The organism is Ruegeria sp. G5 (assembly GCF_056533365.1).
In genome coordinates this window covers 57,672-115,342 of record NZ_JBQFOK010000011.1, presented here as the reverse complement: position 1 = coordinate 115,342, position 57,671 = coordinate 57,672, and the positions used below count along the sequence as shown (strand labels likewise).

The 57,671-nt window shown below is 54.2% G+C and carries 45 protein-coding genes and 2 pseudogenes (2 of these 47 cut by a window edge); 13 read left to right on the top strand and 34 right to left on the bottom strand.

All coding sequences use genetic code 11. The annotated features are described in order from the left end of the window. The 8 genes from ACR0BD_RS17600 to speB form a co-directional block, all read right to left on the bottom strand. Positions 1–132, bottom strand: partial view of an SDR family NAD(P)-dependent oxidoreductase gene (locus tag ACR0BD_RS17600; protein ID WP_480832369.1) — the 5' portion only. It extends 600 nt beyond the left edge of the window; only the first 132 of its 732 coding nucleotides appear in the window; its start codon is at positions 130–132; its stop codon lies off the left edge, out of view. Beyond that, a complete protein-coding gene (locus ACR0BD_RS17595) occupies positions 129–902 on the bottom strand; it encodes an SDR family NAD(P)-dependent oxidoreductase (protein WP_480832368.1) in 774 nt (257 codons plus the stop codon). Before ACR0BD_RS17595 ends, ACR0BD_RS17600 begins: the two co-directional genes overlap by 4 nt. 1 nt (position 903) lies before the next feature. After that, a complete protein-coding gene (locus ACR0BD_RS17590; RefSeq protein WP_480832367.1) occupies positions 904–1,704 on the bottom strand; it encodes an ABC transporter ATP-binding protein in 801 nt (266 codons plus the stop codon). Positions 1,705–1,707: 3 nt separating this feature from the next. Beyond that, the gene (locus tag ACR0BD_RS17585) at positions 1,708–2,496 is read right to left on the bottom strand and encodes an ABC transporter permease (RefSeq protein ID WP_480832365.1); all 789 of its coding nucleotides are present in this window, start codon (positions 2,494–2,496) and stop codon (positions 1,708–1,710) included. Positions 2,497–2,573: 77 nt separating this feature from the next. Then, positions 2,574–3,602, bottom strand: a complete 1,029-nt coding sequence (locus tag ACR0BD_RS17580) for an ABC transporter substrate-binding protein (RefSeq protein WP_480832363.1) — start codon at positions 3,600–3,602, stop codon at positions 2,574–2,576. A gap of 249 nt (positions 3,603–3,851) precedes the next feature. Then, positions 3,852–5,210: an aspartate aminotransferase family protein gene (locus ACR0BD_RS17575; protein WP_480832361.1), complete on the bottom strand. Its 1,359-nt coding sequence runs from the start codon at positions 5,208–5,210 to the stop codon at positions 3,852–3,854. Beyond that, positions 5,207–6,274 carry a phosphotransferase gene (locus ACR0BD_RS17570; protein ID WP_480832359.1) on the bottom strand — a complete coding sequence of 356 codons (1,068 nt, stop codon included), beginning with the start codon at positions 6,272–6,274 and terminating at the stop codon, positions 5,207–5,209. The genes ACR0BD_RS17575 and ACR0BD_RS17570 overlap by 4 nt, the downstream gene beginning before the upstream one ends. Further along, positions 6,271–7,230: an agmatinase gene (gene speB / locus ACR0BD_RS17565; protein WP_480832358.1), complete on the bottom strand. Its 960-nt coding sequence runs from the start codon at positions 7,228–7,230 to the stop codon at positions 6,271–6,273. Before speB ends, ACR0BD_RS17570 begins: the two co-directional genes overlap by 4 nt. Before the next feature lie 107 nt (positions 7,231–7,337). Here speB and ACR0BD_RS17560 point away from each other — a divergent pair, with 107 nt between their 5' ends. After that, positions 7,338–8,243: a LysR family transcriptional regulator gene (locus ACR0BD_RS17560; protein WP_480832356.1), complete on the top strand. Its 906-nt coding sequence runs from the start codon at positions 7,338–7,340 to the stop codon at positions 8,241–8,243. A 211-nt stretch (positions 8,244–8,454) separates the two neighbouring features. On the opposite strand, the gene ACR0BD_RS17555 is transcribed toward ACR0BD_RS17560, so the two are convergent. The 4 genes from ACR0BD_RS17555 to ACR0BD_RS17540 form a co-directional block, all read right to left on the bottom strand. After that, positions 8,455–9,234, bottom strand: a complete 780-nt coding sequence (locus ACR0BD_RS17555; RefSeq protein WP_480832354.1) for an IclR family transcriptional regulator — start codon at positions 9,232–9,234, stop codon at positions 8,455–8,457. An 11-nt stretch (positions 9,235–9,245) separates the two neighbouring features. Continuing rightward, positions 9,246–10,604 (bottom strand): TRAP transporter large permease, encoded by a 1,359-nt coding sequence (locus ACR0BD_RS17550; protein WP_480832352.1) that lies wholly within the window; start codon positions 10,602–10,604, stop codon positions 9,246–9,248. Next, positions 10,604–11,269, bottom strand: a complete 666-nt coding sequence (locus ACR0BD_RS17545; protein ID WP_480832350.1) for a TRAP transporter small permease — start codon at positions 11,267–11,269, stop codon at positions 10,604–10,606. The genes ACR0BD_RS17550 and ACR0BD_RS17545 overlap by 1 nt, the downstream gene beginning before the upstream one ends. Positions 11,270–11,335: 66 nt before the next feature. Next, positions 11,336–12,574 (bottom strand): TRAP transporter substrate-binding protein, encoded by a 1,239-nt coding sequence (locus ACR0BD_RS17540; RefSeq protein ID WP_480832348.1) that lies wholly within the window; start codon positions 12,572–12,574, stop codon positions 11,336–11,338. A 107-nt stretch (positions 12,575–12,681) separates the two neighbouring features. Here ACR0BD_RS17540 and ACR0BD_RS17535 point away from each other — a divergent pair, with 107 nt between their 5' ends. The 3 genes from ACR0BD_RS17535 to ACR0BD_RS17525 all read left to right on the top strand — a co-directional run bounded on the left by ACR0BD_RS17535 (position 12,682) and on the right by ACR0BD_RS17525 (position 18,746). Next, positions 12,682–14,277, top strand: coding sequence for a GMC family oxidoreductase (locus ACR0BD_RS17535; RefSeq protein ID WP_480832346.1), 1,596 nt, complete (start codon positions 12,682–12,684; stop codon positions 14,275–14,277). 368 nt (positions 14,278–14,645) lie between these two features. After that, positions 14,646–17,129 (top strand): response regulator, encoded by a 2,484-nt coding sequence (locus tag ACR0BD_RS17530; RefSeq protein ID WP_480832344.1) that lies wholly within the window; start codon positions 14,646–14,648, stop codon positions 17,127–17,129. A gap of 3 nt (positions 17,130–17,132) precedes the next feature. Further along, complete coding sequence (locus tag ACR0BD_RS17525) at positions 17,133–18,746, top strand: adenylate/guanylate cyclase domain-containing protein (RefSeq protein ID WP_480832342.1); 1,614 nt, start codon at positions 17,133–17,135, stop codon at positions 18,744–18,746. Between the two features lie 312 nt (positions 18,747–19,058). Here the strand turns inward: ACR0BD_RS17525 and ACR0BD_RS17520 are convergent, their stop codons facing one another. The 5 genes from ACR0BD_RS17520 to ACR0BD_RS17500 all read right to left on the bottom strand — a co-directional run bounded on the left by ACR0BD_RS17520 (position 19,059) and on the right by ACR0BD_RS17500 (position 24,800). Then, entirely contained in the window at positions 19,059–19,412 is a 354-nt protein-coding gene (locus ACR0BD_RS17520; protein ID WP_480832393.1) for a response regulator, read from the bottom strand. 336 nt (positions 19,413–19,748) lie between these two features. Continuing rightward, entirely contained in the window at positions 19,749–21,317 is a 1,569-nt protein-coding gene (locus tag ACR0BD_RS17515; RefSeq protein WP_480700283.1) for a trimethylamine methyltransferase family protein, read from the bottom strand. Further along, the gene (locus ACR0BD_RS17510) at positions 21,314–22,684 is read right to left on the bottom strand and encodes an MmgE/PrpD family protein (protein WP_480832340.1); all 1,371 of its coding nucleotides are present in this window, start codon (positions 22,682–22,684) and stop codon (positions 21,314–21,316) included. The genes ACR0BD_RS17515 and ACR0BD_RS17510 overlap by 4 nt, the downstream gene beginning before the upstream one ends. A gap of 9 nt (positions 22,685–22,693) precedes the next feature. Further along, positions 22,694–23,854: a zinc-binding dehydrogenase gene (locus tag ACR0BD_RS17505; RefSeq protein ID WP_480832338.1), complete on the bottom strand. Its 1,161-nt coding sequence runs from the start codon at positions 23,852–23,854 to the stop codon at positions 22,694–22,696. After that, on the bottom strand, positions 23,796–24,800 hold the full coding sequence (locus tag ACR0BD_RS17500; protein WP_480832336.1) for a sterol desaturase family protein: 1,005 nt from the start codon (positions 24,798–24,800) through the stop codon (positions 23,796–23,798). The genes ACR0BD_RS17505 and ACR0BD_RS17500 overlap by 59 nt, the downstream gene beginning before the upstream one ends. 93 nt (positions 24,801–24,893) lie before the next feature. On the opposite strand from ACR0BD_RS17500, the gene ACR0BD_RS17495 reads away from it, so the two are divergent. Continuing rightward, positions 24,894–25,802: a LysR substrate-binding domain-containing protein gene (locus tag ACR0BD_RS17495; protein WP_480832334.1), complete on the top strand. Its 909-nt coding sequence runs from the start codon at positions 24,894–24,896 to the stop codon at positions 25,800–25,802. Between the two features lie 170 nt (positions 25,803–25,972). Here ACR0BD_RS17495 and ACR0BD_RS17490 read toward each other — a convergent pair whose 3' ends face one another. From ACR0BD_RS17490 to ACR0BD_RS17475, 4 genes are all read right to left on the bottom strand, one after another. Beyond that, entirely contained in the window at positions 25,973–27,076 is a 1,104-nt protein-coding gene (locus tag ACR0BD_RS17490) for a GFA family protein (RefSeq protein ID WP_480832332.1), read from the bottom strand. A gap of 448 nt (positions 27,077–27,524) precedes the next feature. After that, positions 27,525–29,792: an aromatic amino acid transport family protein gene (locus ACR0BD_RS17485; protein WP_480832330.1), complete on the bottom strand. Its 2,268-nt coding sequence runs from the start codon at positions 29,790–29,792 to the stop codon at positions 27,525–27,527. Further along, a complete protein-coding gene (locus tag ACR0BD_RS17480; protein WP_480832329.1) occupies positions 29,792–30,547 on the bottom strand; it encodes a MinD/ParA family ATP-binding protein in 756 nt (251 codons plus the stop codon). Before ACR0BD_RS17480 ends, ACR0BD_RS17485 begins: the two co-directional genes overlap by 1 nt. Beyond that, the gene (locus ACR0BD_RS17475) at positions 30,544–31,569 is read right to left on the bottom strand and encodes a HAMP domain-containing protein (RefSeq protein ID WP_480832327.1); all 1,026 of its coding nucleotides are present in this window, start codon (positions 31,567–31,569) and stop codon (positions 30,544–30,546) included. Before ACR0BD_RS17475 ends, ACR0BD_RS17480 begins: the two co-directional genes overlap by 4 nt. Positions 31,570–32,308: 739 nt before the next feature. On the opposite strand from ACR0BD_RS17475, the gene ACR0BD_RS17470 reads away from it, so the two are divergent. The 3 genes from ACR0BD_RS17470 (at position 32,309) to ACR0BD_RS17460 (ending at position 35,822) form a co-directional block, all read left to right on the top strand. Beyond that, entirely contained in the window at positions 32,309–32,962 is a 654-nt protein-coding gene (locus ACR0BD_RS17470; RefSeq protein WP_480832325.1) for a response regulator, read from the top strand. A gap of 137 nt (positions 32,963–33,099) precedes the next feature. Continuing rightward, positions 33,100–34,812, top strand: a complete 1,713-nt coding sequence (locus tag ACR0BD_RS17465; RefSeq protein ID WP_480832323.1) for a sensor histidine kinase — start codon at positions 33,100–33,102, stop codon at positions 34,810–34,812. 35 nt (positions 34,813–34,847) lie between these two features. Then, entirely contained in the window at positions 34,848–35,822 is a 975-nt protein-coding gene (locus tag ACR0BD_RS17460) for a SphA family protein (protein ID WP_480832321.1), read from the top strand. Positions 35,823–36,140: 318 nt separating this feature from the next. Here the strand turns inward: ACR0BD_RS17460 and ACR0BD_RS17455 are convergent, their stop codons facing one another. From ACR0BD_RS17455 to ACR0BD_RS17395, 13 genes and pseudogenes are all read right to left on the bottom strand, one after another. Then, the gene (locus ACR0BD_RS17455) at positions 36,141–37,130 is read right to left on the bottom strand and encodes a quinone oxidoreductase family protein (protein WP_480832319.1); all 990 of its coding nucleotides are present in this window, start codon (positions 37,128–37,130) and stop codon (positions 36,141–36,143) included. 146 nt (positions 37,131–37,276) lie between these two features. Next, entirely contained in the window at positions 37,277–38,194 is a 918-nt protein-coding gene (locus ACR0BD_RS17450) for a dihydrodipicolinate synthase family protein (protein WP_480832317.1), read from the bottom strand. A 148-nt stretch (positions 38,195–38,342) separates the two neighbouring features. After that, positions 38,343–39,221, bottom strand: coding sequence for an SMP-30/gluconolactonase/LRE family protein (locus ACR0BD_RS17445; RefSeq protein WP_480832315.1), 879 nt, complete (start codon positions 39,219–39,221; stop codon positions 38,343–38,345). 8 nt (positions 39,222–39,229) lie between these two features. Beyond that, entirely contained in the window at positions 39,230–40,735 is a 1,506-nt protein-coding gene (locus ACR0BD_RS17440; RefSeq protein ID WP_480832313.1) for an aldehyde dehydrogenase (NADP(+)), read from the bottom strand. A gap of 13 nt (positions 40,736–40,748) precedes the next feature. Then, complete coding sequence (locus ACR0BD_RS17435) at positions 40,749–41,903, bottom strand: fumarylacetoacetate hydrolase family protein (RefSeq protein WP_480832311.1); 1,155 nt, start codon at positions 41,901–41,903, stop codon at positions 40,749–40,751. A gap of 1 nt (position 41,904) precedes the next feature. Continuing rightward, positions 41,905–43,386 (bottom strand): aldehyde dehydrogenase family protein, encoded by a 1,482-nt coding sequence (locus tag ACR0BD_RS17430; protein ID WP_480832309.1) that lies wholly within the window; start codon positions 43,384–43,386, stop codon positions 41,905–41,907. Then, positions 43,383–44,354: an ABC transporter permease gene (locus tag ACR0BD_RS17425; protein ID WP_480832308.1), complete on the bottom strand. Its 972-nt coding sequence runs from the start codon at positions 44,352–44,354 to the stop codon at positions 43,383–43,385. The genes ACR0BD_RS17430 and ACR0BD_RS17425 overlap by 4 nt, the downstream gene beginning before the upstream one ends. A gap of 3 nt (positions 44,355–44,357) precedes the next feature. Then, on the bottom strand, positions 44,358–46,220 hold the full coding sequence (locus tag ACR0BD_RS17420) for an ABC transporter permease subunit (protein WP_480832306.1): 1,863 nt from the start codon (positions 46,218–46,220) through the stop codon (positions 44,358–44,360). Then, positions 46,217–46,903: pseudogene (locus tag ACR0BD_RS17415) on the bottom strand (ATP-binding cassette domain-containing protein); the annotation flags it as partial. The gene ACR0BD_RS17420 and the pseudogene ACR0BD_RS17415, both read right to left, overlap by 4 nt. Before the next feature lie 327 nt (positions 46,904–47,230). Further along, positions 47,231–47,662, bottom strand: a pseudogene (locus tag ACR0BD_RS17410) (ATP-binding cassette domain-containing protein); the annotation flags it as partial. Between the two features lie 64 nt (positions 47,663–47,726). Continuing rightward, positions 47,727–48,914 carry a CaiB/BaiF CoA transferase family protein gene (locus ACR0BD_RS17405; RefSeq protein ID WP_480832305.1) on the bottom strand — a complete coding sequence of 396 codons (1,188 nt, stop codon included), beginning with the start codon at positions 48,912–48,914 and terminating at the stop codon, positions 47,727–47,729. Positions 48,915–48,945: 31 nt separating this feature from the next. Next, positions 48,946–49,731: an enoyl-CoA hydratase-related protein gene (locus ACR0BD_RS17400; protein WP_480832303.1), complete on the bottom strand. Its 786-nt coding sequence runs from the start codon at positions 49,729–49,731 to the stop codon at positions 48,946–48,948. A 70-nt stretch (positions 49,732–49,801) separates the two neighbouring features. Then, positions 49,802–50,749 carry a substrate-binding domain-containing protein gene (locus tag ACR0BD_RS17395; protein WP_480832301.1) on the bottom strand — a complete coding sequence of 316 codons (948 nt, stop codon included), beginning with the start codon at positions 50,747–50,749 and terminating at the stop codon, positions 49,802–49,804. A gap of 336 nt (positions 50,750–51,085) precedes the next feature. On the opposite strand from ACR0BD_RS17395, the gene ACR0BD_RS17390 reads away from it, so the two are divergent. The 5 genes from ACR0BD_RS17390 to ACR0BD_RS17370 all read left to right on the top strand — a co-directional run. Continuing rightward, the gene (locus ACR0BD_RS17390; RefSeq protein WP_480832299.1) at positions 51,086–52,717 is read left to right on the top strand and encodes a GMC family oxidoreductase; all 1,632 of its coding nucleotides are present in this window, start codon (positions 51,086–51,088) and stop codon (positions 52,715–52,717) included. Positions 52,718–52,729: 12 nt separating this feature from the next. Beyond that, positions 52,730–53,746 carry a LacI family DNA-binding transcriptional regulator gene (locus ACR0BD_RS17385; RefSeq protein WP_480832297.1) on the top strand — a complete coding sequence of 339 codons (1,017 nt, stop codon included), beginning with the start codon at positions 52,730–52,732 and terminating at the stop codon, positions 53,744–53,746. Further along, positions 53,743–54,318 carry a DUF1349 domain-containing protein gene (locus ACR0BD_RS17380; RefSeq protein WP_480832295.1) on the top strand — a complete coding sequence of 192 codons (576 nt, stop codon included), beginning with the start codon at positions 53,743–53,745 and terminating at the stop codon, positions 54,316–54,318. The genes ACR0BD_RS17385 and ACR0BD_RS17380 overlap by 4 nt, the downstream gene beginning before the upstream one ends. 17 nt (positions 54,319–54,335) lie before the next feature. After that, the gene (locus ACR0BD_RS17375; RefSeq protein WP_480832293.1) at positions 54,336–55,520 is read left to right on the top strand and encodes a glycoside hydrolase family 88 protein; all 1,185 of its coding nucleotides are present in this window, start codon (positions 54,336–54,338) and stop codon (positions 55,518–55,520) included. Between the two features lie 851 nt (positions 55,521–56,371). Beyond that, a protein-coding gene (locus ACR0BD_RS17370; RefSeq protein ID WP_480832291.1) for an adenylate/guanylate cyclase domain-containing protein crosses the window boundary here: on the top strand, positions 56,372–57,671 show its 5' portion. Its footprint extends 443 nt past the window's final position; 1,300 of the gene's 1,743 nt are visible here — the first part of the coding sequence; the start codon lies at positions 56,372–56,374; its stop codon lies beyond the right edge, outside the window.

Below are 57,671 nucleotides of genomic sequence, written 5' to 3'. Positions count from 1 at the left end.
ATCCGAAACATCCTGCATATCGGCTGCAATGACGGTGGCGCCCGCCTGTGCCAAAGCGCTTACAACCGCCGCGCCGATCCCCTGAGCCGCGCCTGTGACCAGCGCGACCTTTCCAGATAAATCCTGCGTCATTGCATCAGCTCCCCACGATCGACGGTAAAGGATTGGCCAGTGATGTTGGCCGCTGCGGGCCCGGCCAAAAACAGGTACATTGCCACCATATCGGACGGTTCCATCAGTCCGCCAAGCGCCTGTGCCGACACGATTTCGTCCAGCAGGTCGGCTTCCGTCCGGTCTTGCCGGGCTGCCATGAAAGAGAGCGACCGCATCGAGGCAACGGTGCGCACCCAGCCGGGGCACACCGCGTTGACAGAAATGCCGCGCGGCGCAAGCTCCTGCGCCAAAGATCGGGTTAGCCCGATCACCGCGTGTTTCGAGGCGCAGTAAGCGCTGAATTCGGCCACGGCAGTTTTGCCCCACATCGAAGCTGTGTTCACGATCCGCCCACCATCTGGGATTTTGTCCAACAGGTGACGAGTAACGGAAAACGTACCGATGACATTGGTTTCGATTATCTGTCGAAACACTTCATCCACATGATCCGCCGGATCGTCGATCGGGGTGATGTATTCAAAGCCCGCATTGTTGATCAACACATCAACGCGGTCCAAAGACGCGCACAGCGTTTTGACCTGTTCCAAATCCGAGATGTCGCATTGTATGTGCCCGACAGCCCGCTCATGATCCTTTGACAGCCCACTGGCCACCTGCTCTACGTCTTCCTCAAGCGCAACAATAGTCACGTCGGCCCCGGTCTCCAGAAACCCCTGGGCCAGACCCAGACCGATCCCCCGGTTGGCGCCGGTAACGACCACATGTTTGCCGGACAATTCTGCGGCCATCCTATGTTTCCTCCAAAGTATGCGCGTATTCGGCCCGGATGATTTCCAGTATCTCGGCCCGCAGCTTGAAAAACCGGTCCATGTTCGCCGTGCCGTTGCGGCGGTCCTCGAGTGGCAGAATCTCATCGACTTGGATTTCACGCACCACCCGAGCGGGGCGAGACGAAAAGATCACGATCCGATTGGCCAGCAGGATCGCCTCTTCCACGTCATGGGTCACGAAAATGGTCGTTTTCTTCTCGGCCTTGTTGATGTCCATCAGCTGGAACTGAAGATATTCCCGCGTTTGCGCATCCAGCGCGCCAAACGGTTCGTCCATCAACAGCACATCCGGTGATGAAGCCAAAGTTCGTGCGATGGCAACCCGTTGGCGCATCCCGCCTGAGATACGGTTGGTGTAGAAATCTGCGTAGCGCTTCAACCCGACCATGTTTAGATAGTGGTCGGTGACCTCTTCCTTCTCCTTTGAGGAGATATCTTTGCGGTATCTTGTCCCGAATTTGATATTGTCGCGTACCGTCAGCCATGGGTATGAGGAATAGGACTGAAACACCATGCCCCGCCTGCGGTCCGGCCCGGTCAAGAGGTCTCCATGCAGGTGAATGGTGCCCTGATCCGGTGTCTCCAACCCGCCAACAATCCGCATCAGCGTGGTTTTCCCGCAACCCGATGGGCCCAGGAACATGACCATCTCGCCCTCAGCAATCGTCATGGAGAGCGGTAGAACCACCTTGGTTTCAGTTTTGCCGTCATCGGACCAATAGGTCTTGGCCACGTCTTTGATGTCGATGAAATTGTCCATGGTTTACCTGCGCAGATAGGAGAACAGCCGCGCATGCGCGTAGCGAAACGCCTGATCGGTCAGCAGCCCAATGATTCCGATCGTGATAATGCCTGCCATCACCTCGGGGGTTTTAACGAACCGCCGTAGGGACCAGATCACATGGCCTATTCCGGAATTTGCCGCCACAATCTCAGCGACAATCAGATAGGTCCAACACCATCCCATCGTAATGCGCAAACTGTCTACCATATTGGGCAGCGCCGCTGGAATGATTATGTGGCGCATGATCTGACCATTGCTGGCCCCAAGCGTCTGACCGGATTCGATGAACTCGACCGGTACGCGTTTAGTGTCATCCGAGATCATCAGGATCAACTGAAAGAACGTGCCCATCCACAAGACGGCAATTTTGGATGTTTCGCCTACGCCGAACCAAATCACTAGCAACGGCACCAATGCGGGAACCGGCAAATAACGAACGAAGTCCACAAAAGGTTCCAGGATGGCCCCGGCGAACCTGTAGGTGCTCATCAACAGGCCTAGCGGTATCGCGACGATCATGGACAGTAAAAAGGCAAACCAAACACGCCCCACGCTGATGACAATGTCCGAGGCAAAGTCACGTTCGACGAAAAGGCCGACAAAGGCCTTCACTACTGCGATGGGTGACGGCAAGAATTCAGGTCGAATTGCACCGGATCTTGCTGTGATCTCCCATGCGGCCAAAAATAGGATAAACCCCACGATGCCCAAGGTGAGGTCCGTACGGCGATTGAGAGGTTTGCGAAAAGCGAACAGGGACTTGAACACGCGTCAGTCTTTCCGAGTGTGAGATCTGAGGAACGCTTTTCCCCGGCAACGATATGAACCGAGGAAAAGCCTTAGGCTTAGCGCGTGTGGCCGTCGAACAAGCCATCCAGAACGGACCCGTTAATGAAGGGCTGGTACTCAAGCGGTGCATCTTGCAGATCAAGCACCACGTTGATTTCATTGAAGGAGTCAAAGACTTCTTTCAGCTGCCCTTCCCCTGCGGCAGAAGGCATGTAGTCCACGCTTTCCTCATAGGAGGTGTATTTCACACCGGCCAGCGCCTCCTTCATCTCTGCGTCTGGAACATCAAAAGCCGGTGCCGAGATTGCGATGAATTTGTCTGGGTCGGTGTTGTACAGATCAATCGCCCGGTAGATTCCGCGCAGAAACTTGGCGTATTTCTCCGGGTTCTCCTGCAAATCTTCGGTGCGGACGATGATCACGTCGGTGATCAAACCCTCATAGTCGGCCGACGTCAGCAACAGATGCGCTCCGTCGCGCGATGTGTTTTTGATGATGGAACTCATCATCGGCTCCCAGGTCGCAACGGCCGATACATTGGGATCCTCGAATACTGCGGCCGAGTCATCTGTTGCGATTAGCTGGATATCCACGTCTTTGATGCTTTTGCCTTTCTGGGACAAAGCATGCTGGATTAAAGTGGTTCCCGGATGGTTAATCTCACCAGCCATTGTTTTTCCAATCAGATCCTCGACCGACTTGATATCTTCCGACGCAACAACTCCGTCCGCCCCGATTGATATATCGATAGTGCCGATCACGGTTCCCGTCGTGTCAGGTTGACGCGGTCGGGACATGCTTTCACCGATGGTGCGCATGGTGCAATCAATCGAACCATTCGCCATCGCAGGGAGGACATTTGCGCGGTCATTATCAAAGGCCGTCGTCACCTCAAGCCCTTCGCTTTCGAAATACCCTTCCTCCTGCGCCACGAAAACAGGCGCAAAGCCGAACCAGAAGGGGAAGATGCAGCTGATGCTATCCTCGGCCTGTGCCGCGCTTGCAGCCATGTTTGTTGCCATCACAACAGCCACCGGAGCCAAAAGGGCCTTTCTGGCTGTCCTGAAGATCGAATGGTCTTGCATGTCTTGGTCTCCTTGTTGGGTCGCGGATGGCTCTGATGGCCACTTGATGTCGGTATGAGACACAGGCAAAAAGTGACAAAAAATACGTAAATCGTTTACTTTACATCTAGTTTTTTAGAAGTAACGCATATTCGCATTAACTCTGCTCGGTTTTTCATCACGAGTTTTGGAACAGCGCGCGTTTATTGCGCAGAACACAAATAACGAGAGGGGTAGCGCCCGCTCCGGTAGAAATGACAACGGTTTTAATCACGCGACTGCGTTCAAAGCGGCCTCAAAACCGGTCAGGAATCTGTCGGCATTGTCCTCGCTGAATGTCAGATGCGGCCGAATCTTCAGGACATTGGCGTTGAAGGACGTGGCCGAGATTAGAATCCGGCGCTCGCGCAGTTCGTTTACAAGCGCAAGTGCCCGGCGACTGTCCGGGGTCTTGGTGGCCTGGTCCTGCACGATTTCGACACCCATGTACAAACCGGTTCCGCGCACATCGCCAATCCCATCGTGACGTGCTGCAATGTCGCGCAGTCCGTCCAGCATGATCCGACCCACCCGGTCGCAATTGTCCTGAAGGTTTTCACCCCGTATGACCTCAAGCGTTGCTTTGGCGGCTGCCATCGCCACCGTGTTGCCGCCGAACGTGTTGAAATAGCGCATGTCATGGCCAAACCGCTTGGCAACCTCGGGGCGCATGGCGATCCCGGCAACGGGGTATCCGTTGCCCATCGGTTTGCCCAGCGACACGATGTCGGGCACTACGCCGTGTCGCTGGTAGCCCCACATGTGACTACCGGTGCGCGCAAACCCACATTGTACCTCATCCGCCACAAAGACACCGCCCGCATTGCGGACCACGTCCAGAACTGGTTTCAGCATCCCCGGTTCTTGAGGGAAGATGCCGTCCGAGGTGAACAGCGAATCCGCCACAAAGGCCGCCAAACCCTGCCCGCGCCTGTGTAGATCATGTATCTGCTCAGACACGCGCGCAGCCAGCCACTCGCCCATATTCTGTGTCTCAATCCTGTAGGTATCAGGCGCAGGTACCCTACGCACCCAGGTTCCCAGCGGTGAGTTTTCCCCCATCGAGGGCGAGAAACCAGCAGTCAGTTCCGAGTTGCCATGATACGCCTCGGAGGTGACGATGATCCCCTGATTGCCGGTGTGATGCTTGGCCATCCGCAACGCCAGATCGTTAGCCTCGGACCCTGTGCAGGTGAACATGACGTGGCCGATCTCAGGCTCGAATGTATCCAACAGTGTTTCTGCGAACTCCAGAATTCCGTCTTGCATGTACCGGGTATGAGTGCACATCACCTCCATCTGCCGTGTGATGGCCGCATTCACATGCGGGTGGCAGTGACCGACCGAGACCACGTTGTTATACGCGTCCAGATATTCATTGCCATCCGCGTCATACATGAACACGCCCTTGGCGCGGCTGAATTCGACCGGGTTGGAATAGAACAGGCGATAGGCCGGGCCCAGCAGCCGGGCGCGGCGCTCCACGAAGTCACGCGCTCGCGGATCAAGTTTTTCGGTATTGGCCGGGTCGAACCCGTTCACCATCTTACCGCGTTTGGTCTGTTTTTCGGCAGCGGTCACTTCGATCATCCTTTCTGATCGGCAAAAGACATCAACAGGTCCGAGACCTGATCCGGGCTGCACGCCAGAAACCAGTCCAGCTGGTGCCACCCCTGATAGGTATTGCGCATGATATAGCGCGTGTTTTCGGGAAACATCTTGGTACGCCACAAGGTCAGCAGCGCACGCACAACGACCCGCCCCATCACAAGATGCGGTATCAGGGCCAGTTCATGCTCTGTCAGCTCAGTAACCTGCAAATACCCGTCCAGAACATCCCGTCCGCGATAGAACAGATCCTCATAGGGCCCTTGCGGCAGTTGATTGAGCAGCGCCGTCGCCACATCCACTGCAATCGCGGTTTTGACGGAATCTCCAAAGTCGATGATCCCGGTTACGAATTCAGGCCGGTTGTGATCGACCACAATGTTGGACTTGCTGAAATCATTGTGCAGCACCTGCTGCCGACATTGACGCAGCCGCGGTTCGATACACTGGAACCGCGTAAGCCCCTGTTCGAGCGCTTCGCGTTGCGAGGGATCGTCAACATGGGCCAACAGATGCTCTAACGTCAGCAGATGCTGCACATCCCATGCATATTGCCGCGCAGCACCGGGATGGTCGAACCCGTCGGTGGCCAACCGCAAACGGCCCAGAACCTTGCCGATCTCGACCCGCTGACGCGGATTGGATTCCGTTGAATCCAGCGGTATACCCTTGAGGTAGCTGAGCACGCGCACCACCCGCTTGTGCCCTCCTTCATCGGTAACAAAGGCGTAGTCTTGCCCCGCAACCGTCTGGATGGTGTCCGGGATCGCAAGCGTAGGATCGCGCCGGGTTGCATGGCGCATCATGCAGGTCTGAAAATCAATTTCTTCCAGGGGTTCTGAGGGGTTGGCGATTTTTAGAACAAACATGCGTTCATCCGAGCAGGACACACAGAACGTGTCATCCTTTTCCGTCTCGAACCGGCGCAGCGTGCCTTGAAAACCATAATGCTCTTGCAGGATCGCATTGGCGCGATCATGCGAGACGGGCACATATGCCCCGCTGAGCCCGCCCTGATCAGCTACGGTCGCGCCGCTTTGCATCATCGCGCCGTCACCGAATGCCGCGCTTCAGCCAGTACGCAGAGCAGCTCAAACATCACCGTTGCCCCTGCCAGTGCCGTCAGTCCACCGACATCGAAAGGCGGCGAAACCTCAACCACGTCCGCACCGACATAGTTCAGCCCGCGAAACCCGCGGATCAACGCCATCGCCTCGGCGGTGGTTAAACCTGCTACTTCGGGCGTGCCAGTGCCCGGGGCAAAGGCTGGATCAATGCTGTCGATATCGAAACTCAGGTAAACCGGACCGTCGCCAACGATCGCTCGCGCTTCGTCCACAATTGCCACAATACCGCGTTCCTGCACCTCTTCGATAAACATGACGCGCATGCCAGCCTGTTCAGAATAATCCCACCCCTCGGATACGTTCTGCGCACCGCGAATGCCGATCTGGACCGTTTTCTTCGGGTTGATCAGACCCTCTTCATGAGCCCGCCGGAAAGGGGCACCGTGGTTGAATTTTGACCCCTGAAAACTGTCCCATGTATCCGTATGCGCATCAATATGGATTAACGCGACCGGCTCGGGCGCGACTGCGCGCAATATCGGCAGGGACACAGAATGATCCCCGCCGCAGGACAACGGCACCACATCATTTGCGACCAGCAAAGCGACAAATTCCTCTATGTCCTTATGCGTCGCCTCGATGTCAAAGACAGAATGGAACGGTACATCGCCCACATCCGCAATGCGACACAGCTCATAGGGGTTTACTCGCGTAGCGTGATTGATCGCGCGCATCAGGCTGGACTGGTTGCGCACTTCGCGTGGGCCGTGGCGTGCACCGGGACGGTTGGTCAATGCTCCGTCGTAGGGAATACCCAACAACCCGATCTCCACATCCGCCAGGGACTGGGCGACGGGTGCACGCATGAACGTTGCCAATCCTCCGTAGCGTGGGGCGAACATGTCGGGCGAAGACGGCGGCGTATAATCTGTCACTGCGGGCAAACCTCATTCAGCATCTTCGCCTCAGAAATCACGCTTGATTACCGCCGCACAACCCACGATAAATGATGATTACATCGATGTTTATCGTAGGAAGCCGAATGCTGACCTCAATTTCCACGCCCGATCTTCATCTGTTGCGCGTCTTTGTTGCCGTGGCCGAGGCTGGGGGTTTTTCGCGCGCACAGATCGCACTGAATGTCAGCCAATCGACGATCAGTACACAGATGAACGACCTTGAAACGCGGCTTGGGATGCGGCTCTGCCGCCGGGGGCGGGCCGGGTTCGCGCTGACCGAAGAAGGGCACGAGGTCTACCAGATGGCGACCGACCTACTGCGCGACTGTCAGGATTTTGTCTCACGCATCAACAACGTGCGCGGAGAGATCACGGGTGAATTGGAAATCGCCACCGCCGATGCTTTGCTAGGGAATGAAGATTTCCCCTTTGACCGCATCCTGTCTGAACTGCGGGATGCGATGCCAAAAGTGAAACTGCACCTGCGCGTCATGGAACCGCTTGAGATCGAGCGCAGAATCCTAGAGCAGAAGCTGCACATGGGCATCCACACCTTCCCAAACCATGCGCCCGGTTTACGGTACTTGTCATTGTTTAAGGAACAGCAATCCCTCTATTGCGGTATCGGCCATCCATTGTTTGATGTCATAGACCCAAAACCCGATGACATCGAAGCCTATGACTATGCGTCGCGTTCGTACTATGGTGGCTCTTTGCGCCCCGGTGGTTTGAAACCGGCATACGAGCATATCCACAGCGGCAATATGGACGGCATCGCAGCGGCTATTCTCTCGGGGCGTTTTCTGGGTCACCTGCCCGCCCAATGCGCCCAACCTTACTTGTCGGATGGACGCATGAAAGAGGTCTGTCCCGAACAGTTTTCCTATGCTTCGAATTTCGAGGCTGCCTTCCCTGTCGGAGTCCGCCTATCCCGATCTCAGCGCATTCTGGAGCAAATAATCGAGCGAAGTTTTTCGTTTGCAAAATAGCTTCGCTGTTTGCGAAAATCCAAAAAGTGTTTGCCAAGCGTTGTGTGTTCAGATGCCCAGATTGCCAATTCAATCACGATCGCTGCAGCATGAAATTTTCGATAGTCAACCACGTTTGAAATCTGTCAATTACGGGTAAATGGACCCAATTCCAGCGTCATTGATCAGCAAAATAAGCACCCATGCATGCCAGATGATCAAAAAAGGGCTTTTAAGAAACGAGAAGTCCTGAAAGCTTATTTGCACCGCTCGTCAAAACCGGCAAAAACTTGATCAACCCTTCTAACCCGTGGCGCTGTGTGGGCGCGTGGACTGACAAAGTTGCAACGAGGCGGTCTGTTCCATCGAGAATCGGAACCGCAACTGCGGTCATTCCAGTCATGAATTCTTCATCATCGGTTGAATAACCATTGGCGGAAATTCGGCTCAATTCGCTCCGCAAAGCCTCGGGGTTGGTCAGAGTTCGCGAAGTCTGAGCGTCAAACCTGCCAGCTGCCAGATAACCTTCCAATACACGATTGCGCAGCGTTGACAGATACATCTTTCCACTCGCAGTGCAGTGGAACGGTACTTGCGTTCCAATCGGCAATTGAATGCGCAATGGCCACTTGGTCTCGACCCGGTCCAGATAGATCATCCCTTCGCGGTCAGGGATTGCCAAGTTGCATGTTTCGCCGATCTCATCCGCCACACTGCGCAAAATAGCAAGTCGTGCGGTGCGCAGATGTTCAGAAGATACCGTATTCACTGCAAGTTGCCTCAGCCGTGGACCGGGACCAAACGAGCGACCATCAAGATCACGCTGAAGGAACCCCTCTGCTTCGGCAGTTAACAGTAGACGGTGAACCGTGGGCTTAGCCAGCCCCAACGTCTCGGTCAGATCTGCGGGCTTTACTGCAACCCCGCGCCGGGCAACCTCCTCAAGTATCAACAAGAGTCGCAGGTTTGTCGGTATTTGGGTGTCTTTGTCTAGTGCATCCGTGTAAGCCATTCCGCTACAGTCTAGTTGTTTGGAAGCAGGATCAAGGCCAGATTAGGCACCAGCGAAACCAGAATCCAAACTGATAGCAAGGCAACAAGATACGGGACTGTATAGCGCAGCAGGCGGAAATAGGGCACACCAGTCACACCCGATGCGACGTATAGGTTCAGCCCGTATGGCGGGGTGATGAACCCGATTGACGCCCCAACAAGGAAAATCACCGAGAAATGGATCGGATCGACCCCAACTGAAGCTGCAATGGGCGCGAGGATGGGCGCAAGGATGATCGTTACAGGAAGGCTTTCAAGCACCATGCCCGAGAAGAAAACGATCACCATCGACGTAAACAACACGGCATGATACCCGCCCATCGAGGTAACAAAATCACCGATGGTCTGCTGTGCGCCAAGCAGTGACAGGATTTGTTGCATCACAACTGACACAGCAATCAACGGCGCGAGAATGCCGGTTATCTGCGCCGACCGGATCACGATGGAGGGGATTTCAGGGATGGTGAACCCTTCAACCACGAACATTTCGGCATAGGTTTTTTCGGTTGGCGGAATGTTGTTCCGCGCGCCCATAATGCGGTTGATGGGATAGCTGACCAGCCCGGCAATCACGCAGAAGCCAACCGTCACACCAGCAGCTTCGGTTGGTGAAAACTTGCCCGTGTAGATACCCCAAAGAACCAGCCCAATGGCAAAGAACCCAAGCCAGGCTCCAAAGGCGGTTTTCAGGATGCGGTTAAATTGCAACGGGATCAGGTACCCCCAACCATTCATGCGGCAGATAATCCAGCAGGCCAGTTGCATTCCTATGACCATCAAGGCACCAGGCAGAATACCCGCCACGAACAGTTCCGAGATCGGCAGGTTCATCAGGAACCCGTAGACGATGAAAATAATCGACGGCGGGATGATGATCCCAACCGTACCGCCTGCCGCTGCGGTTGCGGCGCTGAACCGTTCGTCATAGCCACCCTTGACCATTTCGGGGTGCAGCATCGACCCGATTGTCGCGGTTGTTGCCGAGTTCGAGCCGGAAATGGCCGCGAACAGTCCGCAGGCCCCCAACGAGGCCATGGCTAGCCCGCCGCGAATCCAGCCCAAACAGGCATAAGCAAAATCGCTCAGCCTGCGGGCTATACCGGATTTGTTGATCAAGTCCCCTGTCAGAATGAACAGGGGCATCGCCAGCAGCGCGAAACCCTTGTTGAATACGTTCAGTAGCTCGGCCCCCATATTGTCCAGCGTCAGGCCAAGAACAAAAGAACAGCCGATGACCCAGTAACTGATGACCAGCAGAACCGGCACGCCCAACATGAACAAAAAGGTGACCGCTATCGAGATCAGAGTGACCCAGGTTCCGTCCGCCATCAGTCCGACCCAATCACCGCCTGCTGCAGCAGGGGCTTACCCGTTTTCCAGTTTCTGAGATCATCGGCCAGGTTCTGAAACACCCGACCGACCATTAGAAAGAATGACAGCGGGGCCGCCAGCAGGAACCACCATTGCATGATGTTATCGGTCCCCAACACAATCTGAAAATTTGAGGCCGATAACGCCACCAGCCGCGTTGTCGTCACAATGACGATCACTGCAAAGATAAACCACAATACCGCATCCAGTATCAGGCAGGCCAGTTGCGCCCCGCGCGGCATTGCGGTGCGAAATTCAGAAAAACTAAGATGAGTGCGCAGGCGCACGTTGTATGACGCGCCAAACCACGCCATCACCATGAACAAAAGCGGTGGGATGGTGGTCGACCAAGGCTCTTGATCATTGAAAACAAACCGATCAATGACGCCCCAGAAGATAATCAGTGCAATGGCCAGATAGGAATAGACCATGACCGAGCGTTCAAGCTGACGTTCGATGAATGGTACCTTTTGGTAGATCACCATGATCAGCAAACCGCCAAGCGCTGCAATCACTGTACCGACCACCCAAGCCGCGTCCGACCGCAATGCAGTCTGGATCTCGAATGAATCCCGGCTGAGTAAGGCGCTGAAGATCGCACCGATATCTGCCCATAACGACATTAACCCCGTACTCCCAGTCGGTGTTTGGTGGCACCGGCCCCCAAAAGGCCGATGCGGTTTGCTTAATCAGGCCGCGCCCATCCACCAGCGGCGGGGTTCGACATTCTCTGGCAGCATGTCTGCTGGAATCTCGCGCGCGATGTCATAGATTTCCTGATAGGTATCGATGCCGCCCGCCCAGTTGTTCAACCGCTCGCGCCATTGCGCCCAGGGTTCTGGGTTGAAGTTCGGGGCACACATTTCCTCGGCCAGTTTGATCTGATCGTCCGCGAGGAAAGCGGCACGCACACCGTTTTCTGCAAAGATCGTGTTGGGCAACTGCGGGTCCGAGAACCCGACGGTATTCAGCAACGCTGCCTCGTTCGCGCCTTGAATCAGGGCCTGCGTGAAGTACGAGGACTCCATCACCGCATCCTGCAGTTCGCCGCTCAGGCCGTCGAACACTCTGGCTGACATTGACGTATGCTCGGTTCCGCAGAAGAACTTGAGGTTCACCGACTGCGACACGACCGGGGCCATATTGGCATACGCTACGGCCGAGGCCCATGTCTCCGCACCATCGATCAGACCAGTTTTCAATGCATCCAGTGTTTCTTCCCACGCGACGGGCACTGGGTTCAGGTTCAACAGCTGCATGGCGATCCGCCCCAGTTGGGTACCGGTCACGCGGTTCTTTGTTCCAAACAGCTCGTCAAGCTTGGTAACGGTCGGTTTGTCTGCAAAGGTCGATCCCATTTGCAGGCCACGCAGCTCACAATGGGTGAACAGGAACTTCAGGCCATGCCGTTTTTCCAACGGATCACGCAAGATGCGCTGGCTTTCTGGGCTGTAGAAGAAATGATATTGCGCCGCGCGGCTTGGGAACATGTAGGCATAGTCCAGCACGTTCAAATAAGGGGCACCGCCCGCTGAGTTTTGCGTAGAAGCCGCATAGATGTCGACGATACCCTGCTGAGTCTTCTCGACACAGCTCAGCTGACCGCAGATCTGGTTGTCGCCAATGAACTCGATCCGAATCTCGCCATCTGTGCGTTCTTCAAGATCGCGGGCAAACTCGATGGCCCCAGCCCGTTCGATCAACAGGTTGCGGGTGTTGAAGCCGGCCGCACCGAATTTCAGCGTGTGTTTGGGTTCTTTCGAGAACCGCTTTTCATAATTTGATTCAGCGGCTTGCACCAAATTGGCCAAGCTCATTGCGCCGCCAAAGCCGCCAGCTGCCAACAGGGTTGAGCTCATGCCATAGCGGCCTGCCACGCGGAAGAAATCCCGCCGTGAAATTCCACTCAGTTTCCGACCAATCTCCATTGCTATCCTCCCGTATCGCAATTATTGAGACGTTTTGTATCAAAAAATGCTAGTATAGTTCTGGCAATTTGCATAGAGTTTTTTGACGGCTTTGGGAGGAGACGATCATGGAGGTTGATTATGCGGTTGTCGGGGCGGGGTCGTCGGGCTGCGTCATTGCCAATCGCCTGAGCGCTGACCCAAACACGAAAGTTGCCTTGCTTGAAGCCGGTGGACCAGACACGAATCCATGGATTCACATCCCAGTCGGGTACTTCAAAACCATGCACAACCCGTCGGTCGATTGGTGCTATCGTACCGAACCTGACCCGGGCCTGAATGGGCGATCGATTGATTGGCCACGCGGTAAGGTCTTGGGCGGGTCATCGTCGTTGAACGGTCTTCTTTATGTGCGAGGCCAGCACGAAGACTACGACCGCTGGCGTCAGATGGGCAACATTGGCTGGGGATGGGAAGATGTTCTGCCCCTGTTCAAGCGCAGTGAAGATCAGGAACGCGGTGAGGATGCGTTTCACGGTACAGGCGGGCCGCTTTCGGTGTCGAACATGCGCATCCAACGTCCGATCTGCGATGCCTGGGTGGCTGCGGCGCAGGCGGCGGGTTATCCATTTAATCCTGACTACAACGGCGCGGATCAAGAAGGGGTCGGATACTTCCAACTCACAACACGCAAAGGGCGTCGGTGCAGCGCTGCGGTTGCTTATCTGAAACCGATCCGCGATCGGGACAACCTGAACGTAGTTACGCACGCATTGGTGACGCGTGTTGTGCTTGATGGGAAAAAAGCAACGGGGCTGGAATACCGCGACCGCTCTGGCGCGATGCAAAAAGTTACCGTGCGCCGCGAGGTCATACTTTCGGGCGGCGCCATCAACTCGCCCCATATTCTGATGCTGTCGGGCATCGGCGACCCGGATCATCTGAAAGAAAACGGAATTCAACCTGTGCACGCCCTGGCTGGCGTAGGCCAAGAGCTACAGGACCATTTGCAAGCGCGTCTTGTCTTCAAATGCAATGAACCCACGCTGAATGATGAGGTCCGCAGCCTCTTTAATCAGGCACGGATTGCGCTGAAATATGCCTTATTTCGCGCGGGTCCGATGACGATGGCTGCCAGTTTGGCGACTGGATTTCTGAAAACCCGTCCTGAAGTGCAGACACCTGACATCCAGTTCCACGTCCAACCCTGGTCTGCAGACAGCCCAGGTGAAGGGGTGCACCCGTTTTCGGCATTTACAATGTCGGTCTGCCAGTTGCGCCCCGAAAGCCGTGGACAGTTGCGCCTGAACGGTCCAGACCCAGCAGAATACATCAAGATTATTCCGAATTACTTGTCGACCGAGACCGACTGCCGAACCATTGTGGACGGGGTAAATATTGCCCGAAAGATTGCAAAGCATAACCCTTTGGCATCAAAGATTTCGGAAGAGTATCGACCGTCTGCGCAATTGTCGTGTGAAGACTATGATGGAACATTAGACTGGGCTCGCTCCAATTCCGTGTCAATCTACCATCCCACCGGGACATGCGCGATGGGAACTTCGGCACAGGCAGTCGTCGACCCGCGATTAAAAGTTAAGGGTATAGAAAATCTTCGTGTCGCAGACTGTTCGATAATGCCCGAAATCGTAAGCGGGAACACCAACGCGCCTGCAATCATGATTGGAGAGAAGGCGAGTGATCTGATCCTTGCGAATAGTTGAACCGCTTGTGCCACGGTTTTCATCCAGAGCAAAGCCACGCTTCGCTGCAATCTATACATGGTGCAGCATTTGGAACTTTTGGGCTCCGAGCGGGCCTCGGAGCAGACGTAGCAATTGCCCCTGCCCCGCTTGTTACTACCTAACCATCGGCCCTATCCGGACATTCACCGACCGGCCAAATTGCTGCGGTCGCAGCCCGCATTCCTGACATTCGTACAAGGCCGAATTCGCTCGATCGGTACCCGTAGCCTTAGGACGAGGTCATCCGCGATGAACACAATCAACTGCGCATCGTAGATAAACCTTGCCAGATTAAGGCTGCACCTGATTTTGTGACCTGAAATTGAACGGCTTTTGGGGAGAAGCGCGTGCAGGACTTACAAGAACAAGACTACGAAAGCGAGCTACGCATTCATGAAGCGCTGGACGTAGCGTCGACGACGCCTGTATTTGCGCTTTCATTCTTGATGGCCTTTGCCGTGATGATATTGCAGATCGGCCCCTCAAATCTGACGTTACCCGCAATTGCATCCTTGGTCATGTTGCTGATCATGAATGTGATGGGGATGAAAAGCTATTACGCGTTGCGTAACAAGCCGAGGCCCAAATCGATCTCGAAACGGCGATTGAAAGTCATCCTCATCACCTCTCTGATCCTGGGAACAGCATGGGGCAGCTTCAATTTTTTCATGATGCCATATTTGGCACCGCACGAGCAGATGGTTCTGTACCTGTTCGCATTTATCGGAGCATTTGGCGGTTCTACAACATTTTCGCTCAGGGTGTCTTGGGGCTTTTCCAGCCCAGTTCTTTTTCTAACCTGGCTGTCCATGCTTCTTTGGGGGCCGCTGGAATGGTATTTTAACACGCTTACCATACTTGGATCGGTTCTGGTCATTACTCAGCTCACGTTCTTAACCAGAAAAAGTGCGATCAACGGCATCAAGTTGACGCTCGCAAACACAAAGGCGCTGAACGAACAACTTAAGGCCGAAAGCCAGATACGGGAACTGGCGCGCATTCCGGAAGAAAACCCAAACCCGGTGATGCGTATCACCGATCAGGGTGAACTGATTTACGCTAATAAGGCAAGCGCACGGTTGATCGAAGCACTGCACCTGAAAGTTGGTGACCGTGTCGGAACAGGTTGGCGCAAACGCATTGCCAAGGGATTGCTTAAAGATCAACGGGCAGATTTTCAGTATCAGGCTGGTGGTCAGATCTATGCCCTTTTGCTCTGGCCGGTTCCTGAAGGGGGATATGCGAATATCTACGGTCGGGATATAACAATGCAAAAGCAGGTCGAGAGTGAGCTGCGGGTGGCCCGCGACATCGCCGAGACCGCGAACAAGACCAAAAGCACCTTCCTTGCCAATATGAGTCACGAGCTTCGCACGCCGCTGAATGCAATTATTGGCTACAGCGAACTGATGCTCGAAGAAGCCATCGACCAGAATGACGAGGCGAACCTGAGCGATCTGAAAAAAATTCAATCCGCCGGAAAGCACCTGCTTGCGCTGATCAATGACGTCTTGGACCTTTCCAAAATTGAAGCCGGCAAGATGGAGTTCGATCTGGAGACTTTTGACGTCTGCAAGATGATCGACGATGTCAGTGCAACAGTACAACCCTTGGCTGAGAAGAACCACAACACGCTGGAAGTCCTATGTGCCAAGAATATCGGTGAAATGCACTGTGACCTGACCAAGGTGCGGCAGGCGCTGCTGAACCTGCTGTCCAATGCCTGCAAGTTCACTGAAAAAGAAAGGATCACGCTATCAGTTATTCAGTCGAATGAAGCAGATCAGCTGGAATTTTCGGTCGCTGATCGCGGCATCGGTATGTCGCCGGAGCAGGTCGATAGGGTATTCGAGGCATTCACTCAGGCGGATTCTTCAACCACCCGGAATTATGGTGGCACCGGGTTGGGGTTATCGATTACCAAGGCCTTCTGCGACCAATTGGGCGGTGACATTCAGTGCGAAAGCACTCCTGGCGACGGATCAACTTTCACCATTCATTTGCCGCGCATCTGTCGGGATCCGTCAACGGAACAGTCTCAGCACGATGGCCAAACGGCGAACGATCTGAACAGCGATCCAAATGCGCCGCTGGTTCTGTTGGTGGATGACGACCCAACGGTGCATGATCTGTTGGGCCGCCGATTGCGTCGCGAGGGGTATCGGGTTCTGACATCTACCAAGGGCGAAGAAGCGTTGGAGTTGGCGCGAACAACCCGACCGGACGCCATCACACTGGATGTATTCATGCCCGAAATCGATGGCTGGGCTGTTTTGTCCAAGCTCAAGGATGATCCTGAACTGGCGGAAATCCCGGTTATCATGCTGACATTCGCAGAAGATCGCAAAAGGGGGTTGTCGCTGGGGGCCAGTGAGTATCTGGGCAAGCCAATTGACACCGTTGCGCTGCTGAATGCCCTCAAAGAGCATTGCCCAACCGTTTCGACCCCACGCGTGCTGGTGGTCGAGGACGAGGCTGCAACGCGTGAATTGATCTGCCGCGTTCTGGGCAAGGAAGGCTGGCAGATGGACGAGGCAGTCAATGGTTTGGACGCGCTTCGACGGCTGTCTCAATCCGTACCGGACGTGATTTTGCTGGACCTCATGATGCCCGAGATGGACGGTTTTGAGTTTCTGGCGGGTATGAGGAAAAACCCCGACTGGAAAGACATACCCGTTATCATCGTGACTGCCAAAACCCTGTCCAACGAAGACCGCGCGCTGCTGAATGGTTCGGTCCAGACGTTGATCCGCAAGGACGGTGAAGAAATCGAGGCGATTCTCAGCCAGTTGAACGAAATCCTGTCGGCCTCACGATCCGGAGATACGTAAGTTATGAGCCACGAACCTGGTAGTGAGGCTCGACAGGCTCAGGCAATCTGGCTGGCAAATTTGCGCCAGAATCTGATCTCGCCAGTCAGCGCAATAGTCGGGCTTTGCGAGTTGCTTGAAACCGACGCCAGAGGTTCGGGTGTGCGGGAAGTCGCCACAGACCTGGAGCGGATTTCACAGGCGGCGTCCCAGTTGAGCGCGTACGTAGATCAACTTTTGCATCCAGACATGGCGATCAAACTGACCGTCAGCGGTGACGAAGGTGCAAAGCGACTTCGCCACGATCTGCGGACGCCGATGAATGCCATCAAGGGCTATGGCGAGATGCTGCTTGAGGATCTGGATGATCTGAATGCAGGGCATTTACAGACCGATCTGTTGGGTCTGTTGGAACATACAAACGCCTTGTTGGACCAAATCGACACGCTCGCGTCGTTGTCAGACATTTCGTCCGACGACACCTTCCGAATACCAGACGCAGCGCAGGGGGCCGCTGCGATGGTCGCGAACCTTGCGCAAAGTATGCACACGATTGGCCCGCTTACGGACAGTGTCACGCTGACCGGGACCATTCTGGTTGTTGACGATATCGAAGCCAATCGGGACCTGCTCGCCCGTCGGCTGGAACGGGACGGCCATCAGGTTTGGACCGCAGACGGGGGGCATTCGGCCCTGACCATGATATCTCAGCAAACTTTCGATCTGATTCTGCTTGATCTCATGATGCCGGAAATCAACGGATATGATGTGTTGATGCAATTGAAGGGCAACGATGAACTGCGCGATATCCCGGTCATCATGATCTCGGCCCTCGATGAGATCGAGAGTGTCGCGCGCTGTATCGAAGTCGGCGCAGAAGATTACCTATCCAAACCGTTCAACCCAATTTTATTGCAGGCCCGGATCAGCGCCGCGCTTGAAAAAAAGCAATGGCGAGCGCGGGAACGGCTCTATCTTTCTCAGATGGAGGCGGAGAAGAAAAAGTACGAAAGCTTGCTACACAGCATCTTGCCGCAAAAGATCGTGACACGTTTGAATAGTGGCGAGACCACAATTGCCGATCGACGCGACGATGTGACTGTTCTGTTTTCCGATCTTGTTGGCTTTACCGAGATGTCGGCGAAACTGTCGCCCGCGCAAGTCGTTCACTACCTGAACCGAGTTTTTTCCAGCTTCGACGACATCGCCTCAGAACTTGGCGTGGAAAAGATCAAGACAATCGGAGACGCGTATATGGCCGCCGCCGGCGTACCCGATCATCGGGAGAACCACGCTGAAGTGATCGTTGAAATGGCGCATCGGATGTTGTCTCAGGTTGACGCACTGAACCATGAGATGGATTATTCTACGCACATCAGAATTGGCGTCCACAGCGGGCCCGTCGTTGCAGGAATAATTGGGTCGCATCGTTTCCTTTACGATGTCTGGGGGGATACCGTGAACGTCGCCAGCCGTCTTGAAACGACGGGCACGCCGGGTCGCATTCAGGTTTCAGAGGAAACCGCAAGGCGCGTTACGCATCGCTTTGAACTGTCCGACCCCATGGACGTAAGGATCAAGGGCAAAGGCCAGGCGAGAACGTTTCATATCATTGGGCGAAAATCTGATATTGATTAAACTGTAGTACGCACGACTTGGCCCGACGTTTCTGCTCTTTTGAAGCGTAAGAAAGGAGTGTCGATCAATGGCTGGCATTCAGAGAAAGCTCATCAAACCGAAGCTCTGACTGCTGGAAATGGCCCGCATCTCGACAGCGCTTCACAGGCCTGCAAGGTGGTGGGGAGTGCAAACCTTCCGCGATACATCACACATCGCCGTGGATAAGACGATCAGGGCTGCCGAGCCGTCGGACAGCCAAAAAACCGTTCTCAGCACCGATGCCGGAGATGTACGTCCGATCACATCGGAACCACTACAATTAAATCCTCGTCAGGATGACTTTAGCAGCTTCTCCATTTTTTCGAGCAAACGACTAAGCTCGACAGGCTTGGTATCAAAGTCATCGCAACCTGCTTCCAGCGCCTTTTCCCGATCGCTGGCCATTGCGTGCGCCGTCAGCGCGACCACCGGGATTGAGGCTGTCTCGGGTGCTGCTTTGATGCGTCGTGTCGCCTCCCACCCATCGATCCCCGGCAGGCTCATATCCATCAAAATAATGTCGGGACCGGCTTCACCTGCCATGGATACGCCTTCCAAACCGTCCTTCGCAACGACAACGTGAAAGCCTTTGCGTTCCAGCCGCCGCGACAGCATATCCCTGTTCATTTCGTTGTCTTCTACCAACAAAACTTGTGTCAAAATCTCCCCCCACGCCTTTAGACCGCCTACAAGACAGAACCATTCCAAAATCGCGTCAAAAACGCCAACTTTGTCGTAAGACGGAACAAGCCTTTCGCCTAGAGCATTCTTTCATCAATTCAACTTCACGCAACGAGTATTTCATCACCTTCAGTCACCATAAGTTCATAGTTTGAAATTTGGAACGGCCCGCACCGGACCTTGACTCCAACAGCCTTCGCTGCGGTGCGGCCTCCCAAAAGCGGTCATTTGATTTACCATAATCAGCCGTTGCTCAATGCTCCGCTCGACGGAGAGGCAATACTCTGCATGAGCTAAAAGCTAAGTTTGTGCAGACGATGTGATGCCTTGCAAATCGGACCAAGCTTCTCGGATCTCAGGAAATTTGGCCATGATCTCTAAATTCGTTTCTGAGCCAAAAATCGCATCCGCAGGTTGCTCCAAAATATCTCGCGTCTTTTCACGAGCTGTCTCGAGAAGTGTTGGAGTCTCTGCGTCTGCCCAGGCTTGAGGTGTTGCGCGGTCCGCCAAGGCCGGATAGTAGTAGTCGCTTTGCATTCTACCCAAAGTCTGGTCGCTCCCAAGAAAATGACCGGGGCCTCCGAGGCACACCTCACGAATGACGTCAAACGCCAATGCATCTTCGTTGATCTCGAAACCGCGCGTGGCCCGCATAACTGATCCAATGAGGTCGTTGTCGAGCACAAAACTCTCTTTACTTGCGGCAAGCAGTGAGCCGTACATCCCGGCAGCCTCATAAATCAGATTGGCACCCGCCAATGCGCTCAGCAGCTCGGTAATCCCCTTTTCATAACCGGCTTGGAAATCCGGTAACTTGGAGTCGGTCATGCCCGCACTGACCGCGCAAGGTATGCCGTAGTGTTGTGCCATCTGCGCGCAGGCCGCCATGAGCACCCCTTGTTCTGCGCTGCCTCCGGACATCGCGCCGGTCCGAAGGTCGCTGACGAATGGCAGAGCGCCGAAAAGCGCCGGGTGGCCGGGGTTCAATAAATTAACATAGACGAGCCCCGCCAGCACTTCCGCCGTCTGCTGCGCCACAGCACCAGCAAGCGGGGCGGGACTGGTTGCCCCAGCCTGACCGGCAGATACGAGCTTTAAGGGCGTGCCTGTCTCTGCTGCGCACTCAATAATGCCGAGGGCTTCTTCCGCCAATGTGAGAGGGGGAACGATGAAGCATGTTGACACACAGCAAAACGGACGCGCACGCCACGCGGCCTCCCCTCCCGCAATAATGTGGAACATTTCAACAGCGGCACGCATGGTCTCAACTGAACTGAAGGAGGTTCCTATAGGCTTTTTGGTTCCCGCCGCGCACGCATAAGCCGTGTTTAACTCCATCGCATGCGGATCAAGAATATCCCGCGCCACGACTGTGCGTTGGAACATATGAATGTTGGGAAGAGCCTCAGCCAAACGCGCCATATCATACAGGTCGGATAAGGTTGTGTCGCGCACCTCGCCGCTTTTGCTATCCACGATATGCACAGCCGCACCGGATGTACCCAGATGAATGCGCGTTCCAGACGGGTCGAGATCATATTCGGGTGTCTGACCGTGCAGTTTGAAGCCACGGCCAGCGGTTTCCAGAACGCGCTCGACCATCTCTGAAGGAAACAGCAGCCTGCCTGCCTGGGTCACGGACCCGCCAGCGGCCAAAACTGTGTCAACACAGCGGGGCGTAGCACGCGCGATACCGATCTCAGCCAGGATACGCAGCGCCGTTTGATGGATGGCTTCAATCCCGTCTTTGGGAAGTGGACCATATTGCCCGCCTTCGATCCCGGGCCAAATCGAAGTGGTGGGACCTGAACCGGCACCACCTTGCCGCGCCGCGCGCCGCGCGTTGCGCCCTGATCTCACTCTACTCATGAGGCAAATCCTTCTTCGAAAAAGAGGTCAAGTACGGAGGGGGCCTGTGGCCAGTCTTGTAGTTTGGCCATCCAAACCGTGCGCCTGGCATTCGCTTCGGACATCTGACCAAGATTGGCTTTGAACTTGGCCATGACGTCGCGCCCTGACATTGGGACTTCCGGAGCGCCTAAAGGGTACACACAGCGCTCTTCGATGCGCTCGCCTGTGTGTAGAATGACCTCGATACGGTCGGGGTCTTCCGTGCTGTAGTTCAGATCAGGTCTATTCGGACTAAAAGGTTGAAGCTCGCAGCGCGATATCAACTCCGAGACTTTGGGGCGTTTCCAAGCTTCGTTATCAAGATCGGCAAGGGTCAAATCCCCTTCAAGAAGACCCATTGAGACAACAAAGGGTGCGCTGAAGAGTGCTTCTGCGCGCGCCTTCGGTCTGCCGAACGGCAGAACAGCGGCATGGAAATCGGGCATGTGGAGGGTGATTTGCGAAATCTCTTCTGCCTGAATACGCGCGCGGATCTCCAGTGCACAGGTCATAATCCGATGGGTGTAACCGCAGCTTGGCCATGGTTTAAGAACCAGACCATATTCGCTGAGGGCGTATGACTTCTCGAGTTTTTGCAAAACCTGCCCCAAACGGTCTGCGTTGAGCCCACCCATAAGTGCGGCGAGGCCGCTGGGGTGATCCAACACATGAGGCTGAGCACTGAGCCCTGCTTTGGCAAGGCAAGCAGCCTCCACTCCCGCACGTGCCGCAAACCCCGCTTGGACAGGCTTTGCATTTGAGCCGAACTGGCATGTGTACCCGGCGGCGGAACTGCAGGCCAAGGACATGGCTCTTGCCGTCTCAGATCGGTTCAGCCCCATCAAACGCGCGCAGCCCGCGGCCGCACCTATCGCTCCCAAAGTCGCCGTTGAATGCCATCCAGCGTCGTAGTGCTCAAAGTTCAAAGCTTCTCCGAGGCGAGCAATCACTTCAAATCCAGCGAGATAAGCGCGAACCAAGTCCTCTCCTCTCGTGTGCAGTTCCGCCACTGCCAACAGTGCGGGCAGCAACACCACAGTCGGGTGAGTGTTACCGGGGATTTCCCAATCGTCGAAATCCAATGCGTGCCCAGCGACTGTGTTTAAGAATGCCGCATGTGGTCGTGAAAACCGCTCAAACGATCCTACAACACGCGAGGGTCCTCCCACTCCCATATTTGCGACTGCCAAACGGCAGCGTTGCGCGACGTCTGTCTTTGCCCCGACAATCATGCAACCAAGCGTGTCGATAACACCGTTCCTGAGAATGGCCGTGGTTGTCTGATCTGGGGTCAATGCGTCCTCAGACACAAATCTTGCAAGACGGGTGAGTGCGGTCCCGATCATCTCACTGCTCTAGTCGAACAAGATGACACCGCGTCCGGGTTTTCCGGCCAGCATGTCATCAATTGCTATGTTAATCTGACCCAGCCGGTAGCGGCGACCGATCAGCTGGTTGATGGGCAGATCACCGTCCAAATAGTGCTGACCATACGCCTTGAAGTCTCGGGTCGTACAGCAAGAGCCAAAGATCGATCCTGTGACGTTGATCTCTGCCCTTGTGATCCCGGTGGATGGCAAGTCAATCGTCGCGTCGTTGGCGTCCATCCCAACAAAGGTCACCTGTCCTCCGGGGCGACAGCAATCTATGGCGGCGCGCTGTAATATCCGCTTTCCGACGGCTTCAAAGACATGATCCGCCCCATGTTCAGTAAGGGCTCGAATAGCCGCACCTACGTCTTCCTTTGCATTCACGAAATGGGTAGCCCCGAGCTCCCGTGCCTTGCCTTCAGCCTCGGGTGACACGTCAATGGCAATAATCTGCGCAGCACCCGCAAGCTTTGCGCCCATAATGATTGAGAGCCCAACACCGCCTGCTCCGATCACTGCGACGTTGTCTCCGTTCGCAACCTTAGCACGGTTCAATGCAGCCCCGACGCCCGTGGTGACAGCACATCCCAGAAGAGCAGCGATTTCAAAGGGAACAGCCTTGTCGATCTTCACGCAGCTCACCTGCGGCACGACCACGGTGTCAGCCCAACAAGCAAGCATCGACAAGTGATAAAGCGATCCACTTGCATTCGAAAACCGGCAGGAGCCATCCAGCATGGTTCCTGCCCAAAGTGACTCTTTATAAGCTTGGCACAGGTGGGTTTGTTCGTTCTTGCAGAAGAAGCACTCCCCGCAATAGGGGATCCAGCTGAGCACGACGTGATCGCCTATCTCGAGGCCCTCGACGCTCTCGCCCAAGGCTGTGACCGTACCTGCGCCCTCATGTCCAAGAACGACGGGCAATTTGTGACCGGCTTGGCCTGACATGACGTGATAATCAGAATGGCAAACCCCAGCCGCCCCCATGCTAAGGCGCACTTCACCGGGCCCTGGCTCTGCCAATTCAAGCTGTTCAACACGAAGAGGTTGACCGACACCGTACATGACTGCAGCCTGCGCTTTCATATCATTGCCCCAAACGGCGTTTGCGGTCGCGAATACGCCGCGTGGCTTCTGGTGTGCCATTGTGGAACGAGCCAAAGACAACGTCCCATGGCACTTCGGCTGTGCCATAATTGCACTCGAAGTAACGGTGATGCAGCTGGTGGAAGAAATCCCCAAGCGCCATGCGTTTGCGATCTTTGATAAACAGCTTCTCAAATCCGGCATGCGAGACTGCGGGATTCAGCGCCAGATTGTACAGGTGAAAGATCACGTGGATCGGGTCGGACGGGACTGTAAAATGGACCAGAACAGACGAGAAGTAGCCGAGGTGTTCGAGCGGGTGCATCGACATACCCGACCACGGACCAACGTTGACGTTGCGATGATGGAGCGAATGCACCCGCTTGTAGATTGGTGGCCAGTGCAGAAGGCGGTGTATCCAATAGAAGTGGAAAGAAGCCCACAGAGGGATCAGTATGAGCCAGACGACTGACCAGATCGGCGCGCTGCCAAAGCTGACGACAGGCGCAAACCCATTGGCAGCGCACCAGAAGTACAGCACTTCGTAGATCGTCCAAATTGTCACCCCCGAAGCAAGGGACCAAAAGACATTGTCGAAGACCTGATTGCGGAAGGTGAAATTGCGATTGTTCACAGCCAGGTCGCGGATGTCGAACTTGGTGGTCTCTCCTTGACCGCGCCAGCGCCAGAGCCAAAGGTGTAGACTTCCGGCGACCAAAACGAGCAAAGCCGTGTTGCGGGCCCAAATCGTGATGATCCAGGTAAAATCCAGCGTCTGCATGGCCTCCCAAGTCGGTTGAGTGAACCACCAGACCGCAATGGCAAGCCCAAGCTCGACCACTGTTGATGACAACGCCAGCCAATACGAGGCAAGCCACTTGAACGCTTGCGTCGGCCGGGGTGGCCAAGCAAAAACCGGGCTCACAGGAATAGGCATAGCAGGATTCCACGCCCACTCTTTGGCACCGCCTTCCGGCACGGATTGATCTTTGGTCTGTTCGTTCACTCTTCAGTACATCCGAAATTCAGCCTCACTGCGTCATTTTTGGGCTTTTGCGGGCCTGATGAGAACGCCTAAAAGAGCTATACATACTATTCCATGAGGGAATACGCGTTGCCTAGGTTGAACTGGAAGTTACTCACGGCCTTTGAGGCCGTTGCCCGGCATCTAAATTTCACGCGTGCCGCGAGTGAATTGAATGTGCAGCAGCCCTCGATCAGCAGGCGCGTTGCGGAGCTCGAAGCAGAAATCGGGGTTAAACTTATCGTTCGTAAGCGTCCCGCTGCAACGTTGACGGCTGAGGGAGATCTCCTCTTCAAAGCAATCTCCGGCAGCATCACTCAAGTCGCGGAAGCTATCGACCACATAAAGGCCCAACCTGATCGGAACGTTGTGGTAGTGAACACGACGATTGGGTTTGCCAGCTGCTATTTGATGCAACGCTTGGCGAGTTTTCGAACTGAACACCCAGACATCGCTATTGAACTCGTTTCCCGAGATCAAAACGAAACCTACCGAACAGTCCAGTCTGACGTGTTGATCCTTTTCAACGATCCAACCCAGCTCCCAGAGACGCTTAACGTATCGATCTTCTCTGAACAGCTGGTGCCTTTCGCAAAGCCCGGTGCGTTTTCAAACGTCGGTGATGCGCTGGAAGACCTGGCGCGACTGCCCTTGCTGCACCTTTCTACCGGAGTGCACGCTAACGACTGGGAAACGTATTTCGGAGGAACCGACATATCGTTACCTGTCCCTCGATCCGAGCAACGATTCACCTCATTCATGGTGTACCTCCAAGCTGCAATGAACGGTGATGGTGTGATTCTCGGCTGGGAAACACTCTTTCAAAGTTTGATTGATCAAGGACAACTGGTGCGCGTGGCGAACAAGAGCGTCGGAACCGAACGAGGATACTTCGCCTGTTTGACGGAGAGAGCCTCGAAAAATACCACCGCCAAGAAAGTGTGGGAATGGCTGGGCTCTCTTTCCGAAGGCGCGCCGCGATAAGGACAAAACCTAAGGAAACTCCACTTCCGCGGCCAGTAACTAGGAAGCGATCCTGAGACTATCTTGATCACGACTAGCCGACGCCACAGTCACAACCCGCATTGCGGGTTTTCGCCGCGTGCGCAAAATCTCAGGTTGTTCGTAATTAACGTATGCGAACAATGCTGCCGCTACTCATTTTCCTTTCCTTGATCAGTCTTCTTTCCTTCTAGCTTGTTAGCAACGCGATCCTCCGAAAAAGGTGGGGTCGGTCCGGAACTTGGCTCGCCCACAGCAACCCAACGAGATGCCATGCGCGGATCTTCTTCTGTTCTAATTCTGGGTAAGTCGTCGTGTATGTCGACCCAAGGGATTTGACTTTCGACGCCATAGTGAAGCTCAGGCGGAAAATCAGCTGGATTGTCGAGCGTCCCCACACGGATCGAATAGTATCCGATATCTTTGATGTCGGTATAAATGCTCGTCCCGCAATTTTTGCAAAACGCGCGCTCAGAAAGCTTTGAAGAAGCGTATAAGCCCGGTTCTTCGCCTTCGAATTCCACATTTGGCTTCTCGAAAATCGCCCACGCATTCAATGGCGAACCAAGAGCCAGTTGACAGTGTCTGCAATGGCAAAAGCCAACGGCCACTGGCTGAGACCAAACTTGGTAACGAATTGCTCCGCAAAGACATCCACCTGCAGTTACCGGTTCACGTCTGGCAGCTGTGAGGAAGGGCCAGCCAATCGGCTTAGTCTCTTCTTTTGTGGCCGTCAAAGTCGAACGATAAGCGCGGACAGGCTGAACAATGTTTTTTAATTTTCGATGACCGAGATCTACAAAGGCATGCTCAATTTTGTCTTTGACCTGATCAAACACACCGCCCGAGATACAAAGCTCACCTGGATTGGCAATTTCTTGAAGGCGTGACGCTTGGTTCACGCCGTCCCCAAAAATGTCATCGCCAATGACAACAATGTCGCCAATGTTTACGCCGATGCGAAAAGTTATCTTCAAGTCGTCAGCTATGCCGGCTTCCCGTTCTGCAATGACTTTTTGAACTTCCAAAGAGCAGGCAACCGCATCTACTGCCGTTGGAAACTCAATCAATAGGCCGTCACCCATTGATTTGACGACACGCCCGTCATGCGCTGCGACCCGGCGCGAAACGATGCCGTCGAAGCACACTCCGAGCCGCGCAAGAGTTCCCTCTTCATCAATTTGCATGAGACGCGCGTAACCAACGACATCGACCGAAACGATGGCAGCAAGCTTTCTGATCTTCGGCTTTGGCATTTCGGCAAGTTACGTCAGATTCGAGAAGTCGCATAGTGTGCATCGTTAACAGGGATGTTTAAGATCTTGCTTGAAGACTTGGCACACAAACATGCGATTTACGGCCATCGTGAGTTCAAAGCGGTCTTTGTGCAGAAATAAGCAAGCGCCAGCTTTGCGAACGATAGCTGACCTATCCAGCTGCGGCTATTGCGACGCGGCATTTCCTCACACCAGCGGCACCGCTTTTGTTGCAGCTTGGCCCGTGTCGTGTTTAGGGTCGTTCTCAGGGTACATCTAACACACTGTCTCGATACCGCAGCCGCAGTCCCTACAACAGACATTCGCTGACAGAGAAAAAATCTAAGGTAACCGATAGAAAAGAACATTTGGAGTGACGGTGGATGGGCCCACTTGTCAGGTAAGTCACTCCGTCCCAACGTTACTGAGCGCAGAAAAAGTGGCTAGTTCACGGGCTGTTATAAGCATCATCACATCGAAGCTTAAGAATTTTTTTGCCTGCCTGGCTAGGTTCTCGGAATAGCTGATTAAGTTGCCCAACATTGACCTCGCCGGACTGGCCCGATACCTGAATCACGTTAACCGAACCTGAAATGACACGTTTTTCAAAGAACCTGTTAATATGGAAGGCCTGTATCGCCATCTGAACGCCTCCGGGGCTCGAGAAGCTGATGCTCAATTCCGAACATTCCGAAAACCTCTCAGTCGTGAAGTTCCATCTCCCTCCGACGACGCTTGTACCGTTCTGGTACTCGCATAACGATGTGAATTCGATTGGCTCACCGTTCGTGCTTACGTGGATATTCAAATGGTCACCGGTCTCTTCGTAATGATGTAATTCGACCAACAGAAGAGGTTTAAATTTTCCGGCTTTGAAAGCTCCGAGCACGCAAATCAGCAGCATCCCGGAAGTTCCAAAAGCAAGCGTTTGGAATACGGGATCGGACCAGATGAGTACCCCGTGCAACAAAAGGCTGGAGAAAAACAATAATGCGATAAAGCTTAACACCCAGGGGTTGGAAAACACCCAAGGAAGTCTTGCACCTTCTACGGCACGTCCCCGCCGGCGGCTTGCGATCAGCAACAGGACCGGGAAAACACCTGCCAGGATCGGAGTCATCAGCACCCCATTCAGTTCCAATGGCTTAATGAAGGACTGTTGCCCGGTTAAAAAAGACCATTGGACATAGGCAAAAATGCAGATGATGGGACTAAGAGCCACAACGTTTTCAAAAACTGAACGCGAAATCCGCCCACTGGAGGTGGTCGTCAAACGTGGTTTCAACCCGGCGATCACCTCTCGGGCCATGTTGTAAATACCCAGTGAAAAATGAACCGATGACATTCCCAGGCCAAGAATGACAAAGACGGTGCCAAGAACGTATACGCCAAGCCCTGCTTTCTCGGCCAGCGGCACAAGCACTGTTCCAGTTTCGGACTTCAGTCGTGCTGGGTCAATCGCGCTTCCTATCGTGATAACCCAAACCGAATAGATGATGATGGCAACGCACATTGCGGCCATTGTGCCAGTTTTCAGGGATCGTCCATCCGGGTCGCGGCGCAGCACGGCCTGCGCGCAATTGCTGACTGAGACGTGCCCAAAGTACGAGGTCATGACGATACCAAACGCCAATTGGATGATTGAAGGGTCAAACGGTTCGTTAAACAGAAAGAGTGCGTTTACACTTGTTGCATTCGAAACATCGAAATACCGCAAGGCAACCACTGAAAGGATGATCAGGATAGAAATGTTGATAAATCCGATCACCAACGCCGAAGAAACCGTTCCAATCAGAGATCTACGCAAGACAAGACAAACACCAAAGCCAAAAATGGCGACGACCCAAAGTGTATTCGGCAGGTGGGTAATAGCACCCAGTGTCGACCCAAACCCGGTGTAATAAGACACCAAAATGTTGCAACAAAAGAAAAACAGGGACAGACGCGCAATCAGCGCTGCGAATGGTCCAAGAAACTCTTTGACCAACTGCCCGATGAAAGCGCTGCCAAATGTGATCTGACCGTTTCGCGTGGATGCCTCGGCAAGATAGCCAACCGTCAAAAGGTTCACCGCACCAAAGACAAGCAGCATCATCAATCCGGCCAAGGGCCCGATGGTTGCAAAAGCGATAGGAAGCGCCAGAGTGCCTGCGCCGACGACTTCGGTCAGTGTCAAGGCGAACGCCGTCCAAAAAGGCGGCAGGTCTTCCAAATATGAACTCAAACGCTCCCACGCCCACCGAAGCTGGACAAGAGGATTCGCGGTCTGCTTGAAGACAGTGATAAAAGGTTGCCCCATACGTGATGCATAGGCCGCCTGTACTTCGGGTCGAGCAAGCCCCAAAGCCCGGGAGGTATTAGGAATGTTTCTGCGGCGAAAAGCATATCTTTGGCTCAGAAGGTACGCCAGTTCTGCCCTAATTTCGGGGCTTTCCGGGACAAGATCCTGCCAATCAGTCGCGGTCCGCTCGAGGTTAAAGACCGAGACCTTGACGTCATCATTAACGCTCTCGCAGATCGCCGAAAGGTAGGTCTGGTTTCGTGTCTCAAGGGCGCTTTCCGTCGCGAACGGAGAATTAACGCTACCGCGTTCCAACACGATACGGGCTGCCCGAGCCTCTATTAAAGATAGAACGCTGCGCGCACGTCGGTTAACGCCACCTTTAAAGCCGACCAACACCTCTTCGCGTGATATCAGCTTACCCGCTTCCATCATCAATCACTCAATTTGACAGCGAGGGATTGATAAAGCCGCGTCAGGCTATGGTCCGGATAGACAGATGAGAACACCTGCCGGGAGGCCAGACTCATCATTTTTGCGCAATAGGGTAGGACTGTAACGTCGTCGATATCATAAGTCTGTTGAACCCGCGTCTTCACCTCTTCGCGCGCAAGCGTTGCGGGCACCTTGTTTACCACCAAAGACATATTAGGCACGTCCAAAGAGCGCGCGACTTCGACCGTAACACCAGTCCCCTCATAGTCTTGGTGATCGGGTCGCATGACGATGACAAGCGCATGCGAAACCGCTATGGAAAACAATGTCTCTTCGTTTAGGCCCGGATGAGTATCGATAAGCAGCAGGTCTAGTGAAAGCTCATTTATCAGCTTTCGAAACCCTCCGGTTAGCAGACTGACATTGTACCCTTCGCGCAAGACATCAACGATTTCGTTGGTCTGCGCACTGGAAGGGATCAGGAAAATACGGCCTGAAACGGGCTGCCCAAGACTTTCGGTGACATCATGGGCTGCCTCTTCAATCTTTCCTTTGCCCCAAAGAAAATCGTTAAGAGACTTGGTAATGTCCCTACCCTTCATCCCAAAGAGAATGTGGACGCCGGGTGACTGAATATCGGTATCAATCACACCGACCCGTTTCCCCATCATCGCCAATTGTGCCGCGAGGTTTGCGGTTGTATTCGACTTTCCGGTGCCACCACGGAAAGAGTGAATCGAAACTATCTTACTCATGGTTTACGCATTTCCGACCTTCGATCCGCCCTGCCCGGTTGAGATGTGTGCGTCTTGTTTGCAGAAACGGAACCCTCAGCGTACATCGACGCTCGAAGATCGCTAGCGCGCGCGCGCAAGTCCTTAAAGTAATCCGTGCCAGTGATGCTTTTGATCTGCTCTTTCTGGCGGGTTTCGTCGATCTGGATCTGTAACGTTTGGACCCGGTGTTTCAGTCTTTGTTCACGCTGGGAGACATCCCTAGCCGTCAGAGCCACAAGATCTAGCAAATCGGGTGTGAAATCCTCGGGCTCTATGAATTCGGCATCGGTAAGGATTTCGGCATGTTGAAAGTTCCCGATTGCTTGGTTCAATTGGTGACTGATTTTTGCAAGTTCTTCAGTGCGTTCCTGAACCCGTTTGTCCAGTTCGTCTCGAGCCGTGCGCAACGCGGTTTCGTTAATTTGTTTAGCGCCATGCAATTCATTGAATGCTGCAACGACGGCACCTATTTCGTCGCGGCTGCGCCACTCGACAGGTAAATGAAGTCCGTTCGTGCGTGCAGCCTTGATTGAGCGCAACAATCTTCGCAAAGGAATTCCGATTATCCGGTGATGAGCCACTAAAGTCGCCCCGATTACCGACACCAGCAGGACCATGGCCAACCCTAAAGCTAACCATAACCGGAAAATTGATTCCGTTCTCGTCAGCGTATCGCCAAGCGCGACGGTAAGCGTGCCGATCCTGATAGCTTCATCATTCTGGAAGTGAACGATGTTGTGGTTAGCAACATAGAGCTGACGTTCGAACAGACCTGTATCACCAATCGAAGCGACAAGACCGCCCTGATTGTCGAATACGGCTGCAGCCAGAACATCGTCATCTAGTGCCAAAGCCGACAAGGAAAGCGCAAGCTGGTCGTCAGCCAAGTTCCACAGCGGATCGGATAGCACGGCACTTTGAATCGACACCAGCTTGCCCAGTTTCGTGCGTAGTCTTTGTTCGGCCGCGTTTCGCGCGTTGTATTCGACAACCGCAAACACTACGGTGAGAGATAGCAATAGTGATGGTATTACAAGCGCCAGAAATTTGGACCTGATAGAGAGACACTGAAATTTTTCTCTTAAAACTGAAACCAATTCTACACCTGTTTCCTATGTAGAAACATCAAACCAAGGCCAATAAGATGTGAAAGCCGCCCTAGTCGCTCAGTCCCCAAAACCACTAGGGGCTATAATGGACGATACAGTGTCGTCTTCGATGATCGCCACTGGTTCGAAGTCTGGTAGGTTAAAAAAGGGACCGATTGGTATGGGTAAGGTTATCGCAACCGATCCTGACAGGAAGAAACCAGGATTGAATGCAAAAAAAGATCAATCCGCCGGACTATCCGGTTATTTGAATTGCATTTTCCCGTCCCCTCCCAATCGGCCATAATTCACTGATCGACGACGACGCAAAATGTAGTAAGCAGGCGGCCATCAGATCGCAAAACCACTTTGAGATCACGAGTCGAAGGCTGTTAGCTTCGTCGCTCATCCCGAAGTTTACGTAGGGTACAGTGTCGCGAAACCGTAGCCACAGCCTATCCCATACAAAGGGGATCGCAGCTAAACGCAACATGTGTTTTTCTTGTTCGGCACGCCAGTTTGTTGCGGCATTCAACTTGAACGGGAATGAATTTCAAGGCGAAATATCTGAATCCAATTTTGTTAGTTTTAAAGAACCGACAGAGCATTTGGCTTGCAGCCATGACTGAGAGTACAGTTATGAAGAAAAGCTATGACCGATAGTTCCATACGCATAATTCTGGTTGAAGACGACCCGGCAATGCGCCAGTCGCTGATCAACAGTATTGAAACCGAGATCGACTTCACAGTCGCAGCCCAATGCGCAACTTTTGCAGAGGGTGCCTCTGCTGTCGCCAATCTGACGGCAGATGTTCTTATTACCGATTTGAAATTGCCGGATGGCCATGGGTTTGACCTCATACGCCTGGCACGAAAACAACTGCCAGATATGGAGATTATGGTCATTTCGGTCTTGGGAGATGAACACAGCGTAGTCTCCGCCATTTCTGCAGGCGCGTCAGGCTTTATTCTAAAAGACACACATACGCTGGATATCGTGAAATCTGTTCGTCAACTGGCAGCTGGCAGTTCGCCTATCTCAACATCCGTGGCACGTTTCATTATCCAGATAGTGCAGCAATCCCAAGTCTCCGAACAAACCGACGACCTTCTTACAGAACGCGAAATGGATATTTTGTGGGGGATCGCAAAAGGGTTTACTTACAAAGATGTTGCAGAGAAGCTTGGTATGTCGAGCAATACAGTTCCGACACATATCAAAAACATCTACCGCAAGCTCGAGGTAAATTCCCGGGGTGAGGCGGTATTCGAAGCCATACAGCGTGGGTTGATCAGTATCTCTTGAATAACGCGTACCGTCCCAGTTCTACTTTTGATCACCCTGCCGCAATGATCTTGTGGTCTTTACTAGTTGCCACGATCACGATTTTCCTCGCATTCGAGCTCTTGCCTTTGCCTCGACATGTACCAGCAACTACTGAAATGGAATTTGGGCAAGAAGGTGAATGGGCGCGGGTTTCCTTGCCAGACAATTGGCGGTCCTTTCCAGCACGAACAAACACCGAAGGCATTTACAGGTTATCAATTGATCAGCCGGATCGATCCGGAGACTGGGCAATTTTCATACCCAACCATTCGGGCCAGATCAGTGTCAAATTGAACGGGATCGAACTGCTGCAAGGCGGTTCGTTCAGTGGTGAACTGGCCGCCGATCAGGGTGTGCCATTCTATGCCCCTTTACCAATCCCAACCGGCCACCCCGGGCCTTTACCGCTAGAGATCACCTTGAAACCCGGCGGCCAACTGATCGGGTTTCTGAGTGAAATCTATCTGGGTCCGGCCGATCAGTTGAAACCCAGTTTTGACTGGTTTTTTGCCCGTGCTGTCATAATCCCGATTTTGGTGTTGGTCTGGCAAATACTTCTGGCCGCTTTGTTGTTGCTGCTGTGGGTGTTTCGGCGCCAAGAACGCGCGGCCCTGATTTGCGGGCTTTTGCTTTTGTTCAGCGGCGTACACGGTTTGCCAATCTTGCTGCCCAGCCAAATCGGCCTGACACAAGCGGTAACCATGTTTGGTCTTGTGACGAACTTCTGGTTATCTGTGCTGGGGCTGCTGTTCACTTATGAACTATCCGAACGACGTTTTCCGTTCAAAGAAGCCTACATTCTTATTCCACCGGCAATCGCGACACTCGCCTTCCTGCTGCTGCCAACACCTGTATTTCGCTATGTGGACTTGGCGTTGGTCGTGCCGTTCAGCCTGATTGTGTCAGCTTGGATCGTGTATGTCCTGGTTCGCGCATCGATCTGGGAAAAACGCTGGGAAGCTCAGGTTCTTTCTATTTCAATCCTTGGCGCTTGCAGCCTCGCCGTGCACGACACGCTCGTGCTTATGAATGTGACCCCAAATTGGAATTTTCTACATTTCCGGATCGTCTATCTTCTCATCTTGCCAGCTTTGAGTTTGATATTTGCGCTCCGTCTGATTTCCTCAATGAACCATGTTGAGACACTTGCGAATACGCTTGAAGACAGAGTTCAACAGAAAGAAAACCAGCTGCGCGAGGCCTTTGAGCGTCGAAACCTGTTGGAAGGAAAGCAGGTGCTTGACGAGGAGCGCCGTCGCATCATGCGAGACATGCATGATGGCCTTGGCGGCCAGCTTATGTCCATTATTGCGATGTCCGGCAATCGGGATGCGCCACCTGAAGCAATCGAAAATTCGGCGCGTGCTGCGCTGGACGATCTGCGTACAATGATCAACTCATTGTCCGTTGATGAAGACATCACGGGTATCCTTGGCACTTTTCGAGAGCGTGCCGAACAACAACTGTCGCTTGCCGGTATGGAACTGGATTGGAAGATGGTCGAACTTCCTCCAATAGAAGGACTGACCCCAACCAGCGCTCTGCATATTCTGCGCATTCTGCAAGAGGCGGTTACAAATGCCGCTAAACACTCGGGTGCCACCAAAGTCACAATTCGCTTCGCGATTACCGAAGCTAAGTGTCAAAGACTGCGTATTGAAATCGAAGACAACGGTCGCGGATTACGCCCAGACGCGCCGAGCGGACAAGGCTTGAAGAACATGAGGGCCCGCGCCGACAGTCTAAACGCAGAGCTTTCGGTCGACTTTGCAAAGCAAGGAACAATTGCTTCGCTGTCGATTCCAACATGTCTAGGGTCGCGAGGGTAAAACGAAGCGCAATTGTGTGAACGGTGGTAAAGAGTGTGAAATTCAGATTTGTCCTGTCATTACTATGCGGTTTGATTGTTCCATCCACCCAATCGTGGGCGGTGGAAGGCAGCACTGCCGCCGGCCCGATCGGAGGGTCGGACATTCGAGCCGCCCAACTTCCACCACCCGGTTTTTACGGGTTTGGCGTTGCGGCATATGGAGAATCCAACAACTTCAATGACGGTCAAGGCAGATCAATTCCCGCCTTGGACGGGCTAGAGCAGACAATAACCAACGGAGGTTTGGGCTTTCTCTACGTACCCGATCAACAAGTCCTAGGAGGTTCACTTGGTTTCGTGGGCTTCGTCCCATTCGGTCAAAATTGCGGACGCTTGTTCGTCACAACCCCCTCAAGATGCAGCTCGGGCCTTGGGGATCCATACATCGAAGTAAACTGGTCCAAGCACTTTGGCACCGTTAGAGCTTCACGATACCCGGGGACATATCCAATTTCGCAGGGCCTCACCTTTCAACTTGGTCTAGGTGTGGTGATACCCGTCGGTCAATACAGCGCGTCTGATGCCGCAACAAATGGAGTAACCATCGGGAACAACATTTGGGACATCGCACCGATGATCGCCGCCACATACACGACACCCGCGATCATCGCGGATGGGACCGAGTTCAGCGCAAAGGTATATTGGAACAATTACCTCGAAAATCCAGAAACCAACTACAAAAGCGGCTCACTGTTGAATATCGACTTCGCTGTGACCGAGCGCATTGGGCGATTTCAAGGCGGGGTTGCCGGATTTTATGCAAAGCAGTTGGAAAACGACCGGCAGTTTGGCCGAGCTGTGCAACCAGATGGCCGCCGCGCGGAAGTACTCAGTCTCGGTGTTGTCGCTGCATATGACATGCCAAAAAGCGGAAGCGCTCTGAAGTTCAAGGCTCTGTCCTCTGTACATGGTAAAAATGTCGTAGACGGGTTCGGCATTTCAATAACCTATTTTCGAAAGTTCTTCTAAATACGGAGCCAGAAGTTGAATCTTAGTTTGGACAAAAGTAGTCACTGACGGCCCATACCTGCCGTTGACCATTACATCCTAGTGCTACGGTGCGGCCCGCCAGACCGGGCTTTCGCTGCGCTGCCGAAATCCTGACCCATTAGAATTCACGCATCGCGGACTCTGCTGCCGTAGCCAGTATAAAAACGAATGGCCGCTGTGCATGCTTCGCGCTGGCGGCGAAAAACGGCAAGGCTGGGAAAAGCATTCCGCACGTGGATCACCGGTTCTTCACAAGAGTGAAGACAGTGGCTGCCAGCGCATTTTGGCCATCTTGGCTCAAGGAAATAGCACCGTGGCACCGAGCGTTGCGCCAGACTCGATTGCCTGATGTGCTTTCACAGCTTCCTTGAGGGGGTATTCGTAGTTGATGTTGGCGTCGAGAACACCCTCGGCTATCGCTTTGAAGAGGTCACGGGCCGTCCATTCGAGATCCGAGCGTTTAGCCACGTAGTGCATGATTGCGGGCCGGGTGATGAACAGTGATCCACGCCTTCCGAGATCTTGAATGATATCTATAGGATCCGGCGGACCAGAGACATGTCCATAGGCCGCGCAAACGCCCATGAGGCGCAGACAGTCGAGGCTGTCTTGCAATGTGTCTTTACCAATTGCCTCGTAGACCACGGCACAGCCTTCGCCATCGGTAACGTCACGTACAACACTGACGAAGTTCTGTTGTGATCGAACAACCGGATAGTCGCAGCCCGCCGCGCTCGCAACTTCTGCCTTTTCTGCAGTAGAAACTGTACCTACGACAGTCGCGCCCAGAGCCTTGGCCCATTGGCATAAAATTAGCCCCATGCCCCCGGCAGCTGCATGAACGAGGATCGTATCACCAGGCTGAACAGAATAGGTGCGATGAAGGAGGTAGTGTGCAGTCATGCCTTTCATCAGAAGAGCAGCGACTTGCTTGTCATCCAGCCCGTCCGGCATGTGCAGCAGTTTATCAGCAGGATAGTTGCGACTCTCAGAGTAACTTCCCAGAGGAGGTATGCCGTAGGCAACGCGGTCACCTGTCTTGAACTCCGTAACACTATCCCCCACGCCTTCGACGATGCCAACGCCTTCAAAACCGATGACGACCGGGGGCGCGTCCACCTTCCAGGGATGCGATATCCCGCCACGATGATAAGTATCGGCAAAGTTCACACCCACTGCGGTATGCCTCAGGCGTACCTCGCCGGGGGCCGGATCCGGCAGGGGCCAGTCCTGCCACTGCATCGCTTCTGGTGGACCCAGTTTGTGGATTACTTGCGCCTTGTTCATCATCTCCTCCCAGACTGGTCAATCAGTATGTCGCGACAGCTTGCTCCTCAGAGGCATGATTTGGATTGCACGCGTTTTTCACTTCGCCTTCTTGCGGCGATGACAAACGTCGAGGCCATTTGGAACCATTCCTATCCTGGTCCATCTTATTTGACGTCTATCAGTTCGTTCAACTGACCTATCTCATACTCACTCAGCGAAACAAGCGGAGGTCGCACCAGAGCGTTTGGAACATAGCCCTTGAGACAAAGGACTTGTTTCATTCGATTGTGCATATCCAGAAACGGGTCCGAATAGAAGGCTTGTTGAAATGGATAAAGCTTGTCGTTGACCTCGCGCGCGCCAGTTAGATCGCCGTTCCGAATTGCTTCGAACAGCGCAACGTGAAGCGGCGCGACAACGCTGCCAGCCCCGGACAGAAGACCTGCGGCACCCAATGAAAGAGAGCTCATCAGCCAAGACGAATGGGTTGTAAGCACATTCACAGGGTTTTCACGCGACTGAAATTCGCGAATGTGGCGTTCATGACGTTTCGGATCGTTGCACCAGTCCTTTATTGCTTTGACAGTCGGAACTTCGTCAAAAAGCCGCTCCAACCCTTCGAAGGTGAAATGCAGGTTGGACTGCACGGGGTAAACAAAGGCGATGAGCGGCAAATCCGTAGCATCAGCAATGTACTTGAAATGCTCAATTGCCATCTCTGGCCTCAGATACCCTCCCATGCCAAGAACGTTCGACGGGAAGACAAGCAAAGCCGACGCACCTGCTTTCTCCCACGCTTTCGCCAGTCTGGCCGCTTCGAGAGAACCATCTGCATATACGCCCGAGATGATCGGGACACCGTCACCCACCTCGTCCAGCGAGAAGTCGAGAATGTGGGCCTGTTCATCGAACGTACAGCTTCCGACTTCTGAGGCGTGGCCATTTACGGTGATCGCTGAAACACCCTCAACTTTGGCAACATCTGCCAGGTGTTTTCGGCTGCTTGCCTCATCAATTGACAGGTCTTCGTTGAAGCACAGCAAAGTGGCCGGGATTACGCCCGCCAGCGATATATCACTCACATTAAACTCCGCCAGTATTCGATTTCTACAGGTTTGATGCCGGCCTCTGAGTTACGTTTCATTCGGCGATCAATAAGGCGAAGCTGGACACGGAACCGTCGCCAAACAGCAAAGAGACCCCTTGGTTTTTGTCGCTTGTTCATGCCGGTCAAGCTCCGAACCTGGGCTCTGGAACACCTTGGATCCCAAGGCCCCGAACGGCGAAGAGCGAACCACGCAAAACACCGTCTCCGGGAAAACGGGGCAAAGGTGGTTTTGCCATTGATGTAACGTAAAGTACGTCCATGTTTGGCCCGCCAAAGTTCACGCTTGTGACTTTCTTCACGGGCATGTCGATCACACGATCGATGTCGCCATCAGGAGTATATCGCACGAGTTTTCCGGCATAAACCTTGGCGTTCCAGAGAAAGCCTTCGGCATCCACCGTCGAGCCATCGGCTCCTCCACCATCCGAAGTGTCGAGCGTTGCAAAGACCCGTCGGTTCGATATTGTTCCTTGGGCAAGATTATAGTCATAGGCCCATATTTCGCCCGCCCAGGAATCCTGAAAATAGAACGTCTTGTCATCAGGCGAGAAACAAGGGCCATTTGAGACGACAAAACCCTCGTCCAGTTTCTGGATGCTGAAATCAGGATCAAGGCGATAGAGCGCCCCAGACGCTTCTTCCTCGCCCATTTCCATTGATCCCGCCAAGAAGCGACCAAGCCTGTCAGTCTTGCCATCGTTCAATCGGTTGTTTGGTTTGTCTTCTTCAACCGATGCAATTGTTTCCACATCACCGGTTTCGAAATCCAGTAAGCTGAATGTGTTATCCAGCAGAATAACGGCACCTGACCCATCTTTGCGGAGCGACAGCGCACCGACCTTGCCGGGCACGTCCCAGGCTCTGATCTCGGTTCCATCTGCCGTGCAGGAGAATATCCGACCGTCCGCCAAATCGACAAAGAACAACCGCTGCAGATCGACGTCCCAGTGTGGGCCTTCACCGAGAGTGGTCTTTAGATCAAGAAGAACGTCGATCTGCATGAGTATTCCTATCCTATGGCGTCTATTGGCAAGATGCTATCTGGCATGGCCTGGTAGCAGACAGGGCGAAGCCACCGGCGGATTGAGAGGGTCCCGACCGAGGTTGCGCCGAAGTTGGTCGATGCCGGGTACGGACCGCCGTGAACCATCGTGTCACTGACTTCGACACCGGTCGGGAAGCCGTTGGCGAGGATGCGTCCCGCTTTGCGCTCAAGGATTGGAACAAGCGATGCTGCCAAGTCGGTGTCGCCTGCATCCATCTGCAATGTTGCGGTGAGCTGTCCGACGAATGTCCGCGCAGTAGGTGCAAAGTCCTCAGGCGATGGTAGGCGCACTACAATGCCAAGTGGACCGAAGACTTCCTCGGCCAAGTGCGGTGATGCCGCCCATGTGTCCAATGTGGTTTCGAACAGATAGGGTGATGCCGCGCGCCCCTCGCAATGGGTGCCTATCACTTCACGCAGGCTTTCAATCCGTTGGACCTGTGCTGCCCCCTGACGATAAGCTTCAGCAATGCCATCCGTCAGCATGGCCTGTTCATCAGTGGCGGCAAGTGCCTCTGCGGCGGCGGCAATGAACGCATCCGCCGCGCTGTCTTGGATAAAGACAACACCGGGATTGGTGCAAAACTGGCCAGCACCCATAGTCAACGATCCGGCCCATGCCGCACCGATATCAGCCGCACGAGCTTTGGCAGCTTCTGGAAGCACAAACACCGGATTGATGGAGCCAAGCTCACCAAAGAACGGGATCGGCGTAGCGCGGGCCGCACATAGATCAAACAACGCACGTCCCCCACCGAGAGAGCCCGTGAAGCCTACGGCATTGATCAGCGGGTGCTGGACCAGAGCCTCGCCGACATCGCGCCGGCCTCCCTGGATCAGGGAGAATACGCCTTTCGGCATATCGCAAGTCTCTATGGCTGCGGCGATGGCTTGGGCGACAATTTCGGATGTTCCAGGATGCGCCGAATGCCCTTTCACGATGACCGGACAGCCCGCCGCCAAGGCACTGGCGGTGTCGCCCCCAGCGACCGAGAAGGCAAGCGGAAAGTTCGAGGCTCCGAACACCGCTACAGGCCCGATAGGACGCTGCACCATACGCAGTTCCGGACGTGGCAATGGCGCACGATCTGGCAACGCTTCATCATGACGGCGATCAAGATAATCCCCGGCCCGAATGTGGCTGGCAAAGAGGCGCAACTGGCCCACGGTACGTCCACGTTCGCCTTGTAGCCGCATTTCTGGCAGACCAGTCTCTGCGCTGCCTACTTCAGTGATGGCGTCACCACGTGAGTCAATTTCGTCAGCAATCTTTTCAAGGAAAACTGCGCGGTCTTCGCGCGACGTTGCACCGTAGATCTCAAATGCGTCTTCCGCAGCCCGAGCAGCTTGGTCGACCAAGGCAGGGGTGCCTACCGAAAACTCATTAGGTTCACCGGTCACGGGTTGCGATGAGAAACGCCCATCGGTTTCAACCCAGTTTCCTGCAATATAGTGTTTGCCAGTCAGCATTTAGGTAAGTTCCTCAAATCAGGTGGCGCGCGGCCAGATTGCGCATGAGGGCGGAGGGGCCAAAGGTCCAAGGCATACACTGTCCGCTTTTGCGAACATCGTTCACCAGCGTGCCAAGGCCGGTCGCAGAAATCTCAACCCGGTCGCCCATCTTGTGTGTGAAACCTTCGCCCGGGACGTCCCGGTCATCGGTGGGAGCAAAAAGCGTCCCGAGATACAGCATGAAGCCATCGGGGTATTGGTGGTTTTCATTGATGGTTTGGGCCACAATATCTGCCGGGTCACGGCTGATTTCAGACATCCGTGACTGTCCGTTCAGCACAAACCCGTCCTGACCAGTGACAGTCATCGTCAACTCGGCGGAACGGACATCATCCAGCGAATAACCGTCATCGAAAAGACGGATGAATGGGCCAATGGAAGCGGACGCGTTGTTGTCCTTAGCTTTGGACAGAAGCAAAGCAGAGCGGCCTTCGAAATCTCGCAAGTTCACATCGTTGCCAATGGTGGCCCCTTGGATAGTGCCCTTGCTGTTTACAGCCAATACGATTTCGGGTTCTGGGTTGTTCCAAACTGATTTCGGATGAAGCCCGACCGGCGCCCCCCAACCCACGGCGGAAAGTATCTGGGCCTTGGAAAAGACCTCTGCATCGGGTCCTATGCCAACTTCCAGATATTGCGACCAAAGACCTTCTTTGATTAGGGCCTGTTTGACCTTTTCCGCTTCATCTGAACCCGGTCTGATGTTTGATAGGCTGGCACCGATCAGATCGCCGATGCGAGAGCGAATGGCCTCCGCAGCCTGCGGATCGCCAGCGGCACGTTCTTCAATAACCCGTTCGACCATCGACCTCGCGAAAGTGACGCCGGCAGCTTTGACCGCTTGCAAGTCGTTCGGCGCCAACAAGTGCATTTGAAGCGAGTCACATTCAGCCGCAATGCTGTCGGCTTCAAGCTGGTTCAGCGATGAAAGATGTTTACCATCTGCGGTTTCAAGATAAGCCGCTGGGGCATCCATCTCCAGTAGATCACGCATGGTAGGCACCTCTCGCGAGGTGATGTCGAACAGACCTCCATCGCGCAAGGCGACCAACACTGGCCCGACATTCGGCACCCAAACACGACCTACGAATGAACCGGAAATCCCCTTCAAATTCGAACTAACCATGTCAACCGATCCAATGCTCGCGATCACCCAAAGCGACATGGATCGACTTGGTTTCCATATATTCCTCGACACCCATCATGCCGCATTCCCGGCCCGTTCCAGATCGCTTGAACCCACCCATGGGCTGTTCAGGCCCACCTACGATAGTTGTGTTCACCCAGCATCGGCCCGCGCGCATCTTGCGGATCACGCCAAGCGCTTTGTCGATGTTTTTGCTCCAGACAGAGGCTGCCAAGCCGTAGTCCGTGTCGAGCGCAATCGATATGGCTTCTTCCACGGTTTCGAAGGTCATCACCGACACAACCGGTCCAAAAATCTCGTCCCTTGCAATTGCCATATCCCGCGTGACGCCGGAAAAAACGGTGGGCACTATGAATTCGCCACCCGATGGCGATGTGGTGTCGCCGCCGGTATCGAGTGTTGCGCCTTCTGATTGCCCTTTTTCGATATAACCGAGGATTTTGTTGAAGTGCTGCGGTGTGACGATCGCACCCATTTGCGTATCCGGATCAAGCGGATCACCGATTTTCACCCGCGACAGTTTTTCGATCAGCTTTGTCTTAAAATCTTCGGCAACAGATGCTTCAACAATCAGTCGGGACCCGGACACGCAGCATTGGCCAGCGTTGAAGCAAAGCCCAAAGGCAACACCATCCACCGCGTCATCCAGGTTTGCGTCCGCGAAAACGACCTGTGGGTTCTTCCCACCCAGTTCTAACCCTACTTTTTTGAGATTTGATTTGGATGCCGCAAGCACGCGTTCACCCACGGCAGTAGACCCGGTGAACGAGATCATATCGATGTCCAGATGGTTCGACATGGCTTCGCCAACGACGGGGCCGGTACCTGTCACCACGTTGTAAACACCGTCGGGCAAACCTGCCTCGGTCAGAATGTCGGCGAAGATCAAACTGGTGGTCGAGGTCATTTCGGAAGGCTTCAGAACAACCGTGCAACCAGCAGCGAGAATAAAGGGCAGACGTTCTGCGAGCACGATAAACGGGAAATTCCAGGGCGTGATCAGGCCAACGACGCCGATTGGCTGCTTGGTGACAAGTCCAATCATCCCCTCGCCATAGGTGTTGTGGGTCTCTCCTGTCACCATGCGAGCCATACCAGCCGCTGCTTCATAGTGATCTGCGGCTGCTTCAATCTCAGCCTTGGCCTGGCTGATCGGTTTTCCGGTTTCCAACGTCTCCCAATACGCCATCTCATCCAGACGGTCGCGGATGCCCTGTGCAGCTTTGATTAGAATACGGCCGCGTTCTGCGCCGGGGGTTTCACACCAAACTGCCTCGAACGCTTCACGCGCGGCTGCGACAGCAGTATCCACATCGGCTTGCGTGCACAGCGCAACTGAACTCACGACCACGCCATGCCCTGGGCTGACCCGTTCCAAACGCTCTCTGTTGCTGCCCTCTTGCCAAGTGCCGTTTATGAAAAAACTATTTTCTCGAATGCTAACCGGAAGTGTCTGTGTCATGAGTTCACCTTTGTTGAGTTGGGGCGAAAGCGTTTGATCAGGTCCTTCAAATTGCCGCTGGAATAGCTGGCGACGGCGACCGCCAAGACGATACCAATCACGATCCGCTGCCAATAAGGGTTGACGCCGAGAAGGTTGAATGCGTTCGCCATCATGCCGATGATTAGCGCTCCGCAAAGCGTGCCAACGACTGTTCCGATGCCTCCCATTAGAGAAACACCACCGATCGCAGCAGCAGCGATTGCATCTAACTCCCAGCCGATACCTGTTCGTACGGCTTCGCCCGATTGCATGCGCGCGACCAGCATGAGGCCTGCGAACGCGGACAGAAAGCCACTGATCGCGTAGGTAATGATCTTCACTCGCGCGACATTGATGCCCGCAAGGCGTGCGGCCTCTTCGTTACCACCGACCTGATATATCTGCCGACCAAGATCGGTGTAGCGGAGGAAGAAGATGGAAATCGCACATGCGACGAAGAACAACACGGCGGGAACTGGCAGCCCCAGGACGACGCCGTCAGCGAGCAGAAACAGCTCATCAGGCAGTGTTCCGAATATCGGACGACTGTCCGAGTAGACCATGGCGATACCGCGAACAATAGCCATTGTGGAAATGGTCACGATGATCGGTTGAAAGTTGAAAGCTGTTACGAAATAGCCGTTCAAGACACCCACAAGAACTCCCGCGAGAAGGGCGACGTGGATGCCCACGATTGGCGGTAGCGTTGCGGAAAGCCCTGCAATCAGAACCGATGACAGCGCAACAACCGAACCGACCGAGAGGTCAAGCCCTCCTCCGATAAGCACAAAGCACATTCCAAGCGCGACAAATCCCAAAAGCGACGCCTGCTTCAGAATATTTGTCAGATTGCCCGTGTCGAGGAAGGTTGGTGAAAGGACGCCAAACACCGCCGCCATTAGAACCAGCACCACGACGAAGGGGTATGTTCTGAAGAACTTAGTCATTTCTTATTCCTCCACCGTGATGTTTTTCACGATGCCGAATTCCAGCACGTCGAAGCTGCGTTCGATGTCGAGATCCAACTGGTACTCTCCGGCTTGGATGGCTTCCAATGTCGCCGTTATGGTCATCGGCTCGGCGATTTGCCCATATGTCCAAGCGCGCCTGCCCCAGAACTCTGTGTTTGAGCGCGGGTTGGGCGAAGCCTTTACGAGTTGAAACCCTTTCCAGAAGTTGAGCGCCGTCATGATCGAAAAGTCAGCAGCCTGATCGCCATTTGGCTCAACCAGTATTTCGATGTCGAAACGCTCGCCCAACTTGACCGTTTCCGGCAGGATCACACCGTCCGCTGTCACAACAACCGGTGCATTTTCTGGGATGCCACCGCTTTCGGCCGCTTCGGCTGCGGCTTGCAGTTGTTCCAAATACACCCTGCCTTCGCGTGTTGCATCGGTGTCTGGAAATCCAGCCTCGAGAAGTGCGAAAACTTCCTCAAACTTTTCGCCATCCCCGGTTTCTTGCAACAGGGCGACATAGTTTCTGAGAATGTCAAACTTCATATCCTCGGGGATCGCGCCAGATGTCACCTCTTCCAATAGGGTCGCATAAGATGTTTCGGCCAGGTCGAGGTCACCCCCACCTCGAGCGGAATTCGCGATACCAACACGCGACAGGAGCGCATATTCGCTGTCGGGAAACCGTTCGATCACTTCCTCATAGAGCGGGATCGCGCGGTGATAGACGCGTGTTAGTTCCAGATTGTTAGCACGGGTGTACGGCGCTTTTGCCAAGTCGATTTGAAACAGCGGTGAGACCGTCGCATAGAGTGTCCCGTTGAGGACCACGAGCAACGCCACCAGTGCAGCAAGGGGCTTAAGCCATGTGTTGAACCCACCCAATGCGGGGATAAAATCCCGCCATTTCAGGCTTGATGCCCCACGATCGCTGATCGCTTGAAGCATCACGGCCAGAATGATGATCGCGCCTTTTGCCACTTGTTGCCAGGCGGGGTCGACACCAAGCAGGTTGAACAGGTTGGCAACGATCCCGATGATCAACGCCCCAACAAAGGCGCCCCAAACGGACCCGCTGCCACCTCGAATGGACGTACCTCCAATGACTACGGCTGCAATGGCGTCCAATTCCCAAAAGATACCAGCTTGTCCCGGCTCGCCGGATTCCATCCGACTGGTCAAAACCAACCCGGAAAGCCCAGCAAGTAAGGCACAATACAGGTATGTCTTGAACTTCACGCGGCTGACGTTGACCCCAGAAAGGCGCGCAGCCGTTTCATTTGCACCAATTGCGTAGACCTCGCGGCCAAACACGCGCCATCGCATGATGTACCAAGTCAGGATCGTGACGGCCAAAAAGATGACAGACGGCACAGGAATGCCGAAGACAACACCGCGCGACAGGATCATGAAGACGTCAGGATAGTCAGCATAGATCGGCTGGCCACCGGTGTAGACCAAGCCGGCCCCGCGCGCGACAGTCATCAACACAAGTGTCGCCACAAAGGGCTGCAGCCCAACCCAGCTCACCAACGCACCGTTGGCGAATCCAACGGCCAATGCGACAAGCAGCGGCACAAGGATAAACAAGATGAAAGGCGCATCTGCGACCCAGAAACTGGCCGCAACCGCACCGGTAAGTGCCACCACTGAACCCACAGACAAGTCGATGCCGCCGCCAATGATCACCACATTCATCCCGATCGCGATGATCCCGATCAGCGAAGCCGCCCGGATCACGTTCATGATGTTTTCAAGTGTCCAGAAGTGTTCAGACACAAGTCCGGCCGCCACCACCAAAGCGACGAGAATGACAAAGTTCCCACGGGACACAAAGGTTTTAACGGCACCCATCATTGGGCTGCTCCTGCTTCGGATTTGCCCATCGCGTTCAGCATGATCCGGTTGAGATCATAATCTCCGCGTTCATAGGTGTTGGTGACGTGACCCAGATGCAGACATACGATGCGGTCACAGACTCTGATCAATTCCTCGATGACCGAAGATATGATGATCACGGAATTGCCTTGCGCCGTAAGATCCCAGATCAGATCGAAAATTGCCTCTTTCGCGCCGATGTCGATGCCACGAGTCGGTTCGTCCAGTAGGTAGATGTCGGTTCCAGCACCCAGCAGTTTGGCCAAAACCACCTTTTGCTGATTGCCGCCACTTAGATTGCCTACGGGTTGTGAAAGGCTGGCATATTTGACGAATAACTTCTCGCAAAGGTCCTTTGCGGCTGCGTTTTCCTTGCGCAGGTTCAAACCCAATGGTCCGACGTGATCCGAAAGAGACGGCAGCGTTGCGTTCTGTCCGATCGGCATAGACAGAACCAGCCCTTGTGTCTTGCGATCCTCCGGCGCCAGTCCAAGGCCATAATCAAGCGCTTTTCGCGGATTGGAGACGTAAGCGACAGTGCCGTTGATCTCAATTGTGCCGCTGTCCAGGTTGTCCGCACCAAAAATAGCACGCACCAGTTCGGTACGACCGGCCCCCATAAGGCCTGCAATCCCAAGCACTTCGCCGCGATGCAATGTCAGATCAACCGAGTTGATATCCGGTGCACGGGTCAAGCCTCGCGCCTGCAGAACCACCTCCTCCATTTTAACCATGTCGCGGTGACTGTCGTCGTAGGTTTCGACCGCATGGCCCAACATCATCTCAACAAGCCCAGCCTCAACTATCTTGTCTATGTCCGACGCGCCAACGTAGTCACCGTCCCGCAAAACAATGAGCCGGTCGCAGATTTCGAAAATCTCGTGCAGGTGGTGCGTGATCAGAATGACTGCGATACCTTCGGCCTTGAGTGACCGCACGAGGTCAAACAAGCTCGCGACTTCTTCTTTTGAAAGTGATGCCGTCGGCTCATCCATGATCAGCAGCCGAGACTTTCGGCTCATGGATTTGGCAATCTCGATCAGTTGTTGTTCCGCAACGCTCAGATCACCAGCCTTTGCATCCAGCGAAGCCGTCAAGCCAAGCCGTGTCAGAATCTCTCGGGCCTCGTTGCGCATCGCGGTCCAATCCAGAATACCGCCTTTCTTCTTGAGGTGTCCGAGAAATACATTCTCGACGACGGACAGCTCCGGCACGATCATCAGCTCTTGATAGATCGTGCAGATACCGCGTTTCTGGGCGTCGAGTGGTCCATCGAATTGCACGGGTTTGCCATCGAGGCGCAACTCACCCTCGTTTGGCTCAATCGCCCCTGCCAGAATCTTCATTAACGTTGATTTGCCTGCGCCGTTTTCCCCAACGACTGCCACAACTTCTCCGGCGTCAATGCTAAAGTCCACATCCTTGAGTGCTTTCACCCCCGGATAAAACTTGCTGACGCTTCTTGCTTCCAGAAGCATAAATTGTTCACCCCAACCCTATAGCGCCTTTTTCGGAAAGCGCCTTTTGTTCTTCTTGGCTCAACCCCAGATCGGTTAAGATTTCGCTGGTTTGAGCCCCCAGTTTTTGCGGTGCCAAGGTCACCGGCGCGGTTTCTCCATCATAGCGCACGGGATTGGCCACCAACGTGATCTCTTCGCCGGTCCAAGCTTCGACCTTCATCAGGTCTCCGTTATGGAGTTGCTGAGGATCATCAACGAGATCATCGTAGTCGTTCACCTGAGTGAACCAGATATCGCGTGCCTCGAAAATCTCGGCCCACTCCGCAAAGGTTTTTGCTTTGAGTTTGCCAGCGAAGAATTTTGAGATTTCCTCGCGCCGTGCATAGGCTTCATTTTGCTCGGCTTTAAACTCACCTGTCGCACCGATTGCTTCAAGCATGAGAGGTAAGTTGCCAAGGGACAATCCGATATAGCGGTCCGCCGTCTCGTAGATTCCGTAGGGAGCCTCATGATACCAGCTGCCGACATGGCTGGGCTGCTGCGATCCTTCGGGTTTGTCCCCGTTGAAATAGCAAACCAGCGATTCAGCCTGAAGGTTGAGCGCGGCAGAGAACAGATTAACGTCCACTCGGCCACCTACACCCGTACGAGCCTTTTTGACCAAAGCACCAAGGATGCCTGCGGCAAAGATCATCGCGCCGTGATGATCAATAGCAGAGGTACCCACAAGCCGCGGCACCTCACCTTCCTTGCCGGTGATCCAGGCTAACCCTGACAAGGATTGAGCGATCATGTCTTGACCCGGTCGGTTGACATATGGGCCATCCGGTCCAAACCCACTGGCAGAGGCAAAGATCACGTTCGGGTTCATTTCTTTCAAAGCCTCATAGCCAAGGCCAAGTTTGTCCATGACGCCCGGTCGGAAGTTTTCGGCGACCACATCGGCACTGGCCGCAAGCTTTTTTGCGATCTCAAGCGCATCAGGGTCTTTCAGATCGAGGCACACGCTTTTCTTGTTGCGATTTGCAACCAGTTCGAGGGTTGTTTCACCGCCCGCTTTCTTGGCATCACTTCCGCCCCAGTGTCGTTGAAATGCACCCTTGATTGGCTCAATCGCTATGACCTCGGCCCCCAAATCTGCGAGGAATTGGATGCCCAGAGGTCCCATGAGAAAGTGGTTGAAGCTGACAATTCGAATACCATCGAGCTGCATGATTTAGGTTCCTGTTTCTGTGCGCTGTTACTTATTGATCTTTGAAATCAGGTGCGCGTTTCTCGAAGAAGGCATCCAAACCCTCTTTTTGATCTTTCGTTGTGAAAGCCAATGCAACGTTGCGACGTTCCCGTTCCAGTCCCAAGGACAAAGGCAATTCATCTGCCGCCTTGACCGCATCTTTCGCCAAACCAAGGGCCATTCCAGAATGACGCGCGATCAACTCAGCAATTTCTCGTGCCCGGCTTTCGCATTGATCATGTGTGACAACCTCGGACACCAAACCCAAGGAAAGAGCGGTATTTGCGTCCACAGCTTCCCCAGTTAGGATCATCTGCATGGCGGCATATTTACCCACAAGCCTGCGCAAACGCTGTGTCGCTCCGTCACCAGGAATATGCCCCAGTTTAATCTCGGGTTGCCCGATCGTCGCTTTCTCTGAAGCTACAACCACATCGCAGAGCATCGCCAACTCGTGACCTCCGCCCAGACACATACCGGTTACGGCTGCGACCATCGGAATTCGTGTCGTTTCCAGAACCGACCAATTTTCCATCCGTGTCCGATTTTGGATCGCAACGATCCCGTCTGCCTGCATTTCCTTTATGTCTGCGCCGGCCGAGAAGAACTCTGGCCCGCCCGACAGGATAATGCAGCGAATATGACCGTTCGCTTCAGCCGCTCGGATCTCGTCTGCAAGCAGCTGCAGCATCTCGTTGTTTATGGCATTGCGCTTTGAGGGTCGGTTTAGCCGCAAGCTGACGATGTTGTCAGACAAAGCGGTTTTCACCACCGTTTTATCGACGGCGTCGGACATAGACTTCTTCCAGAGATTGGTGGGAAAGCAGGCCCCCACCATTTAGGAGGGGACCTGAATTTATACGCGCTTAGCGAACGTATTGGGAGTCAGGGTCGTAGAAGTCATCAACGTTTTCGGCAGTGATGACAGGTGTTTCCGTAATGATCCGTTTCGGGACGGACTCGCCTTTCAAGACCCGCACGGCCATGTCCAAACCAAGTGAACCGCCGGTCGCATAGATTGCGGTGGCTTGCAGCCAACCGTCTTTGATCGCCTCGAACGCCTCGCGCTGACCGTCAACGCCGACCAGGAAAACTTCGCCCGGTTGGTAACCCGCTTCTTTGAGCACGTTGATCGCACCCAGAATCATCGGGTCGTTGTGGGCGTAAATCACCTGGAATTCGCCCTTATACTTGGTCAGCCAGTCTTCCATGATTGGAATGGCTGGTGCCAGATCATAGTTGGCAGGCTGCGCATCAAGCCGCTCTGCGCCGCCTTCAATTTGAGCTGTGAAACCCTCATGGCGCTGAATCGTCGGGGTTGCGCCGGGAATGCCCTCCAGTTCCAGATATTTGAAGTTAGCTGGTGCGTTTGCTTTGGTGTACTTGCCCAGCTCATCGCCGATCTGGAGGTTGTTGCCGCCGATGAAAACGTCGTAGTCCTCACCCACGATTTCCCGGTCGAGCACAACCAGCGGAATGCCAGCTTCCTTGATCGCCTCAACAGCGGGGACCAGAGCCTGTGCTTCACGCGGGCTCATCATGATAAGGTCAACGCCGCGCGAGATCAGGTCTTCAACATCGGCGATTTGTTTTTCGTTCGATCCACCCGCATCAGTGAAGATGAATTCCTTGATCTCAGGGTACTTCTTCGCCTGCGCCTCAGCGGATGTCACCATGTAGGCCCGCCAGGGGTGGTCCATCGTGTCTTGGCTGAAGCCGATCGTCCAACCCTCTGCCGCGGCAGAGCCCGCTGCCAGACCGAGACCCAGCGCTGCGGTCGAAAAGAAAGACAGAAGTTTCCGTCTGTTAATCATGATTTCCTCCCTTAGGAATTTGATTTTGCGCCCTGTCAGCTCGCCTGCTTGTCCCGATTGACGCACGATGCTCCTCCCAAAGCAAACAAGCGATCACGAATCGACCTGACGCGATGACCCTACCAATTCGATTTCATCAGTCAACTAAATACTAAATTTTTTACTAAACACTATTGGATAAAAAACCCCTATAATTCGGCAAATATCTCCGCTTTTATTGAGGTTTTCTGTGATTATTTCATAGCTAAGTTGATTTTGTTTACTAAATTTCTTGCGCACAGGATGAAGTGTTTCTATACATCTGAGAAACTCTTCACGATGGGAGGCGTGTTCGAGATGTATGACTACATAATTGTTGGCGCTGGATCAGCAGGCTGTGTCCTGGCGAACCGACTGTCTGCGGACCCCGACAACAAAGTGCTCGTCCTCGAGGCGGGAGGTCCGGATAAAGACCCGATGATCCACATGCCGGGCGGGTTTGCCATGTTGCAAAAGCCAAGCGCCAACTACTGCTACTCGACCGCTCCGCAGAAACACCTCAACAACCGAGAACTATGGTTCCCGCTCGGGAAGACCCTCGGGGGCTCCAGCTCAATTAACGGTATGATCTACATCCGGGGACAGAAAGAAGACTACGACAGTTGGGCCGAAGCTGGAAATGCAGGTTGGTCCTACGAAAACGTGCTGCCTTATTTCCGCCGCGCAGAGAATAACGATACAATAGCTGATCAATATCACGGAACAGACGGGCCGCTCCGGGTTTCCAATCAAAGATCTCCACACATCATCTGCAAAGACTATATTCGAGCGGCGCAGCAAGCGGGCCATAAGCTGAACCCGGACTTTAATGGGGATGATCAGCTTGGCACGGGTTTGTACCAGGTGACACAGCACGAAGGTCGTCGTGCGTCAGCCGCAGTTTGTTACCTGCATCCGGCAATGAAGCGATCGAATCTGACGGTTATCACGCACGCTCAGAGCAAACGGATCATCGTGGAGAACCGCCGCGCTGTTGGTGTTGAGTACATCAAGGGTGGCAAGGTCGAGACGGTTCGGTGTGATCGTGAGGTGCTTATCACATCGGGCACAATCAACACAGCAAAGCTACTCCTGTTGTCAGGCATCGGCCCGACCGACGAACTTAAGACCCACGGCATCGACATGCAGCATCACATGGATGGTGTAGGCAAGAACTATCAGGACCACCTGAATACTTACGTGGTTTGTGATCTGCAGAAACCGATTTCGTACGATGGGCAGCACAAATTCCCCCAAAATATCAAACATGGCATCCAATACGCGCTCTACAAAACCGGAGCGCCGACGTCTCCTGTGGCCGAGGGCGGCTGTTTTATCGACGTGCATGGCACAGGTCGTGCCGACCTTCAGACGCATATCCTCCCCGCGTATGTGGTCAACGGCGCAAGGACATTTGTCCCCGGCCACGGGTTGACGATCAATACGTGTCACATGCGGCCAACAAGTCGGGGCGAAGTTACCCTGCGCTCGGCGAACCCGGATGATATGCCTGTTATCGACCCGAACTACCATGACACCGAATTCGACCGCGACATGTCGGTGCAGGCCGTACGACATGTGCGCGAGATCCTGGCGCAACCGGCGATCGCCCAACATATCAAGCGCGAGCGCTATCCAAGCAAAGATGCGACAACGCCGGAACAAATACTGGAATACGCGCGCGAATTTGCGTCGGTGGATTATCACCCAGTTGGCACTTGCAAAATGGGCACAGACGACATGGCCGTTGTCGACCCAGAACTGAAGGTACATGGTCTTGAGGGCCTTCGCGTATGTGACAACTCAATCATGCCCTACCTCAACAGTGGAAATACCAACGCACCTGCGATTATGATCGGCGAGAAGGCGGCAGCCATGATTTTGGGCGAACCGCCCCTGCATCAAGAGGTTCCAAAAAGAACATTCTTCCCTGCCGCCGAACCAGCATAGTGGGGCGTCAGGATGGCGGGATCGAAAAAAGTAACACTCAGGGATGTCGCGGAAATGGCGGGGGTTTCACCCGCCACCGTATCCCTCGTCGTTCAAGGAAAGGGCAACCTGAAGGACGAAACCCGCCAAGCCGTCATCGAAACGATTGAGGCTTCAGGTTATGCTCGCAAAACCCCCGTCATAAGAAACTCCAAGGGCCGACAGTTCGCTCTGGTTGTCGATGATATCTCCAATCCTTACTTTCACGAGCTATACGAAGGTCTGGACCAGGTTCTTGTCGATGCAGGCGCATACACATCTATTCTGTCATCTCATGACTCTGTGGAGCGTCAAAGCAAACTCCTAAGCGATCTATGGAACTCAGATATCGCAGGCGTGGTACTTGTGCCTGCGACTGGCACCACTCATGTGGATCTCGCCGATTTTGAGAACCGCCGCCGCCCGCTTTTCATGGCAGTCCGCCGCATTGGAAAAACGCCTTTTGACTACGTGGGCGCCAACCCAATGGTGGGTATGCAACTTGCCACAGAGCATCTCGTCGCTCTCGGTCATGAGAAAATAGGCTTCATCGGGGGCTATCAAAAGAACTTTGCGTATTCTGAACGCTATGCTGGTTTTGCCTCTTCGTTGATGAGCCATGGGCTGGATCTTCAGCAAAACTACATTCGCAACGGGGGCTCGACGCGAGATTTCGGTCGCATTGCGGTTGAAGCGCTACTGGAAGGGGAGGACACACCAACTGCTCTGATCGCCTACAACGACCTTGTCGCAATTGGCATGATGGACGCAATCAGTGCCGCGGGGCTCACGGTCGGAAAAGATCTGGCTGTTATCGGTTATGACGACATTCCCGAAGCAGCTTTACAGCCCGTGCCACTGACATCCGTCGCGACCCCAGCCGCGAAACTCGGTGAGATGGTGGGGCAAGCCCTGCAAAACTGGTCGCTTGATCGAAGCGATGGCAACCCCCTGGACATCACGTACCCGCCCAGGTTGGTCGTACGTGAAAGCTGCGGAACTGCACTATGACTGACCTATTCAAGGGCAGCTGGCTCAATCCACCTGCCGATTGGGCGCTTGAAGACGGTACTTTGCACGTCACGACGGGCGCAAAAACCGATTTTTGGCGGCACACGCATTACGAATTTGTCCGTGACAGTGGGCATTTCTGGCAGCTTTCGGCACCCAAGTCTTTCACGGCCACACTGACCTTCGAAGGCGATTACGAAACGCTGTACGATCAAGCCGGTGTCATGCTGCGGGTGGATCATGAAAACTGGATCAAGTGCGGGATCGAGCACTCGGACGGCATGACCAATTTCTCGATAGTTATAACACGCGGCAATTCCGACTGGTCCGTGGTAGGCCAGCCCTTGATATCGGGTCCGCAAACGGTTCGGCTTACGGTGGAAAACAACGCAGTTATTGCTCATTTTCTGACGCCGGACAGTACGTGGCAACTGATGCGAGTGGCCGATTTCCCCATGTCAGACAAAGCCATGATTGGCCCGATGGCCTGCTCACCGGAACGAGCTGGTTTCAAAGCTCGTTTCATCAACTTCACACTCTCATCTCCAATCGAAAATCCGCTACACGGATAAACAAGAAAGACAGCAAAATGTCAGACATTGTGGCTCCTCACATCACCAAAGCGCTCGACCTGATAGCGAAGAAGACACTTGAAGACGAAACCACCATTGGTGCTGCGTTTCCCTATGTGACGCATCCTGACGGGTCATGGGACACAATGTCCGTGAGCATTTCTGCAGGATATACCGGAGAAAACTGGAGCCACGGCAACTGGTTCTGCGGGTTTTGGGTTGGCCTGCTGCTAACAAGTTACCTGCACACTGGCGATGACAAGTATCTCAAACTTGCTGCCGATCGCATGGTTTTGGTCGAAGAACGCGCCAGCGATGGAAACACACACGATATCGGCTTCATTTTCCTCAGCTCCGCCATGCCGTTTTACCGGATTACCGGTGATGAACGTCATCGTGCGACGGCATTGCGCGCGGCCGACAAGCTGCGATCGCGACTGGTCGTCACCGAACGCGGCTCTTACGTGTCATCCTGGGGTCCGATGACCGACCCGCGTGGTCGCGCTGCCTCAGCTATCGATACAATGGCGAATATTCCTTTGCTCTACTGGGCTGGCAAAGAGGTCGACGACGCAAGTTTCCGTCTTGCTGCGGAAGAACACGCCAAAATGACGATGCTGTCTTTCAACCGTGACGACAACACCCAGTTCCACGCCGTTGAATACGACACAACGACCGGCGAACGCCTCCGCGGCTATACGTTCCAAGGCGCCCATGATGACAGCTATTGGTCTCGCGGAACGGGCTGGGCTGTTATGGGGCTTGCAGTCACTGCTGCCAACTCTGGGAATGTTGATTACCTCAACCAGGCAATCGCGATTTCTGAAAAATGGTTCGAAGCCCTCGGAGACAAAGCCGTACCGCCCTACGACTATGACGCGACTGGCGCTGACGTGCCTGAAGATTCCGCCGCAAGTGCGATCATGGCTGCGGGTCTGCTGGACCTTGCCGATTTGCACCCTGACGAAAGCGTTGCCGCCCATTGGCGTGGAAAGGCAGAGTTCTTGATCAAGGGACTTTGTGAGGGTTATTTGGCGACGGAGGATGCCCATCGTGGCATTCTCAAGCACGGTTGCTATTCGGAGCCGCACAAGATCGGCCCGGACGCCGCAGTGATGTTTGGAGACTACTTCTTCGCCGAAGCCCTGAACCGGGTCGCGTTTCCCGGCAAGTTCATCGAGAAATATGAGAGGCTATCATAGTTCTCGAAAGACCAATTATTGATGAATAAGGAGCATTGGTTGCGTGGCAATCAGTGCTCCCTTTGTCCGAATTTCGTGAGGCCAGCCAGTCTCTGGTTTTCCCCTCGCAGCGAATGGCGCGTTCCACGGGCCTCGCAGCAGCATCGCTTGCAAAGCTCAATGTCGGGTCAGGGCCGCCCTTACATACGCCAATGCCAGCAGTCAGAGCTTTACTGCTACTCGTGCGAGGCGCAGCATTCGGAACTATGGGCTCTGAACCGCCGTTGGAGCGTATGCAGCACCCACGGGCGCGCAGCCTGAAATTTCATCGAGGACGGCCCCATACCGGACCTTGGCCAAGGGTCATCATTGCGGCAGCGCGGCCCGTTAGACAGGACATTCGCCGCAATAGCGAAATCTCGGGATCTTCAAATGGGAAAGTCGCGGGACGTTGCCGCCATCCCCATTTTCACCCCAAAGGACCGTAGTCAGCTCGTGAACACGGGTCCTATTGTTGTAATTGCACAGCAGCAGACCAAGCGGCCGCAGCTCCTATCCCGGATAACTGTAGCGGCTTGAGCGCGAGATCATCGGCGTATTCGGCTCAGATTATTTGAGACCCAAAATCCCTGACGACGGACAAGTCGCATTCCCCATTGTTCGCACTATTGACTGGAGGCAGCCCAAAGCGGACATGGCACAACTCAAGGCGAGGACAACTCGGCTGTTTGTCCTTAAGCTTTTCGCTCAGACTTATCGGAGTGTTTCCCTACGTTGAACTCCGTTTAAAGCAAGGTCAGAATTCACCCCTGTGCACTTTCGCATGGTCTAAACACGTAGCGACCAGTATGAAACAGAAAGGAGGACAACACGTGGAGCGAAAGCTGGCGGCCATCCTGATCGCTGACCTTGTCGGCTTTACCGCCCGGATGGAGCGGGACGAAAAAGGCACGCTCGAAGTCCTTTCAGCGTACATTGACGAAACCGCTGTTCCGCTTGTCGGTCGACATCACGGACGCATCGTCAAACAGATGGGTGATGGTCTGCTCGCCAGCTTCGACAGCGCCGTCGATGCCGTGTCCTGCGCGGTTGAATGGCAGAACTCGCCAGCGATAGGCTCCGACCCGCTTCGCTTTCGCATCGGTGTCACTCTTGGGGACATTATCATGCGCGACGGAGATGTTTTCGGTTCCGGTGTGAACCTTGCGTCGAGGTTGGAGCGGCTTGCCCCGCCCGGCGGTGTGTTGGTGTCGGACGCTGTTTATCGTGTGGTCGGGAACCGTATACCGGTCGATTGGGAGGATGCTGGTCAGCACACGGTAAAGAACGTTGCCGAACCGGTACATGCTTGGCGCATTGGCGGGTCAAGCGCAGTATGCGGTGAACCGCCTCGGCCTGAATCATCAGGAAAAGCCACTATCGCTGTCTTGCCTCTAAACAACATGAGCGGTGACCCCGAGCAGGCCTTCTTTAGCGACGGGATTGCCGAAGACATTATTGTGGGCTTATCGCGTTTTCGGACACTTAAGGTCGTTTCCAGAAATGCGTCTTTCAGGTTTCGGACACAGGACACAGATCCGGCCAAAATCGCGGAGGCTCTTGGCGCAGATTACCTGGTTGAAGGCAGCGTGCGAAAGGCCGGTAGTCGCGTGAGAATCTCGGTACAACTTGCTGATGCCCGTACGGGCACCCAACTCTGGTCGGATAGATTTGACCACGAACTGGAGGACGTTCTGGCGGTACAAGATGAGGTGGCCCGAAATATCGTCGCAGTGTTGCCGGGCAGGGTCCAGCACGATGTCGTCGACCGTTCGACACAGAAGCCAACGGATCAGATGAAGGCCTATGAACTGATGCTCAAGGGTAAAGCACTACGCGACGGCTTGAACGCACGAGATACGGCCAAGGCGAGAGCGTTGTTGGAACGAGCGGTCGCGCTCGATCCGACCATCGCGCGATCTTACATGTATCTTTCGGACACATATGTCATAGACTTGTGGCTTGGTCTGGCAGACGCTGACGCACCGGCCCACACGTTGAAAATCGCCCGAAAGGGCGTGGCACTGGATAACCGGGACGTCTACATTCAGGACCAGCTTGGGTTTGCTTATCTCTGCGCCGGACTGTGGAGCGAGGCCGAAGCGCAATTCAACAAGACACTTTCCATGATAG

Bases quoted from the DNA above. Each gene is read 5' to 3' on its own strand.
- ACR0BD_RS17490 (WP_480832332.1), bottom strand. From the start codon at position 27,076: ATGCCAAAGCCGAAGATCAGAAAGCTTGCTGCCATCGTTTCGGTCGAT.
- ACR0BD_RS17510 (WP_480832340.1), bottom strand. From the start codon at position 22,684: ATGATCGGGACCGCACTCACCCGTCTTGCAAGATTTGTGTCTGAGGAC.
- ACR0BD_RS17595 (WP_480832368.1), bottom strand. From the start codon at position 902: ATGGCCGCAGAATTGTCCGGCAAACATGTGGTCGTTACCGGCGCCAAC.
- ACR0BD_RS17545 (WP_480832350.1), bottom strand. From the start codon at position 11,269: ATGTCGTTATGGGCAGATATCGGTGCGATCTTCAGCGCCTTACTCAGC.
- ACR0BD_RS17580 (WP_480832363.1), bottom strand. From the start codon at position 3,602: ATGCAAGACCATTCGATCTTCAGGACAGCCAGAAAGGCCCTTTTGGCT.
- ACR0BD_RS17570 (WP_480832359.1), bottom strand. From the start codon at position 6,274: ATGATGCAAAGCGGCGCGACCGTAGCTGATCAGGGCGGGCTCAGCGGG.
- ACR0BD_RS17540 (WP_480832348.1), bottom strand. From the start codon at position 12,574: ATGGAGATTGGTCGGAAACTGAGTGGAATTTCACGGCGGGATTTCTTC.
- ACR0BD_RS17375 (WP_480832293.1), top strand. From the start codon at position 54,336: ATGTCAGACATTGTGGCTCCTCACATCACCAAAGCGCTCGACCTGATA.
- ACR0BD_RS17470 (WP_480832325.1), top strand. From the start codon at position 32,309: ATGACCGATAGTTCCATACGCATAATTCTGGTTGAAGACGACCCGGCA.
- ACR0BD_RS17455 (WP_480832319.1), bottom strand. From the start codon at position 37,130: ATGAACAAGGCGCAAGTAATCCACAAACTGGGTCCACCAGAAGCGATG.
- ACR0BD_RS17515 (WP_480700283.1), bottom strand. From the start codon at position 21,317: ATGAGTAGAGTGAGATCAGGGCGCAACGCGCGGCGCGCGGCGCGGCAA.
- ACR0BD_RS17425 (WP_480832308.1), bottom strand. From the start codon at position 44,354: ATGACTAAGTTCTTCAGAACATACCCCTTCGTCGTGGTGCTGGTTCTA.
- ACR0BD_RS17420 (WP_480832306.1), bottom strand. From the start codon at position 46,220: ATGATGGGTGCCGTTAAAACCTTTGTGTCCCGTGGGAACTTTGTCATT.
- ACR0BD_RS17440 (WP_480832313.1), bottom strand. From the start codon at position 40,735: ATGCTGACTGGCAAACACTATATTGCAGGAAACTGGGTTGAAACCGAT.
- ACR0BD_RS17575 (WP_480832361.1), bottom strand. From the start codon at position 5,210: ATGATCGAAGTGACCGCTGCCGAAAAACAGACCAAACGCGGTAAGATG.
- ACR0BD_RS17560 (WP_480832356.1), top strand. From the start codon at position 7,338: ATGCTGACCTCAATTTCCACGCCCGATCTTCATCTGTTGCGCGTCTTT.
- ACR0BD_RS17385 (WP_480832297.1), top strand. From the start codon at position 52,730: ATGGCGGGATCGAAAAAAGTAACACTCAGGGATGTCGCGGAAATGGCG.
- ACR0BD_RS17400 (WP_480832303.1), bottom strand. From the start codon at position 49,731: ATGTCCGACGCCGTCGATAAAACGGTGGTGAAAACCGCTTTGTCTGAC.
- ACR0BD_RS17435 (WP_480832311.1), bottom strand. From the start codon at position 41,903: ATGGTTAGTTCGAATTTGAAGGGGATTTCCGGTTCATTCGTAGGTCGT.
- ACR0BD_RS17395 (WP_480832301.1), bottom strand. From the start codon at position 50,749: ATGATTAACAGACGGAAACTTCTGTCTTTCTTTTCGACCGCAGCGCTG.
- ACR0BD_RS17525 (WP_480832342.1), top strand. From the start codon at position 17,133: ATGAGCCACGAACCTGGTAGTGAGGCTCGACAGGCTCAGGCAATCTGG.
- ACR0BD_RS17590 (WP_480832367.1), bottom strand. From the start codon at position 1,704: ATGGACAATTTCATCGACATCAAAGACGTGGCCAAGACCTATTGGTCC.
- ACR0BD_RS17485 (WP_480832330.1), bottom strand. From the start codon at position 29,792: ATGATGGAAGCGGGTAAGCTGATATCACGCGAAGAGGTGTTGGTCGGC.
- ACR0BD_RS17505 (WP_480832338.1), bottom strand. From the start codon at position 23,854: ATGGCACACCAGAAGCCACGCGGCGTATTCGCGACCGCAAACGCCGTT.
- ACR0BD_RS17405 (WP_480832305.1), bottom strand. From the start codon at position 48,914: ATGCAGCTCGATGGTATTCGAATTGTCAGCTTCAACCACTTTCTCATG.
- ACR0BD_RS17535 (WP_480832346.1), top strand. From the start codon at position 12,682: ATGGAGGTTGATTATGCGGTTGTCGGGGCGGGGTCGTCGGGCTGCGTC.
- ACR0BD_RS17390 (WP_480832299.1), top strand. From the start codon at position 51,086: ATGTATGACTACATAATTGTTGGCGCTGGATCAGCAGGCTGTGTCCTG.
- ACR0BD_RS17495 (WP_480832334.1), top strand. From the start codon at position 24,894: ATGAGGGAATACGCGTTGCCTAGGTTGAACTGGAAGTTACTCACGGCC.
- ACR0BD_RS17380 (WP_480832295.1), top strand. From the start codon at position 53,743: ATGACTGACCTATTCAAGGGCAGCTGGCTCAATCCACCTGCCGATTGG.
- ACR0BD_RS17550 (WP_480832352.1), bottom strand. From the start codon at position 10,604: ATGGCGGACGGAACCTGGGTCACTCTGATCTCGATAGCGGTCACCTTT.
- ACR0BD_RS17430 (WP_480832309.1), bottom strand. From the start codon at position 43,386: ATGACACAGACACTTCCGGTTAGCATTCGAGAAAATAGTTTTTTCATA.
- ACR0BD_RS17555 (WP_480832354.1), bottom strand. From the start codon at position 9,234: ATGGCTTACACGGATGCACTAGACAAAGACACCCAAATACCGACAAAC.
- ACR0BD_RS17480 (WP_480832329.1), bottom strand. From the start codon at position 30,547: ATGAGTAAGATAGTTTCGATTCACTCTTTCCGTGGTGGCACCGGAAAG.
- ACR0BD_RS17445 (WP_480832315.1), bottom strand. From the start codon at position 39,221: ATGCAGATCGACGTTCTTCTTGATCTAAAGACCACTCTCGGTGAAGGC.
- ACR0BD_RS17465 (WP_480832323.1), top strand. From the start codon at position 33,100: ATGGAATTTGGGCAAGAAGGTGAATGGGCGCGGGTTTCCTTGCCAGAC.